Source organism: Paenibacillus sp. KN14-4R, from assembly GCF_052180255.1.
Classification (GTDB): Bacteria; Bacillota; Bacilli; order Paenibacillales; family NBRC-103111; genus Paenibacillus_AM.
Map to the genome: position 1 here is coordinate 22501 of NZ_CP197466.1, position 57671 is coordinate 80171.

The 57671-nt window shown below is 44.7% G+C and carries 51 protein-coding genes, 2 tRNA genes, 2 rRNA genes and 1 riboswitch (1 of these 56 running past the window's edge); of the genes, 46 read left to right on the forward strand and 9 right to left on the reverse strand.

All coding sequences use genetic code 11. The annotated features are described in order from the left end of the window. From ACSBOP_RS00140 to ACSBOP_RS00200, 13 genes are all read left to right on the forward strand, one after another. Positions 1-2691 (forward strand): 23S ribosomal RNA (locus ACSBOP_RS00140); it begins 242 nt to the left of the window's first position. A gap of 100 nt (positions 2692-2791) precedes the next feature. Next, positions 2792-2908 (forward strand): 5S ribosomal RNA (gene rrf / locus ACSBOP_RS00145). A 245-nt stretch (positions 2909-3153) separates the two neighbouring features. Beyond that, positions 3154-4338, forward strand: coding sequence for a putative glycoside hydrolase (locus ACSBOP_RS00150; protein WP_442602515.1), 1185 nt, complete (start codon positions 3154-3156; stop codon positions 4336-4338). Between the two features lie 136 nt (positions 4339-4474). Beyond that, entirely contained in the window at positions 4475-5932 is a 1458-nt protein-coding gene (guaB, locus tag ACSBOP_RS00155; protein WP_442602516.1) for an IMP dehydrogenase, read from the forward strand. A gap of 125 nt (positions 5933-6057) precedes the next feature. Further along, positions 6058-7368, forward strand: a complete 1311-nt coding sequence (locus ACSBOP_RS00160; protein ID WP_442602517.1) for a D-alanyl-D-alanine carboxypeptidase family protein — start codon at positions 6058-6060, stop codon at positions 7366-7368. Positions 7369-7519: 151 nt separating this feature from the next. Beyond that, entirely contained in the window at positions 7520-8401 is an 882-nt protein-coding gene (pdxS, locus tag ACSBOP_RS00165) for a pyridoxal 5'-phosphate synthase lyase subunit PdxS (RefSeq protein ID WP_442602518.1), read from the forward strand. Positions 8402-8445: 44 nt separating this feature from the next. Beyond that, positions 8446-9009, forward strand: a complete 564-nt coding sequence (gene pdxT / locus ACSBOP_RS00170; RefSeq protein ID WP_442602519.1) for a pyridoxal 5'-phosphate synthase glutaminase subunit PdxT — start codon at positions 8446-8448, stop codon at positions 9007-9009. A gap of 150 nt (positions 9010-9159) precedes the next feature. Continuing rightward, entirely contained in the window at positions 9160-10458 is a 1299-nt protein-coding gene (gene serS / locus ACSBOP_RS00175; protein WP_442602520.1) for a serine--tRNA ligase, read from the forward strand. An 85-nt stretch (positions 10459-10543) separates the two neighbouring features. After that, a tRNA-Ser gene (locus tag ACSBOP_RS00180) sits at positions 10544-10628 on the forward strand. A gap of 452 nt (positions 10629-11080) precedes the next feature. Further along, on the forward strand, positions 11081-12004 hold the full coding sequence (locus tag ACSBOP_RS00185) for a S66 peptidase family protein (protein ID WP_442602521.1): 924 nt from the start codon (positions 11081-11083) through the stop codon (positions 12002-12004). A 92-nt stretch (positions 12005-12096) separates the two neighbouring features. Next, positions 12097-12438, forward strand: a complete 342-nt coding sequence (locus ACSBOP_RS00190; RefSeq protein ID WP_442602522.1) for a hypothetical protein — start codon at positions 12097-12099, stop codon at positions 12436-12438. Between the two features lie 6 nt (positions 12439-12444). Continuing rightward, positions 12445-12591: a hypothetical protein gene (locus tag ACSBOP_RS00195; protein WP_442602523.1), complete on the forward strand. Its 147-nt coding sequence runs from the start codon at positions 12445-12447 to the stop codon at positions 12589-12591. Between the two features lie 34 nt (positions 12592-12625). Next, on the forward strand, positions 12626-12775 hold the full coding sequence (locus ACSBOP_RS00200) for a small acid-soluble spore protein P (protein ID WP_442602524.1): 150 nt from the start codon (positions 12626-12628) through the stop codon (positions 12773-12775). 314 nt (positions 12776-13089) lie between these two features. Here ACSBOP_RS00200 and ACSBOP_RS00205 read toward each other — a convergent pair whose 3' ends face one another. The 3 genes from ACSBOP_RS00205 to ACSBOP_RS00215 are packed head-to-tail and all read right to left on the reverse strand — an operon-like array spanning position 13090 to position 15416. Next, complete coding sequence (locus ACSBOP_RS00205; protein WP_442602525.1) at positions 13090-14274, reverse strand: hypothetical protein; 1185 nt, start codon at positions 14272-14274, stop codon at positions 13090-13092. A 21-nt stretch (positions 14275-14295) separates the two neighbouring features. Beyond that, a complete protein-coding gene (locus tag ACSBOP_RS00210; RefSeq protein ID WP_442602526.1) occupies positions 14296-14775 on the reverse strand; it encodes an anti-sigma factor family protein in 480 nt (159 codons plus the stop codon). After that, positions 14772-15416 carry an RNA polymerase sigma factor gene (locus ACSBOP_RS00215; RefSeq protein ID WP_442604324.1) on the reverse strand — a complete coding sequence of 215 codons (645 nt, stop codon included), beginning with the start codon at positions 15414-15416 and terminating at the stop codon, positions 14772-14774. The genes ACSBOP_RS00210 and ACSBOP_RS00215 overlap by 4 nt, the downstream gene beginning before the upstream one ends. 319 nt (positions 15417-15735) lie before the next feature. Here ACSBOP_RS00215 and serS (ACSBOP_RS00220) point away from each other — a divergent pair, with 319 nt between their 5' ends. The 3 genes from serS (ACSBOP_RS00220) (at position 15736) to ACSBOP_RS00230 (ending at position 21258) form a co-directional block, all read left to right on the forward strand. Then, positions 15736-17031 (forward strand): serine--tRNA ligase, encoded by a 1296-nt coding sequence (serS, locus tag ACSBOP_RS00220; RefSeq protein ID WP_442602527.1) that lies wholly within the window; start codon positions 15736-15738, stop codon positions 17029-17031. Positions 17032-17152: 121 nt separating this feature from the next. Beyond that, the gene (locus ACSBOP_RS00225; protein WP_442602528.1) at positions 17153-18061 is read left to right on the forward strand and encodes a polysaccharide deacetylase family protein; all 909 of its coding nucleotides are present in this window, start codon (positions 17153-17155) and stop codon (positions 18059-18061) included. Positions 18062-18264: 203 nt separating this feature from the next. Beyond that, positions 18265-21258 carry an S-layer homology domain-containing protein gene (locus ACSBOP_RS00230; protein WP_442602529.1) on the forward strand — a complete coding sequence of 998 codons (2994 nt, stop codon included), beginning with the start codon at positions 18265-18267 and terminating at the stop codon, positions 21256-21258. Between the two features lie 78 nt (positions 21259-21336). Here ACSBOP_RS00230 and ACSBOP_RS00235 read toward each other — a convergent pair. Continuing rightward, positions 21337-21413 (reverse strand) — tRNA-Arg (locus ACSBOP_RS00235). Between the two features lie 173 nt (positions 21414-21586). Here ACSBOP_RS00235 and ACSBOP_RS00240 point away from each other — a divergent pair. The 4 genes from ACSBOP_RS00240 to dcuC all read left to right on the forward strand — a co-directional run bounded on the left by ACSBOP_RS00240 (position 21587) and on the right by dcuC (position 25916). Further along, complete coding sequence (locus ACSBOP_RS00240; protein WP_442602530.1) at positions 21587-22561, forward strand: LacI family DNA-binding transcriptional regulator; 975 nt, start codon at positions 21587-21589, stop codon at positions 22559-22561. 13 nt (positions 22562-22574) lie between these two features. Beyond that, positions 22575-23459, forward strand: a complete 885-nt coding sequence (gene rbsK, locus ACSBOP_RS00245; RefSeq protein ID WP_442602531.1) for a ribokinase — start codon at positions 22575-22577, stop codon at positions 23457-23459. 74 nt (positions 23460-23533) lie between these two features. After that, entirely contained in the window at positions 23534-24454 is a 921-nt protein-coding gene (rihC, locus tag ACSBOP_RS00250) for a ribonucleoside hydrolase RihC (RefSeq protein WP_442602532.1), read from the forward strand. A gap of 31 nt (positions 24455-24485) precedes the next feature. After that, entirely contained in the window at positions 24486-25916 is a 1431-nt protein-coding gene (dcuC, locus tag ACSBOP_RS00255) for a C4-dicarboxylate transporter DcuC (RefSeq protein ID WP_442602533.1), read from the forward strand. 91 nt (positions 25917-26007) lie between these two features. Here the strand turns inward: dcuC and ACSBOP_RS00260 are convergent, their stop codons facing one another. Genes ACSBOP_RS00260 through ACSBOP_RS00270 form a run of 3 tightly spaced genes read right to left on the reverse strand, consistent with a single transcriptional unit; the run spans position 26008 to position 31422 of the window. Continuing rightward, the gene (locus ACSBOP_RS00260; protein ID WP_442602534.1) at positions 26008-27978 is read right to left on the reverse strand and encodes a stalk domain-containing protein; all 1971 of its coding nucleotides are present in this window, start codon (positions 27976-27978) and stop codon (positions 26008-26010) included. Positions 27979-28003: 25 nt separating this feature from the next. Further along, the gene (locus tag ACSBOP_RS00265) at positions 28004-29614 is read right to left on the reverse strand and encodes a response regulator transcription factor (protein WP_442602535.1); all 1611 of its coding nucleotides are present in this window, start codon (positions 29612-29614) and stop codon (positions 28004-28006) included. Next, on the reverse strand, positions 29611-31422 hold the full coding sequence (locus ACSBOP_RS00270; protein ID WP_442602536.1) for a cache domain-containing sensor histidine kinase: 1812 nt from the start codon (positions 31420-31422) through the stop codon (positions 29611-29613). Before ACSBOP_RS00270 ends, ACSBOP_RS00265 begins: the two co-directional genes overlap by 4 nt. Before the next feature lie 145 nt (positions 31423-31567). On the opposite strand from ACSBOP_RS00270, the gene ACSBOP_RS00275 reads away from it, so the two are divergent. From ACSBOP_RS00275 to ACSBOP_RS00295, 5 genes are all read left to right on the forward strand, one after another. After that, positions 31568-32452 carry a carbohydrate ABC transporter permease gene (locus ACSBOP_RS00275; protein ID WP_442602537.1) on the forward strand — a complete coding sequence of 295 codons (885 nt, stop codon included), beginning with the start codon at positions 31568-31570 and terminating at the stop codon, positions 32450-32452. Then, a complete protein-coding gene (locus ACSBOP_RS00280; RefSeq protein WP_442602538.1) occupies positions 32452-33291 on the forward strand; it encodes a carbohydrate ABC transporter permease in 840 nt (279 codons plus the stop codon). Before ACSBOP_RS00275 ends, ACSBOP_RS00280 begins: the two co-directional genes overlap by 1 nt. Before the next feature lie 773 nt (positions 33292-34064). Continuing rightward, positions 34065-35384, forward strand: coding sequence for an ABC transporter substrate-binding protein (locus ACSBOP_RS00285; RefSeq protein WP_442602539.1), 1320 nt, complete (start codon positions 34065-34067; stop codon positions 35382-35384). An 80-nt stretch (positions 35385-35464) separates the two neighbouring features. Continuing rightward, entirely contained in the window at positions 35465-37108 is a 1644-nt protein-coding gene (locus ACSBOP_RS00290) for a family 14 glycosylhydrolase (RefSeq protein ID WP_442604325.1), read from the forward strand. 123 nt (positions 37109-37231) lie between these two features. Further along, entirely contained in the window at positions 37232-37918 is a 687-nt protein-coding gene (locus ACSBOP_RS00295; protein WP_442602540.1) for a DNA alkylation repair protein, read from the forward strand. 3 nt (positions 37919-37921) lie between these two features. Here ACSBOP_RS00295 and ACSBOP_RS00300 read toward each other — a convergent pair whose 3' ends face one another. Beyond that, positions 37922-38233, reverse strand: coding sequence for a hypothetical protein (locus ACSBOP_RS00300; protein ID WP_442602541.1), 312 nt, complete (start codon positions 38231-38233; stop codon positions 37922-37924). 34 nt (positions 38234-38267) lie between these two features. Further along, positions 38268-38705, reverse strand: a complete 438-nt coding sequence (gene tadA / locus ACSBOP_RS00305) for a tRNA adenosine(34) deaminase TadA (RefSeq protein ID WP_442604326.1) — start codon at positions 38703-38705, stop codon at positions 38268-38270. A gap of 241 nt (positions 38706-38946) precedes the next feature. On the opposite strand from tadA, the gene ACSBOP_RS00310 reads away from it, so the two are divergent. The 21 genes from ACSBOP_RS00310 to atpG all read left to right on the forward strand — a co-directional run bounded on the left by ACSBOP_RS00310 (position 38947) and on the right by atpG (position 57595). Continuing rightward, a complete protein-coding gene (locus ACSBOP_RS00310; protein WP_442602542.1) occupies positions 38947-39651 on the forward strand; it encodes a PilZ domain-containing protein in 705 nt (234 codons plus the stop codon). Between the two features lie 213 nt (positions 39652-39864). Then, on the forward strand, positions 39865-40965 hold the full coding sequence (gene ychF, locus ACSBOP_RS00315) for a redox-regulated ATPase YchF (protein ID WP_442602543.1): 1101 nt from the start codon (positions 39865-39867) through the stop codon (positions 40963-40965). A gap of 276 nt (positions 40966-41241) precedes the next feature. After that, a complete protein-coding gene (gene prfA, locus ACSBOP_RS00320) occupies positions 41242-42315 on the forward strand; it encodes a peptide chain release factor 1 (protein WP_442602544.1) in 1074 nt (357 codons plus the stop codon). A 1-nt stretch (position 42316) separates the two neighbouring features. Beyond that, positions 42317-43216, forward strand: coding sequence for a peptide chain release factor N(5)-glutamine methyltransferase (prmC, locus tag ACSBOP_RS00325; RefSeq protein ID WP_442602545.1), 900 nt, complete (start codon positions 42317-42319; stop codon positions 43214-43216). A gap of 170 nt (positions 43217-43386) precedes the next feature. Beyond that, a complete protein-coding gene (spoIIR, locus tag ACSBOP_RS00330; RefSeq protein WP_442602546.1) occupies positions 43387-44073 on the forward strand; it encodes a stage II sporulation protein R in 687 nt (228 codons plus the stop codon). 99 nt (positions 44074-44172) lie between these two features. Then, entirely contained in the window at positions 44173-45306 is a 1134-nt protein-coding gene (locus ACSBOP_RS00335; RefSeq protein ID WP_442602547.1) for an L-threonylcarbamoyladenylate synthase, read from the forward strand. 113 nt (positions 45307-45419) lie between these two features. After that, entirely contained in the window at positions 45420-45980 is a 561-nt protein-coding gene (locus ACSBOP_RS00340) for a manganese efflux pump MntP (RefSeq protein ID WP_442602548.1), read from the forward strand. A gap of 112 nt (positions 45981-46092) precedes the next feature. After that, a complete protein-coding gene (locus tag ACSBOP_RS00345) occupies positions 46093-46674 on the forward strand; it encodes a low molecular weight protein arginine phosphatase (RefSeq protein ID WP_442602549.1) in 582 nt (193 codons plus the stop codon). A 78-nt stretch (positions 46675-46752) separates the two neighbouring features. After that, positions 46753-46833: riboswitch (ZMP/ZTP riboswitch) on the forward strand. 177 nt (positions 46834-47010) lie between these two features. Beyond that, positions 47011-47463 carry a ribose 5-phosphate isomerase B gene (rpiB, locus tag ACSBOP_RS00350; protein ID WP_442602550.1) on the forward strand — a complete coding sequence of 151 codons (453 nt, stop codon included), beginning with the start codon at positions 47011-47013 and terminating at the stop codon, positions 47461-47463. Between the two features lie 48 nt (positions 47464-47511). Then, positions 47512-48117, forward strand: coding sequence for a TIGR01440 family protein (locus ACSBOP_RS00355; RefSeq protein ID WP_442602551.1), 606 nt, complete (start codon positions 47512-47514; stop codon positions 48115-48117). A 186-nt stretch (positions 48118-48303) separates the two neighbouring features. Further along, the gene (glyA, locus tag ACSBOP_RS00360; protein WP_442602552.1) at positions 48304-49551 is read left to right on the forward strand and encodes a serine hydroxymethyltransferase; all 1248 of its coding nucleotides are present in this window, start codon (positions 48304-48306) and stop codon (positions 49549-49551) included. Between the two features lie 615 nt (positions 49552-50166). Then, a complete protein-coding gene (gene upp, locus ACSBOP_RS00365) occupies positions 50167-50796 on the forward strand; it encodes a uracil phosphoribosyltransferase (protein WP_442602553.1) in 630 nt (209 codons plus the stop codon). A gap of 45 nt (positions 50797-50841) precedes the next feature. Next, positions 50842-52002 carry a non-hydrolyzing UDP-N-acetylglucosamine 2-epimerase gene (gene wecB, locus ACSBOP_RS00370; RefSeq protein ID WP_442602554.1) on the forward strand — a complete coding sequence of 387 codons (1161 nt, stop codon included), beginning with the start codon at positions 50842-50844 and terminating at the stop codon, positions 52000-52002. Positions 52003-52195: 193 nt separating this feature from the next. After that, entirely contained in the window at positions 52196-52429 is a 234-nt protein-coding gene (locus tag ACSBOP_RS00375; protein WP_442602555.1) for an AtpZ/AtpI family protein, read from the forward strand. Continuing rightward, on the forward strand, positions 52422-52793 hold the full coding sequence (locus ACSBOP_RS00380; RefSeq protein WP_442602556.1) for an ATP synthase subunit I: 372 nt from the start codon (positions 52422-52424) through the stop codon (positions 52791-52793). Before ACSBOP_RS00375 ends, ACSBOP_RS00380 begins: the two co-directional genes overlap by 8 nt. 40 nt (positions 52794-52833) lie before the next feature. Then, positions 52834-53628, forward strand: coding sequence for a F0F1 ATP synthase subunit A (gene atpB / locus ACSBOP_RS00385; RefSeq protein ID WP_442602557.1), 795 nt, complete (start codon positions 52834-52836; stop codon positions 53626-53628). A gap of 93 nt (positions 53629-53721) precedes the next feature. After that, positions 53722-53937: a F0F1 ATP synthase subunit C gene (atpE, locus tag ACSBOP_RS00390; protein ID WP_442604327.1), complete on the forward strand. Its 216-nt coding sequence runs from the start codon at positions 53722-53724 to the stop codon at positions 53935-53937. A 93-nt stretch (positions 53938-54030) separates the two neighbouring features. Then, complete coding sequence (gene atpF / locus ACSBOP_RS00395; protein ID WP_442602558.1) at positions 54031-54516, forward strand: F0F1 ATP synthase subunit B; 486 nt, start codon at positions 54031-54033, stop codon at positions 54514-54516. Next, positions 54513-55058: a F0F1 ATP synthase subunit delta gene (locus ACSBOP_RS00400; RefSeq protein ID WP_442602559.1), complete on the forward strand. Its 546-nt coding sequence runs from the start codon at positions 54513-54515 to the stop codon at positions 55056-55058. Before atpF ends, ACSBOP_RS00400 begins: the two co-directional genes overlap by 4 nt. 16 nt (positions 55059-55074) lie before the next feature. After that, positions 55075-56586 carry a F0F1 ATP synthase subunit alpha gene (gene atpA / locus ACSBOP_RS00405; RefSeq protein ID WP_442602560.1) on the forward strand — a complete coding sequence of 504 codons (1512 nt, stop codon included), beginning with the start codon at positions 55075-55077 and terminating at the stop codon, positions 56584-56586. A 154-nt stretch (positions 56587-56740) separates the two neighbouring features. After that, positions 56741-57595: an ATP synthase F1 subunit gamma gene (gene atpG / locus ACSBOP_RS00410; protein ID WP_442602561.1), complete on the forward strand. Its 855-nt coding sequence runs from the start codon at positions 56741-56743 to the stop codon at positions 57593-57595. Positions 57596-57671 lie beyond the last annotated feature (76 nt).

Sequence of the window (57671 nt, forward strand, 5' to 3'; positions counted from 1 at the left end):
CAGTAGCGGCGAGCGAACGCGGATTAGCCCAAACCAAGGAGCTTGCTCTTTGGGGTTGTAGGACGTCAACATGGAAATAGCTTGCTAGGTGAAGAGATCTGGAAAGGTCTGCGATAAAAGGTAACAGCCCTGTAGCCAAAAGCGAGCGAAATTCCTAGACGGATCCTGAGTACGGCGGGACACGTGAAACCCCGTCGGAATCTGGCAGGACCATCTGCCAAGGCTAAATACTCCCTAGCGACCGATAGTGAAGCAGTACCGTGAGGGAAAGGTGAAAAGCACCCCGGAAGGGGAGTGAAAAAGAACCTGAAACCGTGCGCTTACAAAAAGTCAGAGTCCGTTAAGGGATGATGGCGTGCCTTTTGTAGAATGAACCGGCGAGTTACGTTTGCATGCGAGGTTAAGGTGATAAGCCGGAGCCGCAGCGAAAGCGAGTCTGAATAGGGCGAATTTTAGTATGTAGACGTAGACCCGAAACCGTGTGATCTACCCCTGTCCAGGGTGAAGGTGCGGTAACACGCACTGGAGGCCCGAACCCACGCATGTTGAAAAATGCGGGGATGAGGTGGGGGTAGCGGAGAAATTCCAATCGAACTCGGAGATAGCTGGTTCTCCCCGAAATAGCTTTAGGGCTAGCCTTGGAAAGAGAGTAGTGGAGGTAAAGCACTGATTGGATGCGGGGCCCCCCAAGGGTTACCAAGTTCAGTCAAACTCTGAATGCCACATACTTATATCCAGGAGTCAGACAGTGAGTGCTAAGATCCATTGTCAAGAGGGAAACAGCCCAGATCATCAGCTAAGGTCCCCAAGTGTGTGTTAAGTGGGAAAGGATGTGGAGTTGCAAAGACAACCAGGATGTTGGCTTAGAAGCAGCCATCATTTAAAGAGTGCGTAATAGCTCACTGGTCGAGTGACTCTGCGCCGAAAATGTAACGGGGCTAAACACACCACCGAAGCTATGACATGTAGAAACAAGATTTCTACTTGGGTAGGGGAGCGTTGTGTACAGCAGTGAAGGTTGATCGTGAGGACAGCTGGAGCGTACACAAGTGAGAATGCCGGTATGAGTAACGAAAAGACAAGTGAGAATCTTGTCCGCCGAAAACCTAAGGGTTCCTGAGGAAGGTTCGTCCGCTCAGGGTAAGTCGGGACCTAAGGCGAGGCCGAAAGGCGTAGTCGAATGGACAACAGGTTCAAATTCCTGTACCACCAAAAACCGTTATGAACGATGGAGTGACGCAGTAGGATAGTGACGCGAGCCGATGGATATGCTCGTCCAAGCAGTGAGGCTGATGTGTAGGCAAATCCGCACATCGATAAGGCTGGGCTGTGATGGGGAGGGAAACTTAAAGTACCGAAGGTCATGATTTCACACTGCCAAGAAAAGCTTCTAGTCAGGTCAAGGTGCCCGTACCGTAAACCGACACAGGTGGGTGAGAAGAGAATTCTAAGGCGCGCGGAAGAACTCTCGTTAAGGAACTCGGCAAAATTACCCCGTAACTTCGGGAGAAGGGGTACCCCGGTAGAGTGAATAGCTCGAGGGGGTCGCAGTGAAAAGGCCCAAGCGACTGTTTAGCAAAAACACAGGTCTATGCGAAGCCGTAAGGCGAAGTATATGGGCTGACGCCTGCCCGGTGCTGGAAGGTTAAGGGGAGTGGTTAGGGAGCAATCCCGAAGCTGTGAACCGAAGCCCCAGTAAACGGCGGCCGTAACTATAACGGTCCTAAGGTAGCGAAATTCCTTGTCAGGTAAATTCTGACCCGCACGAATGGCGTAACGACTTGGGCGCTGTCTCAACGAGAGATCCGGTGAAATTTTAATACCTGTGAAGATGCAGGTTACCCGCGACAAGACGGAAAGACCCCATGGAGCTTTACTGCAGCTTGATATTGAACTTTGGTACGATCTGTACAGGATAGGTGGGAGCCTTAGAAGCCTGAGCGCCAGCTTAGGTGGAGGCAACGTTGGGATACCACCCTGATCGTATCGGAGTTCTAACCTACTACCGTATAACCGGTAGAGGGACCGTGTCAGGTGGGCAGTTTGACTGGGGCGGTCGCCTCCTAAAGAGTAACGGAGGCGTCCCAAGGTTCCCTCAGAATGGTTGGAAATCATTCGAAGAGTGCAAAGGCATAAGGGAGCTTGACTGCGAGACCAACAAGTCGAGCAGGGACGAAAGTCGGGCTTAGTGATCCGGTGGTACCGCATGGAAGGGCCATCGCTCAACGGATAAAAGCTACCCTGGGGATAACAGGCTTATCTCCCCCAAGAGTCCACATCGACGGGGAGGTTTGGCACCTCGATGTCGGCTCATCGCATCCTGGGGCTGAAGTAGGTCCCAAGGGTTGGGCTGTTCGCCCATTAAAGCGGTACGCGAGCTGGGTTCAGAACGTCGTGAGACAGTTCGGTCCCTATCTGTCGTGGGCGTAGGAAATTTGAGAGGAGCTGTCCTTAGTACGAGAGGACCGGGATGGACGTACCGCTGGTGTACCAGTTGTTCCGCCAGGAGCACCGCTGGGTAGCTATGTACGGAGGGGATAAGCGCTGAAAGCATCTAAGCGCGAAGCCCCCCTCAAGATGAGATTTCCCAATTAGTAAGACCCCTTGTAGACGACGAGGTTGATAGGTTGGAGGTGGAAGCGCAGCAATGTGTGGAGCTGACCAATACTAATCGGTCGAGGGCTTATCTAAAACATTACGAAGTCTGATCTTCGTAAACCCTATCTTTACTCTTCAATTCGCATCTAGTTTTCAAGGTACAAGCCTTGGTCGCTTTTTTAATAAAAGCTAGTTTGGTGACGATGGCGGAAGGGAACCACGCGTACCCATCCCGAACACGACCGTTAAGCCTTCCAGCGCCGATGGTACTTGGACCGAAGGGTCCTGGGAGAGTAGGACGTCGCCGAGCAAATGAAAAGAAGCTGTTACTCATTTTGGGTAGCAGCTTCTTTTGTTACATTGAGTTGATTTTGTTCAGGTGCCGTTTGTAAAGGTAGTTCGATATGTCTAGAACTTTTTTATGATTTTGCTTAAACTCATTTTATTCACGATTAATTTGGAAATTGTTATATTTATATCCATTAAAAAGTTCATTTTCCCATTACAACTCTCTTTCCCATAATGTACATACTACCTCCTAAGGAGGCGAGTAGGATGGAAGAGAGTCCAATACATAAGATCAACTGGATCATACTAGCGCTTGTCGGGATAATGCTAGTATCAGGTTGCTCTTGGAATCGTCCAAAGGCTGAATCTGATAAGAATTCCCCGATTAAAATAAATCAAATGCAAGAAAAACAAATAACCAACGAACAACGCTTGCAGCAGCAATATGATGCGACGACGAAGAGAAGTCGTCCATTGGTAAAAGGGATTTATGTATCTGCTTATGTCACGCAAGGCAAGAAGTTGGAAAAACTGCTTGCGATGATGGAAGCGAATCATTTGAATACAATGGTAATCGATGTAAAGTCGGATACAGGTCAAATCATGTACGATTCCTCTGTAAAACTTGTTAATGAGATTGGTGCGGATGCAAATCCGGTTATTAAAGATTCAATTCAATTAATGAAGCATTTAAAGGATAAGGGTATTTATTTGATTGCACGTATTGTCGTGTTCAAAGACTCATTTTTAACAAGACACAGACAAGAATATGCATTGGTTAAAAAGGAGGGGGGATTGTGGAAGGATCGTAAGGGCGCGCGCTGGTTAAATCCTTATAAAAATGAAACATGGCGGTATAACTTGGATATTGCTAAAGAAGCTGTGATGCAAGGATTTGATGAAATTCAATTTGATTATGTGCGCTTTCCGGAAAACGGGAAGAGGGTAGACAGTGAGGTCGATTTTGGTGTAACAAATGGAAGGTCCAAGGCAGATACAATTGCAGGTTTCATTGCTTATGCGAAAAAAGAGCTTGGTCCTCATACCAATGTGTCAGCTGATGTATTCGGACTTACTACTTTTACGACGCAAGATGGAGGCATTGGACAGGATTGGTCTAAGCTGAGTCCTTCTCTTGATGTGATCTCCCCGATGATTTATCCTTCGCACTACAACAAAGGGTTTTATGGGATACGCAATCCGAATGAGCAGCCATATGCGCTGATCAAACAGGCATTAGGTGATGCGATAAAGTCGAACGCCCGCTTATCAAATGAAGGTAAAAAAGGAGCGGTTATTCGTCCGTGGTTGCAAGATTTTACAGCTTATTGGATTAAACCTCATCGGGAGTATACGGCAGCAGATGTGAGAGAACAGATTAAAGCCGCTCACGAAATGGGCATTGATGAGTTCTTATTATGGAATTCACAATGTAGGTACTCTTTTAAATAAAGAAGGAAATGCTTACTAGGACTGCTTTTATTGTAATAAAATCTCAGTTGTTATTTACTTGACATGAAAATTGACCTTTTGTTAAGATGGCAATAATAAATTTTGGGAATACCAAATATAGAGGGGGAACTGTACTGTGTGGGAAGCGAAGTTTGCTAAAGAAGGTTTAACGTTTGACGATGTTTTGCTTGTTCCAAGAAAGTCGGAAGTGTTCGGAAAAGAAATTGATATTACGACTAAATTAGGACCTCATGTGAAGTTAAACATCCCATTTTTGTCTTCAGCGATGGATACGGTAACGGAATCCAAACTGGCAATCGCGATTGCTCGTGAAGGCGGAATTGGGATTATTCATAAGAACATGTCAATTGCACAGCAAGCTGAAGAAGTAGATCGCGTTAAAAGATCCGAAAGCGGCGTAATTACGAACCCATTCTCCCTAACTCCAGAGCACTTGGTATATGATGCGGAAGCATTAATGTCCAAGTACCGGATCTCAGGTGTACCTATCGTGAATGAGAATAAAGTATTAGTAGGTATTCTCACGAACCGTGACTTGCGTTTCATCCATGATTTCAATACGAAGATTAGTGATGTGATGACAAAAGAGAACTTAGTGACGGCTCCAGTAGGCACTACGCTTCAAGAAGCGGAAGGGATTTTACAGAAGCATAAGATTGAAAAGCTGCCATTAGTTGATGAAACAAATGAGCTTAAAGGTCTTATTACAATTAAAGATATTGAAAAAGCAATTCAGTATCCTTCTGCAGCTAAAGATAAGTATGGTCGTCTCCTAGTGGGTGCAGCGATCGGCGTATCCAAAGATGGTTTGGAGCGTGCAGCAGCTCTAGTAGAAGCAGGTATTGACCTAATCGTTGTAGACTCCGCTCATGGTCACCACGTTAATATCAATAACATGGTGAGAGAACTACGCAAACAATATCCAGACTTGCCAATTGTTGCAGGTAACGTGGCTACCGGTGACGGAACGCGTGATCTGATTGAAGCAGGAGCTTCTGTTGTAAAAGTGGGTATTGGCCCGGGCTCAATTTGTACAACCCGTGTTATTGCAGGTATTGGCGTACCGCAAATTACGGCAATTTTTGATTGTGCGAATGTAGCACGTGAGTATGGTGTACCTGTTATTGCTGATGGTGGTATTAAGTACTCTGGTGACGTGGTGAAGGCTATTGCAGCAGGCGCAAGCGCGGTTATGCTTGGTAGTATGTTTGCAGGTACGGAAGAGAGCCCTGGAGAGCAAGAAATCTTCCAAGGCCGTCGTTATAAAGTGTACCGTGGTATGGGATCGATCGGCGCGATGAAAGAAGGCTCCAAAGATCGTTACTTCCAAGAAGGCGAATCCAAATTGGTTCCGGAGGGTATTGAGGGACGAGTTGCTTACAAAGGACCTCTTGCAGACAGCATTTACCAACTAATCGGTGGTCTTCGTTCCGGTATGGGATACTGTGGAGCTCGGAACATCAAGGAATTAATCGAAGATACAGCATTCGTACGTATCTCAGGTGCAGGCTTACGTGAAAGCCATCCGCATGATGTTCAAATTACGAAAGAAGCACCTAACTATTACCTGTAATATAACAATAAGTGGATAAAGAAAGCTGGGGTTCCATCTGGAATCTTAGCTTTCTTTTTTTGCATAAGGGGGTATGTTAAAATATAATCTAAATCTGATAAAAAAAGTAGGAGTGTGGGAATGAAGTGAATGCGGTGAAGAACAATTGGAAGAAAAGGATTGCGTGGGTACTAACAATTTGCATGATACAAATGGTCATTTTTCAGATAAATGGCTCGAAAGTTGCATATGCGGAGACTGCACCACCCTCTGCACTTAGTTTGGAGGTAAAATCAGCGATTCTAATTGATGCTGCGACTGGTCAAGTGTTGTATGAAATGGATGCGGATACTCCGCGCCAGCCAGCCTCCATGACAAAAATGATGACAGAGTACCTCGTGCTTGATGCGATCAGAGATAGTAAATTAACGTGGGACGAGCTTGTAAATACAAGCAAATATGCGTCTTCTGTTATCGGTTCAGGTCAAATGATTGCAGAGAACGAGAAACTTCCTGTGAAAGACATGTTCGCGTTGATGTCGATCTACTCCGGTAATGACGGTTCTGTTGCGCTTGCTGAGCGAGTGGGCGGTGGTTCGGAAGACAATTTCGTCAAAATGATGAATGATAAGGCAAAAGCAATTGGGATGTCGGATAAGACCTCCTTTAATAATGCGACGGGTTTAACTCGTGCGGATTTGAAAGATTATGCGTCCAAAACATATACAGGCGAAAACTTGATGACAGCACGTGATGTTGGGATCTTGGCTAAAAATTTAATTAAGGATCACCCGGAAATTTTAAATTATACAAAGATTACATCGCAAAAATTAAGACCAGCAGACAAAGCGCCAATGACCAACTGGAACTGGATGCTAGAGGGTTATAAAGACAGCGCATTCCGTAAAGGCTATGCTTATCAAGGTCTTGATGGACTTAAAACGGGTCACACAGACGAGGCTGGGTGGTGCTTTACAGGTACAGCGGAGCGTAACGGCCTTCGCTTAATTTCCGTAGTAATGGGCGCGAATACAGAAGCGAAGCGTTTTGACGAAACACGTAAGCTGATGGATTATGGCTTTAACAATTTTGAAAATAAACAATTAGTGAATGAAAAGACAGCACTTGATGGAGCAAAAGTTGCTTCTGTTAAAAAAGGTGTGGAGCTTGAAGTTCCGTTGGTAACGAAAAACGCAGTTTCTTATATCGTTCAAAAAGGTGAAACAGCAACTGATTTGAAAGTGGAAACAACGCTTGTAGATGAAAGTAAGCGTGTGGCACCGATCAAAAAGGGAGATGTTCTAGGAACAGCTAAAATCACATATAAAAACAATACGCAATCGGTTGATTTGATTGCTGATGCGGATGTGGAGAAGGCTAGCTGGTGGCGTCTGATGTTCCGTGCAATCAAAGACTTCTTCGTCAATTTGTTCTCGGACATTAAGAGCTTATTCTAGTGGAGAAATCTGTGCCAATGAATCGTTGAAATTGCTTGAATAATGGTTGTGTAAAAATAGGCGTTCATGTAAAATGTGTCTTTAGAAGTGAACTATCGGTAGAGTATTCTGACGATGGATGTTACACATATGGAGCAGGGGGTATAGGGACATGGAAACAGGTACATCTCGCGTTAAAAGAGGAATGGCTGAAATGCAAAAAGGCGGCGTCATTATGGACGTTATGAATGCGGAACAAGCGAAAATCGCTGAAGCAGCAGGTGCGGTAGCAGTAATGGCACTTGAGCGGGTTCCATCAGACATTCGTGCTGCTGGCGGTGTTGCACGTATGTGTGATCCGACAATTATGGAAGAAGTAATGAAGGTCGTTTCCATCCCGGTTATGGCAAAGGCTAGAATTGGCCATTATGTGGAAGCAAAAATGCTGGAAGCAATGGGTGTAGACTACATTGATGAGAGCGAAGTGCTAACACCAGCTGATGAAGTTTTCCATATTAACAAGAGTGAATTCACTGTACCATTCGTTTGCGGAGCAAAAGACATTGGTGAAGCGCTTAGACGTATTGGCGAAGGCGCATCTATGATCCGTACAAAAGGCGAGCCAGGAACAGGTAATATCGTGGAAGCAGTACGTCATATGCGTACGGTACAAGCTCAAATTCGCAGAATTCAAGTGATGAGTAAAGATGAGCTAATGACTGAAGCGAAGAACTTAGGCGCTCCATATGAGCTAGTCCTGCAAGTACATGAGACTGGTAAATTGCCAGTTGTAAACTTTGCAGCAGGCGGTGTAGCAAATCCAGCGGATGCTGCCCTTATGATGCACCTTGGATCTGATGGTGTGTTCGTAGGATCGGGTATCTTCAAATCCGACAATCCTGAGAAGTTCGCAAAAGCAATCGTTCAAGCGACGACTCATTATACGGACTATGGTTTGATCGTGGAAGTATCCAAAAATTTGGGTACACCAATGAAAGGGATCGAAATTTCCAAGCTTCAAGCTGCTGAGCGCATGCAAGATCGCGGCTGGTAATACTAGCTATCGCCTTGGATTAGCAGAAGGAAGGGTAGATCAGCATGAAAATTGGTGTATTGGCTTTGCAAGGTGCGGTCGCGGAGCACATTCGTTTGATCGAGCTTGCAGGTGCAGAAGGTGTGATCGTCAAGAAAGTCGAGCAGTTGGCAGACATAGATGGGATTATCCTGCCTGGTGGGGAAAGCACAACGATGGGTAAGCTCATGCATTTGTATGGATTTATCGATGCGCTACGATCCTTCTCAGATCAGGGTAAACCGATTTTCGGAACGTGTGCAGGTATGATTCTATTGGCCGAAGAAATTGCAGGACAAGAGCAACCACACCTTGGACTCATGTCCATGCGAGTGGCTCGTAATGCTTTCGGTAGACAGCGTGAAAGCTTTGAGACGGATTTACCGGTTGTGGGAATTGTTGAGCCTGTACGGGCCGTTTTCATCCGCGCACCGCTAATTGAAGAATTCGGCGCAGGTGTGGAAGTGCTTGCTACGTATAACGGACAAATTGTAGCAGCACGTCAAGGGCATTTGCTAGCGGCATCCTTCCATCCGGAGTTGACTGATGACTACGCGATGCACAGTTACTTTTTGAGTATGGTAAAATAGATTTGCTGAAGTTCTAAGTGCGCTGAATAAGCACTTCCTTCGCCTCTGGCGGCGGGGGGTGCTTGTTCGTGAGTCAGGGGGTATGAGCGATATCATACCTCCTAACTTACCCTTAGTAAGAAAATAAATTGAGTTACAGGAGGAACCTCCTTGTTTGATGTGAAATTATTGAGAACTGACTTAGAAGCAGTTCAAGTAGCTATGAGTCATCGTGGGAAAACAATTGAGGAAATTAATTCTTTTACAGAAGTTGATTTAAAGCGTAGAGAATTGCTGCAAGAAACGGAGCAACTGAAGAACCGTCGTAATACGGTTTCCCAGGATGTTGCGAAGATGAAGCGCGCTGGTGAAAATGCGGACGAGCTTATTGCGGAAATGAAAGTCGTTGGCGATCGTATCAAAGAATTAGACGATGAAATTCGTATTTTGGATGAGCGTTTGCAAAGCATCTTGCTCGTCATTCCGAATATGCCGCATGAGAGTGTGCCTGTAGGCGCATCTGAAGAACAGAATGTGGAGATTCGCCGTCATGGTGAAGCGCCGAAGTTTGATTATGAACCGAAAGCGCATTGGGACATTGCCCAATCTCTAGGCATTTTAGATTTTGAAGCAGCGGCGAAGGTAACGGGATCACGCTTTGTGTTCTATAAAGGACTAGGTGCACGCTTAGAACGCGCAGTTATGAACTTTATGATGGACTTGCAAAGTGATGAGCATGGTTATGAAGAAATGCTGCCTCCGTACATCGTGAATCGTGACTCTTTAACAGGAACAGGGCAATTGCCAAAGTTCGAAGAAGATGTGTTCAAGATCGAAGGATCTTCAGAGTACTATCTGATTCCAACCGCTGAAGTACCCGTTACGAACTATCACCGTGACGATATTGTACCTGTAGAGACATTGCCGGTTAATTTCGTAGCGTTCAGTGCTTGTTTCCGTTCTGAAGCGGGTTCAGCAGGCCGTGATACACGTGGATTGATCCGTCAGCATCAATTCAATAAGGTAGAGCTTGTGAAGATTGTAAAGCCTGAGGAGTCCTATGACGAGCTGGAGAAGCTCACAGGACATGCTGAAGAGGTGCTTCGCAGATTAGGACTGCCTTACCGCGTATTAACGCTTTGTACAGGTGATTTGGGCTTTACGTCCGCTAAGACTTATGACCTAGAAGTATGGATTCCGAGCTCGAATGTTTATCGCGAAATTTCTTCATGCTCGAACTTTGAAGATTTCCAAGCACGTCGTGCCAATATCCGCTTCCGTCGTGATGCGAAAGCAAAACCAGAGTTCGTTCACACGCTTAATGGGTCAGGACTTGCAGTAGGCCGTACAGTGGCTGCAATCCTTGAGAACTACCAACAAGCAGATGGAACAGTTGTTGTTCCTGAGGCTTTGATCCCATACATGGGTGGCGTAAAAGTAATTTCCGCAAAATCCGACAAAAACATCTAAATAACGGTTGATAAATGTTTAACTGTTATGATATAATACTTTTTGTCACTGCATGAGGACGCAGCAAGCATCCTTGTGCTTTTATGGAGAGGTGGTCGAGTGGTTTAAGGCAGCGGTCTTGAAAACCGCCGAGGTGCAAGCCTCCGTGGGTTCGAATCCCACCCTCTCCGTACATACATCAAACGAAGGAGCGAAGTAATTCGCTCCTTTGTTGCGTTTATAGGGATGAGAACCCACGAAAGTGGGGACGTCGCAGCATAAGCTACGTTAGCAGTACATCGCAGTCCCGAGCGAAGTGAGGGCATCCCACCCTCTCCGTACATACATCAAACGAAGGAGCGAAGAAATTCGCTCCTTTGTTGCGTTTATAGGGATGAGAACCCACGAAAGTGGGGGCGTCGCAGCATGAGCTGCGTTAGCAGAACATCGCAGTCCCGAGCGAAGTGAGGGTATCCCACCCTCTCCGTACATAAAGAAAAGGTCATCGACGTTCGCGTCGGCGGCCTTTTTTGTGTTGTATGACTTTTTGATTAGGAATGAGTGCTTCTTATGATCCAAATAGGCGCATACCCCATACATTATAACAATAGGAGTTTTTTTGGGTAGGAAGGGGGTTATGACCATGTCAATAAAGCCACCGTTGTTAAAACCAGGTGACACAATCGGCATTGTCACTTTAGGAAGTCCTTTGAATGCGGATACGATCAATAACCGGATAAATGTGCTTCAGCAACTGGGGTTTAATATCCGACTCGGAAAATATGTATACGCCGAAAATGGTTTTTTAGCGGGCATGGAAATAGAGCGAGCAACCGATTTGATGCAAATGTTTGCAGATGATGAAGTGTCTCTGATCTTGCCAACAAGAGGAGGGGTTGGGGTATCTGACATTCTTCCTTTCTTGGATTACAATTTCATTATCAATCATCCTAAAATAATATCTGGTTATAGTGATATGACAGCTTTACTAAATGCCTTGTACCAACTTGCAAACTTGATTACATTCCATAGTCTTATGCTCATTGATTTTAAAATGAGCACGCCTGCTTATAACTTCGATCAATTTTTTGCAGCCACGTCAACTTTAAGGGCACCTCGAGAAATTCAAAATCCGCCCGATATTCCATTGCAAAGTCGGGTGCTAGGAAACGTAACAGGCCCTATTGTCGGAGGGAATTTAACATCATTCGTCGGTTTGTTAGGAACTCCTTTTGAGGTCGACACGCGGGGTAAAATATTGTTTCTGGAAGAAACACATGAGCCGATCAACACCGTGTATCGCTATTTAAGTCAGTTGAGATTAGCGGGGAAATTCGATGATTGTATCGGAATCGTAATGGGGGAGTGCACGAACTGTGTGGAAGCATACGGGGTTACGTATGAAAATTTGATCAATCGATTCCTCGTTCCTTTAGGTAAACCACTAATGACAAATCTGGCAACGGGTCATGGTTACTATAAAGCTGCGATTCCAATTGGGGCTATGGTTAATTTGAATACATTTAACAATACGATGACTGTGCTGGAACCTAATGTGAGCAGGTAGAGTATGAGTCAAAGACGGTAAACTTGCTAAAAGAAGGATCGGTTAAAGTCAGGGACACCTACGCATGTTAAAGATGCGGAGGTGTAAAGACAATGGATAAACCTGCAATCACAGGAACAGAGCTAGCGCATGCTTGGGCAATTGAGCTTCCGAAACACATGCCAAACTCGGATCATGCTAAGGTATGGCCGGATGAGAGCGATGATCAGACGCTGCGGGTGCATATGACCAATGCGGGTCGCAGCTCGTATACGTTCGATTTTAAATGTACGTATGTGGATTCCCGCGAAGTGAAGGTCGATTTAGTGGATGTGGAGAGGGATCAAGTTCATATTGAAGAGCATTCTGATATCGTTCAGGAACTTATTCAAAATGATGTGCGCCATATTCACGAATGTGCACAAGCGCTACGCGATATTACCCATGGAGGCTAACGAAGAATGACGAAGTCCAAATCGAGAGATAAAAATTTGCAAAATGTTGTTAAGGATCTAGACCAACCTAACCTCGGTTCTCATAACGCTCAGCAACGTCAGCAGCAGACGAATGACCGACGCCATCAGGATCTAGTCAACCATGAAGAGTAGTGGATATAAGAATTGCTGGATAGGGGGTTAGCAGATGTCTAAGCCAAAATCAATCGCTACGGGTGCGCCGGAAGGCAGTCAGAGGAATATTCAACGTGAAACAAATGGACCCATGGAACCCCTATCGGGCTCTCACAAGGTGAAGAATCGTAATCATACGCACCATAAAAATGGTGAAGGTTAAAATCATTTAAAATGGATGTATATTGTTGAATACTTCGGACATACTATTCTTGTCGGTGAAAAGAGAGGTGTGGTTCCGTTGAACGACGTGAGCAAATACCGAAGTGATCTTTCGTAAACTTGTGAATCTTAGCTGGAGGGCGATGTGCTAAAGACACTTTAGTGTAAGTAGACACAGATGAGGCCAGATAGGAATACTGCAAGCAAATGAGAAGCTGAACTTAACAATCACCGATCAAGAAGGGCCCTTCGGGGCTCTTTTTGCATGAAAAAAGGTTTGCAATCCTAAAAATGATCGCAAACCATAATTTATCATTATTCAAATGAGTTCTTATTCTTACGAAGTAGTAGAACAAGTCCTCCGACAATAAGGATGCCAGCAACAAATACAATTTGCAGATTATCTTTGATGAAATAATAATAATATCTCCATTGCTGCCACTCTTCCCCACTCAAATGAACGCCAAATGCATCGAATACTTGTGTGCCGTACCTGCCTGGATCCAACCGATTGAATACGAAGGTGATTGCAAGCACAATAAGTCCCAGTCCCAGTAAACGGCGGTAATTCCCAAACTGACTTCCAATCATCGGTCGATCTTCAACACCGTATGTTTCGTATTTGGAAATGAGCTGAAGGGAGTCGAAAAACGAGAAGAACCAAATAATCGGAACAAGAAATAAAAAAAGCGACAAACGAATCATATCGAGCATATAAAGCGATAGCAAGAAAGCAATCATAAGTTGAATGCCACGCTTTTGTGCGCCGAGATACAAGTGACCTGCCCCTGGGAAAATAGAGAGCAATGTGGCGACTGTACGATTTTTGGTGTCATACGCACGGTTCTGGTAAAGATCCTCAAAAAATGATTGATCGCTTAACATCTCTCCGTTCATTTTCTTATTGAATAAGTGTAAGGCATCGAATAAAGAGTAGAACCAGATTACTGGCAAAATGAGCAGGAAGGCCATAAAACTGCCTCTACCGGTCATTCCACTAACAAAGGAGAGGAAGATCGGTACGCTAACGAACAAAGTCATCGTGGTTAGACCGCGTTTCATAAGTCCCAAATAGAAGTGGGCAAGTCCAGGTACGATAGATAAAAGTATGATTTTGGACGAATCCGTATGTCTTGGATAAAGATTTGCTGAATGCTGCATATTCCAATAGGGATCATGATCATGTAAGGGATCACCCATATTCATATTCGGATCAATCGAGCTCATGTAGGAATGCTGCTGGTTATAGAGACTAAGCGTTCGCTGGATACACATGACCGCATCGATAAGGCAGATGATCCAAAGAATAACATCACCTATAAATAAAGTGACCAATATTTTAGTTGGGCCATGGGTAATAATTGCAAAGAAAAAAAGGAGAACGATTCCCCAAAAGGGAATGCCGTATGCTAAAGAACGAGGATATTTACGCTGATAAAAATGCCCTATTCCTGGAAACAAAGCTAGAAAATAAGGTAAAAAACCTGGGTTGGGATTCAATGAAACAGCCTCCTTACAGTATTATTTCGAGTTTGTTGTGTTCATTTGATTTTGTGAGGGAACAGATGGTGGAATCTCTAGAAAACGCAGCGTGTGTTCCACAAGCTTATCACTGACCCTACCACTGCCCTCTGCAGATGAAGGTTGCTGGATGGCATCCACTTGGTAGAGCAGACCTTGGAAAATACCAGTTACCATAAGAACCAATGTTGCCGCGGCAGCAATGAAATAGTTACGTATCGTACGTCTGCGCTCTGAAATTGTTGTATGGGATGGATTCAAGTGACGGTGTGTAGAAATCTGCTCCATAATCGCATCTGTTAATGCGGTTGGATCGACTGGAGCGGGTAAACGATTGGAGAGTTGTTCTACACTTGTCATGTACAAATCTAGACAAATCGGGCATTTGTACAAGTGCTGCTCCATGCTACTTGCTATATCGGAAGTAAGCTGCCCTTCTATGTAGAGGTGCCACGCATCATGATCGTAATGTTTGTTCAACGAAAATCCTCCTCCTTCCAACGATTGCGTATCCACTTCTTGGCCCGGTATAGCTTGGATTCTACGGTTTTAGTCGATATGCCTTGTTCCTCTGCAATGTCTTGATATGATTTCTCTTTAAAATAATAGTCGACGACGACTTCCCTATAATTGTCTGGTACGGTTTGTAGTTGATTTTGAACGAAATCTCGTGTCTCTTGGGCTAGAATAGCCTGCTCGACTACGGGATAGTCAGAAGCGTAATCTATATCTTGTGTTGGAGCAAGCTGATCTTGGTGCAATTGAGCTTGCTCACGCTGCCTTGTCATTTTTCGGCGATGATCGATCGCTTTATTGATGGCAATGCGGCTCATCCATGTTCGAAGACCTTTGTACTCGTACTGAGGGAGAGCGTTGTGGATCTGGACGAAAATTTCCTGCGTTGCATCTTCCGCATCACCGGCGTGCTTCAATACCGAGTACGCAAGCTGGTAAATCGTTGTTCGGTAAGTTTCGACAAGATGGCGAAAGGCATCCTGATCACCTGCTAATATCCGCTTGACGAGATGATGTTCATCGATGGTCTCTCCCTCCTTTCCAATAAATAGACGAATAGAGATGGAGACAACCCTGCACGTACAGCAATGATTTGTAAAATAAATTTAGTATACCATTCAGTTAGCAACTATTGACCTACACCAACGAAATGGCTATACTAAGTAACAACTAAAATGATATCGTGATTATGCCTATGATGAGCATCCAACTCGGAGGCGTTTTTGACCAGAGTAATCAGGTTGTTTACAACTTGTCTGTACTCCCTAAATAAACCGGCACCGCCCGTTACCGCGGAACCAAAGAGGATCAGAATCTCGTATACGCGAGGCTGATCAAGTTGGGTGGCACCGCGAGCGAACGCTCCTCGTCCCAAACGGATGAGGGCGTTTTTTGTATTTTTATAGACAAAGGGGCGCGGTGTACATGTTAGAAATGAAGTTTATCAGACAAAATGCAGATGTCATTCAAGAGGTAGCCAATCAAAAACGGATTCAAATTTCCATACCAGATTTGCTTGCATGTGATGAGAAAAAGCGGAAATTGCTGCAAGAGACAGAAAGACTCAGAAGTCAGCGTAACAGCTTGTCGCAGCAGATCAGTCAGCTTGTGCAGCAAGGGAAAAAGGATGAAATTGCGGGAATCAGGGATCAGGTGAAAGGCATTAACGAACAGCTGGTAGCCGTGGAGGCGGCTCTTACTGTCGTCGAATCGGAATATAATCAGTGGATGAACCTTGTTCCGAACGTGGTGTCGCCAGATACGCCAATCGGTCAATCGGATGAGGACAATGTGGAAGTGAAGCGGGTTGGAGAAATTCCGACATTCGATTATGAATTCTTGGATCATGTGACATTAGGTGAAATGCATGAGATGATCGACATTCCACGCGGTGTGAAGGTGGCGGGGACTCGGAATTATTTTCTCAAAGGGGCAGGGCTTTATCTTCACCGCGCTGTGCAGCAGATGACACTCGATTACCTTGTCGAGCGCGGATTCACACCGATGGATGTGCCGCTTATTGTGCGTAGTGAGGCACTGGATGGAACAGGCTTCTTCCCGCTGGGTGAGGATACGACCTTCAAGATGGCTGACGAGGGGAAATGGTTGGTTGGTACATCGGAGGTTCCGCTCGTTTCGTATTTCCGTGATGAAATTGTGGATGTGACGGAACCGATTCATCTTGCAGCTGTATCGACTTGTTTCCGAAGTGAGGTTGGATCGGCGGGCAAGGACGTCCGCGGCTTGTATCGAGTGCATCAGTTTGCGAAAGTGGAACAAGTTCTATTTTGCGAAAATGATCCTGAAGTCTCGGAAGCCTTACTCCAAGAAATCACGCAGCACGCAGAGGATATCTTGCAGCTGTTAGAACTTCCTTATCGTGTGGTTGCGGTGTGTACCGGGGATATGTCGCAGAAGACGTACAAACAGTACGATATTGAGACATGGATGCCAAGCAGGAACGCTTATGGGGAAACACATTCGTCGTCGAATTTGCACGATTTCCAAGCTAGACGCTCGAACATCAGATACCGGGATAAGGACGGTCAGTTGAAATATTGCCACACGCTTAATAACACGGCAGTTGCATCACCACGTATCTTGATCCCACTTTTGGAAAATCATCAACGTGAGGATGGTTCGGTCTATATTCCGAAGGCACTGCGTCCATATATGGGAAATAAAGAAGCATTATTTTTGAATAATCTGACTTTAAAATAGCGCTTACATTACCAGCTGAATTCCATTATAATGATTCTAAAAGAGCACAGTGTTCAAGTCAAACTGTGCTTCTTTTAGGGCAGAAATGCAGGATACACGGATTATATGGGGGGTTCAGTCAATGAGCATGCAACAAGAAAAAATGGGGTTTGCACCTGATGAACGGTTACTTATTGTGAATGCCGACGATTATGGGATGTGTCATACGAATAACTTAGCTATACAAGAACTTTTATTGTCTGGCGCCGTGTCCTCAGCAACATTGATGGTACCTTGCCCATGGGCGAAGGAAGCAGCCGTATTCAGTAGGAATCATAGTCACCTGGATGTCGGTATTCATCTAACGTTTACGAGTGAGTGGCCGCTTTATAAGTGGGGACCTGTAACGAGAGATGACAGCGTTTACACTTTGGTGACACATGAGGGCTTCTTCCCTGAGACTTCCTTTGAGTTAGAAACGCATGCAGATGCTGCGCATGTTCGTAAGGAGATTTTTAATCAAATCGAGCAAGCGATTGCTTGGGGTGTTGATCCCACCCACCTCGATATACACATGGGAAGCCTGTACGGCTTAACGACTGGAAAAGATTTTCTAGAGACCGTCTTCGAGGCTTGTCAATATTATGAATTGCCGCTGCGCTTACCGCGCAGATTTGTAGGTGTACATCTGCTCAGCCAAGTGGCTTTGCTTGCGAAGAAACGTATCCGTTCTGCAGAAGAGAAGGGGATTATGATCATTGATGATCTGTATCAACTGCCTTTTGCTCCACAAGCGAATGAAACGTATGAAGATGTGAAGCAGCAGATGATGGCGATCATTCGAGGTTTGAACCCGGGTATTTCAGAAATTCTGATTCATCCGAGTACGATTACATCTGAATTGGATGCGATTATGCCGTATGCCGCTAAGCGGGAGATGGAAAAGCAATTGTTCCTTGATACCGATATTCAGGATTTGATCGCTGCGGAAGGGATTAAGCGAATTAGTTATAGACAATTACGAGATGCCCAGCGTGGGAATAATATATAGGGAATGGAAGAGCCGTCTGTGGTGAAGCAGGCGGTTTTTTTGTTGTTTTGTAGAGAATGTTTAGTAGGATATTAGGATTGAGTGCGCATGAAGCTTCATAAGTAAATAAATGGTATCTTGTCACTCTGAAAAAAGGTAAAATATAACTGTTACATATTTTGGTATAAAATAATAATATTTTGAATGGAGAGGTTCATAAAAACATGGGTATGCGATTTAGATTAAAGAAATTGCAAGTGTTTAAGAAATCAAGATTTATAGTACTAGCAGTTATGGTCATGCTGAGTACGTTAGTTGTGCCTGTTGGGGTAATGGGAGAGGTAGCTGATAATAATACCCCAGTGTCTGTAAGTAATGAGGAAGGAAAAGAAAATCAGGGTCAAATGAAAGAGTTAGCAAATGGAGGAGCACAAGATGTAACTCCTATTAAAGTGTCAGATATAATATTACATCCATTCGATGGATTTGGTAAATTTATGATTCAAACAACAAGCAGGCTTTCTCCTTATGATATCAAAAATGAACTAATTATTACTTCAGCAGAAAAAAATCAAGTAGTTGATTATAATATTTATCGTAATGACTATCGTAATGGACAAATATATATAGAAATTATTAATCCAAATTTAGGGATTTTATACAAGCTTAATTTCTCAGATAAAATTACTATAAAGGCTAATTTAGATACTACAATAAAGTGGGAACTGAATGAAAGTAATATGTATATCGAACAAAAAATATTTCCTGAAAAGCCTATTAAAGGTAGTGATTTTAATGTAGCTATACGAACTCCTTTTAATTTTGAAGGAATTAATATATCTAACTTTAAGCTAAACGCATATAAGACCGGTACCAATCAGAAAGCAAATGGAAATATCATACTTCGTAAAATTAAAACAAGTGGATCAAAAGAGTCCTTTTCTATTTTTACATTAACTAGTGATACAGTTGAAAATATTGATATTGAATTTATATTAAATAATACCCCACTTGGAAAGTTGAAGAACATTAACATATATAATGAAGATGATGATAAAAATAATGATCCAAGTTGGTGGGTCATGGACGGAATGTATTCTTTAACTTATCACCAAGATGACAAAACGAGTATAGTTATTAATTGGAATGAAGCATTTGATTTAAAAGAAATTACCCATTATAAAATCATTGTGAATGAAATAGATATTGCAACTTTGCCAAGTAGTGTTCTAAGTTATAAATTAACAGGATTATCACTTGATACGGAATATCGAATAGAGATTGCAGCAGAGAATGTATTAGGTAGATGGACAAAATATGCTAAAGCAATCTTATATAAGACACCTGATGAAGATAAAGTTGTAACAGGGGTAGATGCTTTTGGAGGGATTGTAGGAGGATTTAGGTTACACCTTGTAGGTGCAAGTGCGCAAGAGATAAGAAAAGGTTTAAAGGTGTTCTTTATAAATAATGGAACAAAACAATATGTTGATTTTTCTATAGATGAAATATCGCGCATGATTACACTTAATTTTGCAGTGCTAAAGAGAGAATATTTTTATGAGATTTCGCAACCATTAGTCTTAAAAGAAGGGACAAATACAAAATTAGTCTGGAATTCAACATTGAACAGAAGTAAAACTACGCAAACCATTTCTCCTTCAAAACCGAAAATTAATGAGGAGTTTACGTTTAAAGTGAGATTAAATGATGCAGCAGGATTTGGGTATAGGAATTTTCATAAAGACAATTTTAGTATTGTACCATTGGTTTCAGGGACTGATAAAATTGCTAGTGGAAATTTAATTATTAATAATGTGAAGTTGGGGGATAACCTAGAGGATGATGGGAAAAATGGTACGGATGATCTATCAACCTATTATATAACAGCCTCCTATTCCAAAGCAGAAAACATCGATATTCAAGTGAATGTGGACAACGTTGTTTTACCTGAGAAATTAAAAAATGTTAGTATCGTTTCAGACGGTCAAACACCCGAGATTCCGCCTACAACACCACCAACATCACAACCTAATGGTGGTTCTTCATCCGGTGGTTCCTCTAGTCCAGTAGTGGCACCTTCATTACCTGAAATTAGGATCACATCAGATGGTGTACAATTAAAAGGTGATCTTAAAAATGTAAATTGGAACAATTTATTTACTTCACTCAAAGAAACGAATAAAAATCAAATTACAGTTGATTTCAAAAGTAGCTTAAATGTTCCATTAGCAGCTATCTTATTAGGAAAGCAAAAACTATCTGAAGGTTACATCCTTCTTAGCAATGAAAAGGGAACGGCAAAACTAAAATTTAGTGATATTAATGAGGATTTACTGAAGAACAATTTCGACAATTATACAAATCTAATACTCAATATAGTGCTGCAGCCTGAAATCAGTACAAGTCCGGAAGTTGTTGCTCATTCTTTACCCGTGAGAATGTACGTGAAGAATGGGGAGAAGCAAATTGAGGTGAACTGGTTAACATCGCAGGTTATTTTGCCTAAGGGATCTACATCCGATGTAATTGTGGTTAAGAAAAATGCTGATACTGGTGAGTGGGCTTATGAACCAGCTACGACTATGATGAAAGACGGCCAACTTATTGTAGAATTCAAACATCACTCTAATGATATGCTATATGTTCTGAATTATAGTAAGACTTTTGATGATGTAAAAGGACACTGGGCAGAGAAGGATGTATCATGGTTAGCATCTAGATTTATAGTAAAAGGGAATTATGAAGGGTTATATAAACCACAAGATCCTATTTCACGAGCAGAAGTCACTTCATTGTTAATGCGCATTCTGGGATCAGAGTCTGGTCTTCCGCAAGCGGAGAGTATATTTAAGGATGTTGATTCTCAAAAATGGTATTCAAAAGATATTAATCAAGCATTCAAGTTAGGTTTAATTAATGGTTTGAATGCTGATCAGTTTGCACCGAATGATTCTATTACAAGAGAGCAGCTTGCAGTCATGCTGAGCAAAGTCATTGAAAAACATAGTTCTGGTAAAAATAAATTCGATATTGATTTGTTAATAAGTTTTAGTGACAAGGATCAGCTTTCTGATTGGGCAATCAGCGCTATGAAATTGCTTGTTAATGAAAAGATCATGCAAGGTAACGAAGATAAAAAACTTGCACCTAAAGATCATGTGACACGAGCAGAGGTTGCCGTGTTACTAAAAAAAATGATAGAGTATTTGAAATAAATAATAATAAAAATAAAGCCGATGGATGAGCGATCCGTCGGCTTTTTTATAGTTGAAAAAGGGATGTTGTATCCTTTATGGCGCGCCCGATACGATTCGAACGTACGACCTGCAGTTTAGGAAACTGTCGCTCTATCCTGCTGAGCTACGGGCGCGCGGTACAAGGGATATTATAGCATGTCGATGCATGAATAGGGAAGTTGATCCAAAGACCGTGTAAGAAAAAATGATAGCGCTAACAAATAATCAAGGATAGGTTATTGACTATCAGATAAATAAAGCGTATATTGATTGTGTAACCGGTTACCTAAATGAGTGGAGTGAGTGTATGGCTTCGATTAAAGACGTGGCACAGCGTGCAGGCGTATCTGTTGCTACGGTATCAAGGGTTTTGAATGATAAGGGCTATGTTGGGCATAACACAAGGGAAAAAGTTGAACAAGCGATCAGTTCGCTCAACTATAAGCCCAATGAAGTAGCAAGAAGCCTGTTTAAGAAACAGTCGAGTACGGTCGGTCTGATCGTGCCGTCCATTATGAACCCCTTTTTCACCGAGTTAGCAAGAGCAGTCGAAGACACCGCTTCCAAGTTGGGTTACAATGTCATCTTGTGTAATTCCGATGGCAATAGTGAAAAGGAACAAGGCTATTTGGATGTACTGCAACAAAATTATGTGAATGGCATTATTATCTCTTCCAACACGCTAACGGCTGAACAAGTTGAATCGCTTAACATTCCAATTGTCAGCATTGACCGTGAAATTAGCAGCGGCTTACCTACAATTGTAGTGGAGAACAAGCGGGGAGCGGCAGTGGCTACACGTTTTTTGCAGAAAAAAGGGTGTAAGCGGATTGCCCACATTAGAGGTACAGTTGGGGTAGTGAATGCAGAAGAGCGATTCGAAGGTTATAAGGAAGTTGTTTCTTCTGAGCCATGGTATCAAGAGAGCTACATTGTAAATGGCAATTATGATATGCAAACCTCAATCCAAGCGACATTAGCGCTATTGGAGCGTCATCCAGAAATTGATGGTATCTTTGCTGCCAATGACATTATGGCAATTGGTGCGATTAAAGTCGCGCATCAGCTTGGATTAAAGATTCCTGAACAGCTTTCGATTGTTGGATTTGATGGAATTGCTTTAACGAATGTGATGACCCCTGAATTAACGACCATTGTACAGCCTATCTATGAACTTGGTGAAAAAGCAACAACCATGCTTGTTGGGCTAATGAGACAGCAGCCAGTGGAAGAAACCTATTATAGATTAGATGTGGAACTAGTAGAGAAAAATTCAACCTAAGGAGTATACGGGTATGGAGCAGAAACCTAAGGTTACAATTGTAGGAAGCATTAACATGGATTTGGTTACGATTACTTCTCAGCTGCCTAAAGTAGGCGAGACACTCTTCGGTGATCAGTTCCAGATGAATCCGGGTGGGAAAGGCGCGAATCAAGCAGTAGCTGCGGCTAGACTTGGTGCTCACGTGCAGCTCATCGGTTGTGTAGGATCAGACAATTTCGGTAAGGAACTATTGGCGCATCTTCAAAATGAAGGTGTTGATGTGAGCAATGTGGAACCGGTTACAGGTTCGACTGCTACCGCATCGATTACGGTATCAGGTGGAGACAACAGCATCATTGTAGTGCCTGCTGCGAATCATAGCGTTACAGCTGCATTTGTTGAATCGAAACGCGAAGTGATTGCAAATAGCGATATCGTCATCCTTCAATTGGAGATTCCGTTGGAAGCGGTAGAGAAGGCAGTAGAAATTGCGAAAGAGAATAATATCACGGTAATACTTAATCCGGCGCCAATTCAAGAGCTTTCGGCAGAGCTTATTAGCAAAATCGATTACGTAACTCCAAATGAGCATGAACAGGTGCTGCTGAAACAAAATCATAATGAAAAAGAGCTAATAGGAAAGCTGATTGTGACGAAGGGGAGTCAAGGGGTATCGATCATCGAGGCGGGACAAGAAATTCATGTTCCTGCTTATAAAATTGATGCAATTGACACGACCGGAGCTGGCGATGCCTTTAATGGTGGGTTAGCTTATGCGCTAGTAAAAGGATTTCCTTTAAGAGAGGCTTGCAAATATGGCAATGCTGTTGCTGCACTGTCTACGACTAAGCTTGGGGCACAATCCGGCATGCCTACTGCTGAAGAAGTAGCAACATTTATGAATAGTCGGGAGTAGTCAGCTTTGCTGATCTGCTCAATGTATCAAAATTGTAATCGCTTACTTTTTTAATTTTAAGGAGGATTCTTATTATGACTACAAGACCAATCATTATTGACACAGATCCAGGAATTGATGATGCAGTTGCACTTGCAATCGCTTTATACAGTGAACAACTAGATGTGCGCTTAATTACGACAGTTGCTGGCAATGTTAGTCTTGAAAAGGTAACGAAGAATGCCCTACGTTTACTTGAATTTTTCGGAAAAGATGTACCTGTTGCATTGGGTGCGGCAAGACCACTTATTAAAGCGCCTATTGATGCAAGCGATATTCACGGATCGACAGGCATGGACGGTTTTGATTTTAAGGAACCCACACAAGATCGTGTGCTCAAGGAACATGCAGTAAATGCGATGTATCGTGTCATTATGGCAAGTGAGCAGCCCACAACGCTTGTACCTATTGGCCCGCTAACGAACATTGCCTTGTTATTAACGATGTATCCAGATGTAAAAGAAAAAATTGACGAGATCGTGTTAATGGGCGGTTCTACAACCCGTGGGAACATGGGCGTCATGTCCGAGTTTAATATTGCTGCCGATCCAGAAGCAGCGAAGATTGTTTTCCAAAGCAACTTGCCTGTTGTCATGGTTGGACTCGATGTGGGTTGGAAAGCACTTGTGTACCCAGAAGATAGTGAGCAGCTTAAAGGCATGAATCAGACAGGCGGAATGATCTATCAGCTGTTCCAAAAATATAGAGGCGGCAGCATGAAAACGGGACTAAAAATGTACGATAGCTGTGCAATTGCCTACTTGCTGAAGCCGGAGATGTTCCAGGTTGTAGAAACATTTGTCGATGTGGAGTTGAACGGCTCTATGACAGCTGGATGTACAGTGGTGGACCTCAGAGGATACTTGAAGCAGCCAAGTAACGCTAAAGTATGCGTGGATATCGATCCCGATATGTTCAAGCAATGGTTTATGGAAAGTTTAGGTAAATGCAATTAAATGACACCCAAATTAGGGAGGAAGTCAAATCATGGATTCTAACTTCGTAATGTATGCCTCTGCTATTATTGCAGTACTCATTGTAATTTACATGCTAATTAAAAAAATGGACATTAAGATTACGCTGTTTCTAATGGGTATTATTCTCATATTCATCAGTATGGGAATGGGGAAAGAAATTGCGATCAAAAAGTTTGTATCAACGGGTTCTTTATGGCTAGATCCGCTGCAAGTAATCGTCGCGCAGTTTAAAGATACATTCTCTGCTGCAGGCTTTATCGTTCTCATCTTGGGTGGATATACCGCCTATATGTCCTCCATTGGTGCAAATGATGTAACTGTAAATGCATTAACAAAACCCATTTCTAAGATTAAATCGGTATACATCCTTGTGCCGCTCGTTTTCTTGCTAGGAAATGCGTTGTCGCTCGTTGTTCCAAGTGCTTCAAACTTAGCCATTATTTTGCTGGCGACTTTGTATCCGATCTTAAGAAAAGCAGGCATGACAGCTTTAACGGCAGGGGCAGTTATTGCAACTTCAGCTACAATCGTACCTACGCCACTAGGCAGTGACAATGTTGCTATTGCGGAAGAGCTGGCGAAACACTCGTCATTTGCGGGTCTGAGTGTAACAGACTATGTATTTAATTATCATGCTCTTGTCTCTATTCCGACGTTGCTCTTTATCGCCGTCGTCCATTACTTCTGGCAGAAGAGAATGGACAAGAAAGTCATTGCAAATGCAGAGACAGGCACAAGCGAGAAGCACGAAAGTACGGAAACACCTGTGATAAGCGGAGGATTTTTATACAAGACGGTCTATGCGATTCTTCCTGTATTCCCGATTGTTCTTCTTCTCGTTGCTTATGGGGCTCAGTTTATTACGGGTAAAACGATCAATATTAGTGTAGAAGTTGCTACATTAGTATCCTTCACGCTTGCGATTGTGTGTGAGCTCATTCGACATAAAGGCAATAAGAGTGTTCTTGAAAAGACGGAAGCATTCTTCAAGGGTATGGGCGGCGCGGTTCCGATTGTTGCTCTACTCGTTGCAGCATCTGTGTTTGTTACGGGTCTAAAATCAATTGGTCTAGTTGATGAGTTACAATCATCTATGCAGCACATTCAAGGTAACGGGCTGGACTTTATCCTACCGCTTATTCTAGTAGCACTAACAGCTCTAATCGTTATCTTGAGCGGAAGTGGAATTGCCCTTATCTTCGCTATGGTTCCATTGATTGTTCCTTTGGCAGAGGCAGCTGGGATCAGCCCAATCTCTATCTCGGTTCCACTTGGGTTAGCCGGTAACTTGTTCCGTGCGGTTTCTCCGGTTGCCGCGGTTGTTCTGATCGTTGCAGGTACGGTGAAAGCCGACCCAATCGCAATTGTGAAACGTACATCCGTTCCAATGATTGCTGGTGTTATCTTCATGTTTATTCTATCCATGATCATGTTCCAATAATGAATTCGTTGTCATTACGAATAGAAAGGACCGTTCTCTAAGTTGAGAGCGGTCCTTTTTGCGTCCCATCCTAGGAAGGAAGGGTTTGTTTCTAATTCTTTGGGTCCTTTACAGTCGAAATCATAACCGTTCTACTTTTACCTTCCCAAGTGACTTTACCGCCAAACACCTCTCCGACGAATCTGGCAGGCGCGACTGTAAATCCATTTACCAATTGAGCGGGTTGATCTAACTGAACGGCTTGCTCATTGACATAGGCTGTTTTCTCATCCAGGGTGAGGCGTAATGTCGTGCTTCCCTTATTAGCCGTTACAGTCTGCGTCGATTCATCAAATTTAACAACAGCGCCCATGGCTTCAAAAATAGCTCGAAGAGGGGCCATGGTAGAGCCACTCAGAATAACGGGAGGCTGCTTAAATATCTGCTCTTTGCCATCAATAACAACGTTTACGCGCGGTGAAATGCGGAATGAACGACTTGTGACTTGATTCCCAGATTTGTTATACACTCGTAATTCGAGAACGGATCCATCGGGAACATCTGCAGCGTCCAAGTCAATGCCATAAGGCAATTCGGACTGGGATGCAAGGACATGACCATTGAGTACATATTCCACTTTCCCGATGTAGACATCAGGTGTTTTGACGAATGGAATAAATCTGGATTTTTTAGAAAAGGATTCATGCTGCGCATCGACTTTCACATAGCCTATCCCACCTTCGGGTACAGCACCTTGAGATACTTTGGATAATAGAAATGGATTGGCAATAAGCTTGCTGTAATAGCTTTGTATACTAGCTGAGCTGCTTAACGAGTAATCGTTCTTTGCTCCACCCATTTCTTGATCGACATTAAAATACGTGATGGCTTTCAATCTTGGGTACTTGTACGGCATGATCTCATATAATCGCTGTAAATTCAGCTTCGCCCATTCCGTAAAATCTTCCTTAGCTGAATGGGAATAATGCGGAACACCCGTCTCGCTTAACATGAGTGGCTTGCGGTCTGAATACGTATTGTACAGTCTGGTTAACCGCTCAACATTACTCGTGGCAAGCATGGAAGGCAAGGATAGGTCGCCATTCGCATAGGGTTCAATATATAAGCTAACGCCAACCCAATCCACGTAATCATCACCCGGATAATAAGGATCAATGGCATCTGCTGGCACATCTCCAGGACTCCAAACCATCGCAACATTCGGCGCTTCTTGAGCGAAGACATCGTGGATCATGCGGAATTTCTCTATATATTGATTCGGGTTGCCATGCCATTTGACCCAGTTGCCATTCATTTCACCTGCAAAACGTAAAAAGATTGGAATGCCTGCCGCTTTTGCTTTCTGCGCCCATTTACGCAGATAATCGCCGTCTACGACTGGGTCTAATCCATCATCAGGCTCCCAAGCGATTTGCAGCGCACCTCCGGCTTCTTTTGCTCTTTGCGCATATGCCTCAGGGAAAGGTTGTCCCCAGTGAGCGTAGGCCAAATAAATCGCATGATTCTTCCCATACACGTTTTCCGTCTTCTTAAAATAATTACCTACCTTCGGGTCCTGCTCGGAATACATGCCAATATATGCACCATAAGCGGGTTCAAACTTAGCCAATTTCCCATCTTTAGGGGCGGCTAAAGCCTTCAAATCGGCAGTATTGTCATCTTGGCGATAGAGCTCAACTGTCGTTCGAATTTGCTCTGCGCGCTGGAGTTTATTTGCTCCCCAATCTGTCCCGGTTTTCACCCAATACTCATTTTCTAATTCATAATAGTGAATCGCTTGTTCATAATCTCCGATTGAATCGAAATAGGAATCCAAGTTGCCGCAGAATAGGGCCGCATTATCCCAATTGCCTACACTGGCATAATAGTCAGCAAGGAACTTCCAATGTGGAACCGCTTCGGCTTTCTTGCCGCTTGCTGTAAGTTTATCTGCTGTTTTCCAATGATCCCAGACCACATCGGCGTGAGCGGGTTTAGGAATGCTTGTGAGGCTTCCTGCGATCAGAGCTGCGGCAAGCGCCGTTATCCCGAATCGTTTCATCTTGAGTGTTAAGGTTTTCATGTCATGCTCCTTATCTATGGTGATCTTACGTCTGCTGCTTCCGATACTCATTGGGTGAGATCCCATATATCTTTTTGAACACTTTGCTAAAATATTTCTCGTCTTGATAGCCGACCATTTCGGCGATTTGGGTCATTTTGAGAGCAGGGTTGAGCAGCAGCATCTTAGCGCGATCCATGCGAATGCGGCTGATGTAATCAGTCATATTTTCGTTAAAATATTGCTTGAACTTGCGTGATATGTACTCTCTGCTCATGAAAAACTGATGCGAAATTTCCTGCAGCGACACATCTCGGTGCGCATTGGCTTCGATATATTTAGCAATGTCGTAAACAACATGGGAACCCTTATGTCGATATTCACCAAGCTGATTGGAAAACCGGACGAGTGCATTCACAAGGTGCTCCTCCCAAATATCTACCGAGAATCGTCCATTGTCATCAACAGGAAGAGCAATAAAGTCTTCTGGCAGCTCAATCTCAGTGCTGTCGATTAATTCTTTAGCCCAGCGACTCGTCAGCACACGCAGCGCCTGCCGCCAACGCTCGAATTGTTCGAGGTTAATCGTAGGCTGCTGCCTAACCGAGTCCATCCAATGTTCGACCGCAGCTTGGATTTGCTTGGGCTGGCTGCTAAGCACGGATAATCGAATAGGTTCTTCATGTGCTGTCCAGCTCATCTCGGATACCGTCGTCATCCGTTCTTTACGAAACGGATGCACCCCAGCTTCAACGTCGAGAAGATTGCGGTAACGAAGGGCAAGTTTTGCTTCATGATACGAATCTGTCACACCTACCGGCAACTTCTTAACGCCTCCCAAACCGACCTCACATTGATCTCGTAAAGTCGTAGATAACACATGATGAATATGTGTGGTGTGTGCAGGTACGGACTGTAAAGATTGCCAGAATAACAGCACAATCTCATTCTCACGATTAAAAGAACGGAAGGCTACACCGATACGTGGGTGATCTTGTCCTACAATTTCGTTGCAAATGTTCGTCACGGTGAAGAATAGCAGCTCCCGATTCGCTGTGAATTTACACCAAGTCGCTTGGCTTAATGTTTCCATAGCAAGAACGGCGACCTGACATTCTGCCATCTCATCAAGATGAATGCCGAATTCTTGTTTGAGCGCCTGTCCGTGCTTGCTCAAGGTAGGAGGGTGAAGAATGAATTCCGAGAATATTTTATCCCAATAGACGGGCCGAATCACATTCATCTCCATGTTCTGCATATTTTTTCGAACACGTTCTGCCTCATCATCTCTCCAGCTATTAACGGCTTTCTCCACCGTATTTGTTAATTGTTCGGGATCAATAGGCTTAAGGATGTAATCGAATCCACCATGCCGCATCGTATGACGGACGAGCGGATAATCATCATAGCCACTGATGACAATGGTCTTGCTCGTTGGACTATGCGCCTGAATCCACTCTAGTAGCTCTTTACCATTACGAACAGGCATCATCATATCAGTAAAAATAAGCTCCGGACGACTCGCCTCCATCATCTCAATCGCTTCTTGTCCATCGGCAGCTTCCATCAGTGTCGAAATGCCGAATTGCTCCCACGGGACGAGCAGCTTAATCGCTTCACGAACGTGTTTCTCATCATCAACAATCATTGCCTTCATCGTATTTCCTCCTTAGGTAGTGGGATATGCAGGTTAACGATGAGTCCTCCTGCTGCAGGGGATTCAAGTAAAAGATAGGCTTCGGGTCCAAAATGGAACTTGAGGCGAGACACCACATTTAGGAGACCAATGCTTTCTTGTGATTCCACCACTTCCATTTCACCTGTACACTTGTCCAAAGTTTGCTGAATGCTATTTAGACGAGCCGGATCCATCCCTTTGCCATTGTCAGCAATACGAATAAGAAGGAATCCTTCCACTCCTGGGGTACTTGAAATTTCAATCCGTGAATCATTCTGAAGAAATCCGTGTTTAAAATAATTTTCTACGATCGGCTGCAGCGTCATTTTGGGTACAAGAATGGAATCGTATCGTTCATCCAATGTATAGACAACGTCGAGCTGCTCATCAAATCGTTGTTTTTGCAAGCCTAAATAAGCTTTTACATGATCAATCTCCCGAGCTAGTGGAACAATGGTCTCATGCGTATTCATGCTATAGCGCATCATGCGTCCAAGCGATGTAATGAGCGTATAAATCTTGGGTGCATCGTGTTGTAAGGCAAGTGTTCCGATTAATTGCAGCGTATTGTACATAAAATGTGGGTTAATTTGCGCTTGCAGCGCCTTGATCTGATACGTTTTATTTGCAAGCTCGAGCCGATATTCCCTTACAATCAGGTCGTTAATCATCTGCATCATTTGGTTAAAACGCTTCGCGAGCTGCCCCGTCTCATCCTGAGATGAGACATCGATTACGACATCAAGGTTGCCGGGCTCTACTTTTCGAATGGAAGCAATGAGTTTCTTTATCGGTGAAGTAATCTTGATCGAGATCGTCAATGTTGCAGCGATAATCACAATCAGGAATACGATGCCAAGCAGTACATTAATCTGAGTTAGGTGCCTAGCATCTTGATATAGGAAATCGTAAGGAATACGCTTTACGAGCGTCCAGTTCATGTAAGGAGTCGTGATTTTTTCATAAACATGCAGCCCTGAAAAATGATCCTGGTTCCATGCAAATGAGCCTTTACCATCGGTCACACCTTGGACATGCTGTACCCATGCTTCACTTAAGACCGTCCCGATTTGCTCGGGGAGGGGCGAGTAAATGACGGTTCCTTTTTCATCTAAAACATAGAGTTGTTCATGCTGCTTGTCATATAATTGCTCACAAATTTGGTTGATGACGTTCATACGTACATCCAGTGATAGGGAGCCAACCAGCTTGTCAGAAGGCAGTTCAAATAACGGTCTGTGAAACGTCATGACAATACCCGGGTCAAAATAGGGATAGGACCCTGTACCATTCTGGTGACTTATATGCGGTGGATCAACTGTTGGACGTGAAGTAGATACGGTGGTGCTGAGCTTATCACCATCTGCAACTTTACCGAGTCCCTCCATCATGAGATAGGTCTGATCCCCTTTTGCAATATAAAGACGAGTTTGATAAATTTCTTTCACTGAACGATTCAAGAACAGCATCGAGCGATAAATTTCGTTCGCATTTTCACTTTCGATTGGGCCGTTAATAATAATTTTGTACAGCGTCTGCGTACCTGCCGAATAGTAGATCGGGTCGTTGTAGACGGAAAGTGAAATTTGATTAAGAATGTTCATGTAGTTCTCGATATTCGTGCGTCCTTGAAAAATAAGGTTGGAGTTCTGCTGGACGGATGTATTTTGCACGTTATTTTTCACATTGTGATACGTGATCATAATAAAAGTCACCATCGGGACAATGGTCGCTAGACACAGAAATACGATGAGCTTGTTGCGAATGCTTCTTTTTAAAAAATCCATCGGCTTCTCCATTAGGGTTCAATTTGGGATGTGTTCAATATATTCCACCCTAACAATCAAAATCCTCTGTGTATTCTGATATCAAATCGCTCTACAATAGGTATCATGTCATTTGCAACTATGCCTAGGAAGGGGAGATTGTACCATGTCCCGCAGCAAAAAAATGTCATCAGCGCTGCAGCAAACCGTGTTTGTTGGGCCTGCCATGCTGGTGTTCGCTCTAATTGTACTCGTGCCTTTTATAATGGGAATGTATTATTCATTCACGTCGTGGAACGGGGTATCGGATCAAGTGACTTGGGTGGGGTTTCGCAATTTCAAGGACTTATTCACGAATGATCCCGATTTCTTCAAATCGTTCTGGTTTACGACACGCTTTACACTCTGTGCAGTTGTGCTGACGAATGTACTCGGGTTTATTCTCGCTTATATGCTAACCAAACCGCTGAAAATGCGCAGCATTCTGCGGACGATTTTTCTACTGCCTAATGTGATCGGTGGGCTATTGCTCGGATTTATATGGCAGTTCATTTTTGTAAAAGGATTCGCTGCCATTGGCGAGGCAACGAATATTGGGTTCTTCCAGTTACCATGGCTTGGCGATGAGACGACGGGCTTCTGGGCGCTCATTATTGTAAGCGTATGGCAGGGTGCTGGTTACCTGATGATTATCTATATTGCTGCTATGGTGAATGTGCCGAAAGAATTAATAGAAGCTGCTCATCTCGATGGAGCTACACGGGGTCAAGTGCTGCGCACTATCCTTATTCCGCTTATTATGCCTGCGATTACGGTGTGTCTGTTCTTAAGTATTGCTTGGTCTTTCAAAATGTTCGATCTGAACTTATCGCTAACGAAAGGCGGGCCTTTCCGCTCAACAGAATCGGTCGCGATGAACATCTATGCGGAAGCGTTCCAGAACAATAATTACGGACTTGGTGCGGCTAAAGCATTCCTCTTTTTCATTGTTGTCGCAGTCGTATCCTCTTTGCAGGTATACGTGACGAAGAAGAAAGAGGTGGAGATGTAATGGAAACAGGTCGGTTCTATTCGAAGCGTATTTTTGGAATCGAAGTTATTGCTATTGTGATAGCCTTGATCTTTCTCGTTCCATTTTATTTTGTAATTGTGAATTCGGTGAAATCTTTCGCGGATTTGCTGCTGAATTCAGCAGCACTGCCAACAAAGTTCGAGTGGAGTAACTATTCGAAAGTATGGACGATTACGAAGTTCCCGAGGGCGCTGCTCAATTCTTTTCTCATTACAGCAGTGAGTAACATTGGGATTGTACTGATTAGCTCGATGGCGGCATATCGGATGCAGCGGTTCCCAAGTCGATTCAACAACGTATTCTTTATGCTGCTGGTGGCGGCGATGGTCATTCCGTTCCAGTCGGTTATGATTCCGCTCATTAAAGTGATGAGTACGCTGGGCCTGAGCAACTCCATACCAGGAATTGTGATCTGTTATTTCGGATTCGGTCTTTCGATGTCACTGTTCTTGTTTCATGGTTTTGTAAAAGGAATCCCGCGCGAGATTGAAGAGTCGGCAGTCGTGGATGGATGCGGGCCGTTCGGTGTGTTTTTCAAAATTATCTTTCCGCTGCTGCGCCCGATTATCGTGACAGTTATCCTGCTGAATAGCTTGTGGATTTGGAATGACTTTCTCTTGCCACTTCTTGTACTCGGCCAAAAACCAGAGGTGCGTACGATTCCACTGTCGATCTACTCATTCTTCGGTCAATATACCAAGCAGTGGGACTTGGCACTTGCTGCGCTCGTTATGAGCGTGGCGCCGATTGTTGTGTTCTTCATGGTGCTGCAGAAGCACATCGTGGAGGGGATTACGGCTGGATCGATAAAAGGATGATTTGCTGCGGGGAGGATTGGGGCTGCGAGGGAAGTGAAGGTTCCGATCGCTGTTGACCTCGGGTTCCTTGATTAGGTTGGGTAGGAGGGAACCCTCGGTCAAAGGCGACCACTTCGTTTCTCCACTCTTCACTTCCCTCTCCGCCCCAATCCCAGTGACTGCTACACCTTTAAAATCTCTGCAGCCATTATGGGGGGCAGGGAAGGACTTCAACCTTTGGAATCGGTTGAAGTCAGCGAGCTAGAATTAATTTGTGGGCAGCATTTGGGTTGTGGGAGTCACTGATAAGTATTTCATACTGCTGGGGAGCTGGCAAAAGTGAACGCATGTCTTAATCGCTGTGAGCGAGTGTCAAGAAAAGCGATTAGTCCACATTGCAGGTCTGAGGTAAGTTATACCTCAGACCTGCAATCCGCCCTCCCCCTGCTTGCAGTGGGGAGGGGGAAAGTGTCTCGCCAAGCGCAGGGATGGTGCGAGGAGGCGGAGGGACGGGGAATGGGTAGAGAAACGAAGTGTTCGCCTTTGACCGAGTGTTCCCCCTTACCCAACCTAATCCAAGGAACACGAGGTCAACAGCGATCGGCACCCATATCCCGTCACGGAGCCTCCTCTCTCTCCACCATCCCGCAGCACCGGCCCACACTCTCCACCTTGCCCCACGTCAAAATGTTCCACCTTTTTGTTCAATATCGTACGTGTATCTAGGTTGAATTAACAATTATGATTAAATCATGAAATTATTATTATTTTTATAATAAATTGGGGGATGTCAGATGAAAAAGTTAGCGATGTTGGGTTTAACGTTAGCAGTAGGTGCTTCGCTCTTAGCAGGCTGCGGTAGCAAGGAAGCAGCTAAATCAGATGCAACGACAGGTACACCGAAACCAAGTACGGCCGCTACAGAGGCACCTAAAGATAATAAAAAAGTAACATTGAAGATGTTCCAATTTAAAGTGGAGATTGCGGATCAATTGAACAAACTGAAAGCGGAATATGAGAAAGCACATCCGAATGTAACGCTACAAATTGAGACGGTTGGCGGAGGCGCGGACTACGGTGCGGCACTAAAAGCGAAGTTTGCTTCAGACGACGCTCCAGACATTTTCAACAATGGTGGATTTAGTGACTTGGAGCTGTGGAAAGATAAATTAGAAGATTTGTCCGATCAGCCATGGGTTGCGAACGTGAATGACATTGCGAAAGAGCCAATGACGAAGGACGGCAAAATTTACGGCCAACCGATGAACCTTGAAGGATATGGTTTTATTTATAACAAAGATTTATATGCAAAAGCAGGCATTACCGAACTTCCAAAGACGCTTACGCAATTGGAAGAAGCAGCGAAAAAACTGCAAGCAGCAGGCATCACACCTTTTGCTAATGGCTATCAAGAATCATGGATTCTCGGTATTCATAACTTGAACGTGGCATTCGCAAACCAAAAAGACCCAGACAAATTTATTGCAGGCTTGAAAGCTGGATCAGATAAAATCCCGGGTAACTCCGTGTTCGATCAATGGTCGAAAATGTTCGACTTGACGATCAAATATGGTAACAAGAATGCACTAACAACGGACTATAACACGGAAGTAACGATGTTTGCGAGTGGTAAAGCGGCGATGACACAACAAGGAAACTGGACGCAAGTTCAAATTTCCAAAATCGACCCGAATATTAAAATTGGTTTCATCCCAATGCCAATCAATGATGATGCAGGGCAAGATAAATTATTCGTAGGCGTACCGAATAACTGGGTTGTGAACAAAAACTCCAAAATTAAGCCAGAAGCAAAAGATTTCTTGAATTGGCTTGTATCATCAGACATCGGTAAAAAATATATTGTAGAAGAATTCAAGTTCATTCCTGCATTCAAAAACATTACAGCAGATTCCAAAGTGCTAGGTGATCTTGCAGCAGATATTCAAAAGTACAGCCAAGCAGGTAACGTTCGTTCTTGGAACTGGTTCAAGCTTCCTGATGGTGCTGTTCAAGAGTTCGGCTCTACGATGCAAGCTTATATTGGCGGTAAGAAGAATAAAGATCAAATGCTAGAAGACTTCCAAAAAACATTGGATAAAATGTATAAAAAATAATCGCAGCCTCATGTGATAGTCAGCCCCGATAGGCAAGTAATCGGGGCTTTTATTTTCCAAGATGAAAGGGAGAATGAATGATGCGTAAATGGCTAAAAGCGGGACTGACGTTCCTGCTATCACTTGTTCTAATCTTCTCAGTCACACAACCTGCGTCAGCTACGATCAACAATACCTACAAGGCATTCGTAATGGCACCGCTGACTCACATTACAGATTGGACAGCATTCGGCAAACAGCTCAAGACACTTAAGGATAACGGCGTTGCTGGGATTACAACCGATGTATGGTGGGGCGATGTAGAAGCGGTAGGCGACCAAATTTTCGACTGGTCATACTATTTGACGTATGCCAGCCAAGTTAGAGCAGCAGGGCTCAAGTGGATTCCGATATTGTCCACGCACCAATGCGGCGGTAATGTAGGGGATGATTGCAACGTACCGCTGCCGTCATGGATATGGGGTAAAGGCACAGCCGATCAACTTAAATTTAAGAGCGAAACGGGCTATATGAACGGGGAGACTTTGTCTCCATGGTGGTCAGGAACAGCTGCACAATACGATGAGCTGTATGCTTCTTTTGCAGCTAATTTTAGCAGTTATAAAGATATCATCTGGGAGATTAGTTTAAGTGGAGGGCCTGCTGGGGAACTGCGTTATCCAAGCTATCAGAGCGCCGATGGGTGGTCCTATCCAGGTAGAGGCAAGCTGCAAGCTTACACGGATACAGCTAAAACCGATTTCCGTAACGCCATGCAGGCGAAGTATGGAACGATCGCTGCAGTAAATACAGCTTGGGGAACGACGCTAAGTGCATTCACTGCGATTAATCCGCCGAGCGATGGAGATCAATTCTTTATAACAGGTCGTAACACGAACTACGGAAAAGATTTTTTGAACTGGTACCAGTCGGTGCTAACGAAGCATTTGTCAGCCATTGCAACGAAGGCTCATAATCGCTTTGACTCCGCTTTTACCTACGATCGGGGAGATGGTGTGAAACCTGTCCCAATTGGGGCAAAAGTCGCGGGCATTCACTGGCTCATGAACCATCCGACAATGCCGCATGCCGCAGAATACGGAGCGGGTTACTATAACTATTCCACTATTCTAGATCAGTTTAAGACATCCAATGTAAACTTAACGTTTACTTGTCTAGAGATGGATGATTCCAAAGCGAACACATCACCGGAGTATTCTGCGCCACAGTCGCTTGTCATTAACATTTCATCCCTTGCGAATAACAAAGGAATTGTGCTAACCGGGGAAAATGCACTGCCGATTGTTAATGATGGGCAAAAGTATCAAAATCTCGCGCAAGCGCTGTTTAATTACAATTTCAGCAGCTTTACGCTGCTTCGTATGGCAAATGTCGTGAATGCTAATGGTACGGCAACAGGCGAATTACCTTATTTTAGTGATGCGATTGCGATGACACCGGTGCCCGTTACATTCCGAGTGAAAGGCGCAAATACCGCACCAGGTGAAGTTGTGTACATCAGCGGTTCACGGTGGGAGCTGGGCAAATGGACAACAGGCGTCTACACACCGAAGCTAACATACAGCAATGGGGATTGGGTAGGCACTGTTTACTTGGGAAGCAATCGTTACTATGAATTCAAAGCGATTAAGAAAAATGGAGCAGGCAGCGTTACGTGGCAATCTGGAGCTAATAAAACGTGGACCGTTCCGAGCACAGGCGGCGAATTCGTGATCAATTGGTAGATTATAAGGAATTGGATAATCAGGTGAATTAAGCTGTTAATATATTGAGGAAACGCGTCGATACTTATAGATAAGAGTATCGGCGTTTTTTTATTTGAAAGATGAAAGGTGGGGGTAATCGTCATGCAGGCGTATACAAAAGCAATGAAAGATGTATTGGAGCCGTATCGCGATAGTGATCAAGCAGAACCGATGGCACGCTACATGAAGAATTTGTTTCCTTTTCTAGGTATACGTACGCCTGAGCGAGATGCATTAACGAGACAATTTGTTGCGGAACAGGGCCTGCCGACGATGGATGAACTGCCGCAAATTGTACGAGAACTGTGGCAGCTGCCGGAGCGGGAGTATGCGTATACGGCGCTATTTTTACTCGGAAAATATATGAAAAAGCTTCAGCCAGATCACCTTGATTTACTAGAAGAGCTAATCACGACAAATTCTTGGTGGGATACGGTCGATTTGCTCGCTTCGAATGCTGTTGGCACCATTCTTGGCAAGCATCCCGAGTTGCTACCTATGTATCCAGATCGTTGGATTGCATCGTCTAATATGTGGTTGCAGCGAACAGCGATTCTCTATCAGCTTAAATACAAAACACACACGGATGAAGAGCGGCTGTACCGCTACATTCAGGCGTGTGCGTCTTCAAAGGAATTTTTTATTCAAAAAAGCATTGGTTGGGCGCTGCGGGAATATTCCAAAACAGCACCTGAGCAGGTAATCGCCTTCGTTGAAAAAGAAACACTTGCTCCATTAAGTCGCCGAGAAGCGCTCAAGTGGTTGCAGCGCTCCAAGCCGACAAGCTAATTGCTAAGAGCGCGAAGATGAACGATTGCTAATGATCATCATGTTAATAAATGAGATGATGATCCCAACAATTCTAGGTATATAACCGAGTAGAGGAACGAGACCCAGTAAAGCCATTCCAATATTGATGAGTGTGGTGAAAAAGGTGCCATTGCTTAATACAAATGAAAAAACCGCACTGATAATCACAAATGGTATAACCCATGAGGATGACCACGCGTAACCAAATGGAATGATGCTGATGATGAAACCAATTAAGATACATAGCTCAACGACCATATGAATTCTGTTCCAAATCCGTCTTGAATCTGACAAGGCAATCTCTCCTTTCTCAATCAAATAAGCTGCTTTACATCTTACGCCGAAGCTCTCGGAAAAAGTTCGTCAAAAGCCCAGCACATTCCTGCTGCATGACGCCCGAAATTACATCCACACGGTGATTAAATCGTTCTTCCTGAAGAAGATTCATCAGTGTGCCTGCGCAACCGGCTTTTGGATCAGTTGTTGCATACACCACCGTTGGAATGCGGGACTGTACAATGGCTCCTGCGCACATTGGGCAAGGCTCAAGCGTCACATATAACGTGCAGTCGAGCAGACGCCATGCATCTAGATGCTCGCTAGCCTGGCGAATGGCAATCATTTCAGCGTGAGCAGTTGGATCAAGTGTCGTTTCACGTAAATTGTGTCCGCGCCCGATGATTTCATCGCCGTGAACAATAACAGCGCCAATCGGAACTTCACGAAGTTCCTCAGCGAGTTTAGCTTCCCGGATTGCTTCTTGCATCCATCGAATATGGTTTTCCACAGTGGACAACCTCCTTATATATGTTATAAACAGGTGGATAACCAGTTCGAACATCTATTCTTGTTAACAGTTTGTGCATAAGTCTGTGGATAAGTCTATGCAAATGTGGATAAGTTCATTTTTTTAGTGGATATTGTCGATGTAATTATAGATTGTAAGTAATTTTATGGGAACTAGCAAGGCAGCAGTAATCATTTTTAATCAGCAGAGGTGGGAGATTATGAATAGTCACATGAATGAGGATCGACCAAGCCACACACCGCCTACTTTTGGCAAAGGACTTGGTGCTGCGCAAGCTTTTGTAAATTCCATAACAGTTATTGAAAAAAACAACTTTGTTTCCACGGGAATCTTGAAGTATGCAGAAGGAGATATTATTGAAGTTGAGATTGCGGAATGGGAAGTATTTAAGCTTGGAGAATCGCTGAAGCTTACGATCTATTCGACAAGTGGAATTCACCATTTTGAAAGTAGAGTCATTGCCAGAGATTCAGGTTCCGTCATTGTGATTAACCCCCCGGATGTGAAGCGTAAATCTTTTGATCAGCGGGAGCATCCGAGGGTGGATGTGAATCAATCGGGGATGATCCGAATGATCGAGAACCCACGTATTCCAATTAAATCACTGCTCCCAACGCCTGTGCCGCTTACAGTGACGAACCTTTCTTTAGGGGGAATCGGTTTTACGGTGTTAGCGGGCGAGATGGATTTTGATTCTTCCTTTCTCGTTGGGATGGAGGTCGACTTGGGCTTTAAGCTTTCTGTTCAAGCAGAGATTGTTCATCGATCGAGTGTGTCAGTAGGTGTTTATTATGGGGCTAAATTCGTGAAACAGCCCTCTATAGAGGAATTGACTTCACTTCGTTCGTTTATTATGCGAGCACAGGTAGGGATTTATTTGGACTGGAAAAAGGCACAAGCATGATCTTATATACGAAGCAGCAATCAAGAATCTACTGTTCATTTCAATGATGGACAGTAGATTTTTTTGAAAATATAAGAAAGTGTAAGTGGAATTATCAGCCTTTTCTTGACATTAATATGGAATTGAACGGTAATTCATTGTAACGCGGGGAATGCTGCTATATAATATAGGTTGGTCTATTAATAAACTGAACGTTTAAGGAGTGTCTTATCCATGGCTTTAAAAGCAGGAATCGTCGGCTTACCGAACGTCGGAAAATCGACTTTATTTAACGCGATCACGCAAGCGGGTGCCGAATCGGCGAACTATCCTTTTTGTACAATTGATCCAAACGTAGGGGTAGTGGAAGTGCCGGATGAGAGAATGCAGAAGCTGGTTGAGATTGTAGTACCGAAAAGTATCGTACCTACTGCATTCGAATTCGTTGATATTGCAGGACTTGTGAAAGGTGCGAGTAAAGGCGAAGGCTTAGGCAATAAATTTCTAGCAAACATTCGTGAAGTGGATGCGATTGTCCACGTTGTACGTTGTTTTGTTGATGAGAATATTACACATGTATCGGGTAAAATCGATCCGATTGGCGATATTGAAACAATTAATTTGGAACTTATTTTGGCGGATTTGGATTCTGTTGAAAAACGGATCGATCGTTCCCGCAAAAATATGAAAGGCGGCAACAAACAGTACGCGGCTGAAGTTGAAGTGTTAGAGCGTGTAAAAGAGGCACTTTATAATGATCAACCTGCACGTAGTGTAGAGCTAAGTGAAGATGAGAAAATAGTGATTCGTGACATGCACTTGCTGACAATGAAGCCTGTTCTTTATGCGGCAAACGTTGCTGAGAGTGAAGTAGCGCAAGCAGAAGACAATGAATATGTACAAAAAGTTCGCGCATTCGCAGCTCAAGAGGGTGCGGAAGTGGTTCCAATCTCGGCAAAAGTAGAAGCGGAAATCGCAGAACTTGATGATGAAGAAAAAGTGATGTTCCTTGAGGAGCTAGGTTTGGAAGAGTCCGGCCTAAATCGCTTGATTAAAGCAGCTTACAAGCTGCTTGGTCTATACACGTACTTTACTGCAGGTGTGCAAGAAGTACGCGCTTGGACGATCCGTAAAGGTACAAAAGCACCGCAAGCTGCGGGTGTTATTCATACAGACTTTGAGCGTGGATTCATCCGTGCCGAGGTTGTAGCTTATGACGATCTAATCGCAGCAGGCTCCATGAACGGTGCTAAAGAGCGCGGTCAAGTTCGTCTTGAAGGTAAAGAATATGTCGTTCGTGATGGCGATGTTATGCACTTCCGTTTTAACGTATAGCGAATCTGAACACGCGTGTTCAAAAAGTTAAACGGAGAAGAAAAGAAGCACTAAGTTAACTCTTTCGATGTACATTTTCCTTCGGAAAAATTTGAGAGCGTAGCGTTCGCCTTTGAAATCGTGAAATTACCACCACATCTAATCAAAACTTTCACGATTTCAACAGCGACCGGAAGTGCTTCTTTTCTTCGCAGTGATCAAGCTTTTTGAATACACTCCACAAGGATTAGCATCTACGGCTAGAATGGCATAAATTAAACAAGGGGGGAAATCCGAATGTTGGACCGTTTACAATCCGTAGCAGACCGTTATGACAAACTTAGCGAGCTGCTGTGTGATCCAGATGTAACTAGTGATTCCAGAAAGCTGCGCGACTACTCTAAAGAGCAGTCGGATTTGCAAGAGACGTATGATACGTACATGGAATATAAAGATGTGTACCAAGGCTATGAGTCAGCTAAGGCAATGCAAAATGAAAAGCTCGATGATGAGATGCGTGAGCTTGTGAAGATGGAGCTTGACGAGCTTGGTGCGCGTAAGCAAGAGCTTGAAGATCGTCTGAACTTCTTAATGCTGCCAAAAGATCCAAATGACGATAAAAACGTAATCGTGGAGATCCGTGGTGCAGCAGGTGGTGACGAGGCTGCCTTGTTCGCAGGTGATTTATACAAAATGTACACACGTTTTGCAGATTCGCAAAACTGGCGTACAGAAATTTTGGATGCGTCCTTGAACGATTTGGGTGGATTTAAAGAGATTATTTTCATGATTACAGGAAAAGGTGCATACTCCAAGCTGAAGTATGAGAGTGGCGCACACCGTGTACAGCGTATTCCAGTAACCGAATCGGGCGGACGTATACACACGTCTACGTCAACAGTCGTTGTGATGCCAGAGGCGGAAGATTTTGATATTGAAATTAAAGACAGCGATATTCGCGTCGATACGTTCTGTTCCTCGGGTGCAGGCGGACAGTCGGTTAATACGACGAAGTCTGCGGTACGTGTAACGCACGTTCCAACGGGCGTTATTGCGACTTGCCAAGACGGAAAATCGCAAAATGATAACAAAGCAAAAGCGTTGCAAGTTCTTCGTTCGCGTATCTTTGATAAGTTCCAACAAGAAGAGATGGCGAAAATTGCTGGCGAGCGTAAGAGCAAAGTGGGTACGGGTGACCGAAGTGAACGTATTCGTACGTATAACTTCCCACAAAGCCGTGTAACAGACCACCGCATTGGGCTTACTCTGCATAAGCTTGATACCGTACTTAACGGGGATATGGGAGAAATCGTGAATGCACTAACGATTGCAGCACAATCTGATCTTCTCGATAAGGGAGAACAGATTTAAGATGAAGTCACAGTTCCGCGCAAGCGCGGTGAATGCTAGTGTGAGAGAAGCCTATGTTGAGGCTTCTTCTTTTTTAGAGGCGTGCGAGGTGCAGGACGCACGAGTCGTATGTGAATTGCTGCTGCAGCATGTGCTTGGTGTCAGCCGCAGTGAGCTGCTGCTTACTTGGTCGGAACCATTTCCCGCGGCTCGCGCCACTGCGTGGCGCGAGGGAATTCAACGTAAAGCCGAAGGAGAGCCGGTACAGTATATTATCGGTGAGACTGAATTCTACGGCATTACACTAGGGGTTGGCCCGGGCGTGCTCATTCCACGCCCGGAAACCGAGCTCCTCGTGGAGCATATGATGCACGAGGGAGTGAGGGCGTTCGGGCAAGGGGTGCAGCTTACCCTTGCCGATGTTGGGACCGGGAGCGGTGCGATCCCGGTCACGATTGCGCGCCACTGCCCGGCATGGCGCGTGTATGCGAGCGATCTCTCGCCGCAGGCGCTAGCGATCGCACAGAAGAACGCCGCAGCGTGCGGCGTTCGGGAGCAGATCACCTTCTTCGAGGGTGATCTGCTGCGCCCCTTCATTGAGGGGCGCATAGAGGTGGATATGCTGATTAGCAATCCACCGTATATTCCAGCGAGGGAGATCCCCTCGCTGCAGCCAGAGGTGCGGCTGTATGAGCCGCACCTGGCACTGATCGGCGGCGAAGACGGCTTGGAGCCGTACCGCCGCTTATGTGAACAGCTGCCCGAGCTGCCGAAGCTGCCGACACTTGTCGGCTTTGAAGTCGGCATGGGGCAGGCGGAAGACGTCGCCGCCCTGCTGCGCGCCTGCGGCGACTATGAGATCCACTTCGTGAAAGACCTCGCGGGAATCGACCGTCATGTGATTGGTGTGCGAGAGAAATAGACGATATGCAAATCACATATTTAGACCCATAAAATAAGCTGCTTGAGGGTTGAACCTCGGCAGCTTTTTTAATGATTTTCGATTTATTAAAATTTTGCTAGATTCATAGTTTAGCTTCCATCCATCTTGCCCATACTAGGCTTATAGGAACTTGAGAGGGGCAAATCACGATGGAAAGCAAACATTTATCTAATCATTCTTTTAACAATTCTTCTTCATTTCGCACTTATATGATTCTGGCATTTGCACTTATATTTATGATCGTTTGTTGGGAAGGAAATAGAGGAAACACGGCGATAGCGGCGACAAGTATTCCCCAAGAATCCATTCGTCTTCGTATCTTAGCGAATTCGGATGATCCAATGGATCAATTCGTGAAGCGTGAAATACGTGATGCTGTTATTGCGCAAATAGGCGAGTGGGCAGCGGGTCCGCAGACATTGGAGCAAGCGCGCACGACAATTACATCCCATTTACCAGAATTGCAGGAGCTAGTTGGAAAAGAACTTCAAAAGCGCGGTTACGACTACAGCTATAAAGTGGAGCTTGGGCAGGTTCCTTTTCCAGCTAAAATGTATGGCGGTCAAGTGTATCCAGCAGGTGATTATGAGGCACTGCGAATCACACTCGGTAAAGGTGAAGGTCAGAACTGGTGGTGTGTATTGTTCCCACCTTTATGCTTTGTGGATGTAGTGTCAGGGGATGCGGTAGCGAGTAACAAAGAGGACAAGACCACTAAAGGCATCCAAACGAACAATTCCAAAGATGTTAAAACAGCTTCAAATGCCTCAGAGAAATCAAATGAGCGTCAATATCGGTTCTTTTTATGGGATTGGATCAACAGTTGGTTTGCGTAATGGCACTATTTTCGGTAAAATTTTGACACATCATACACAATCTATTGGATAGAGAGTACATCATGAGTCGGAAACAATTATGTAAAGGATGAGGACGCTTTGACAAAACAATGGCATATCGACCGAAGTGTGGATGACGCTGCCTCACAAGAAGCATTAAGCGCCGCAGCAGAGCTGCTGCGGGAAGGGCAGACCGTTGCTTTCCCTACGGAAACGGTATATGGATTAGGTGCAGATGCAACGAACACCGAAGCGGTGAAACAAATTTTTATAGCAAAAGGACGACCATCCGACAATCCGCTCATCGTACATATTGCAGATCGTCAGGATTTAAATAAATGGACATCCCCTGTTACGGGTCCTGTCGATCGCTTAATGAAAGCGTTCTGGCCAGGGCCTCTTACGATTATTTTCCCAGTACGGGAAGACGCAATCTCCCCGCTTGTTACAGCGGGGTTATCTACTGTCGGGGTTCGCATCCCCGACAATGACGTTGCCCGCGAGCTCATTCGCCTCTCGGGCCGCCCAATTGCAGCCCCGAGCGCGAACTCCTCGGGCAAGCCAAGCCCCACACGCGCCGAGCACGTGTTAGCCGATCTCGACGGCCGCATTGGCGGCATCGTCGAGGCAGGGTCAGCCACCGTCGGACTGGAGTCGACGGTGGTCGAGTGGGCGCAGGATGCTTTGCATATCCTGCGTCCTGGCGGCGTGACCGCCGAGCAGCTGCGCGAAGCGCTGCCCGGCGTCACGGTCATCGCCCCGGCGGGGGGCGAGTCTCGCGGCGATGCAGCAGAAGGGCGAGCTGCGGCGGACGATTCCGCCGCAGCTGCCACTGCTGCAAGCGCCGACGAGGCGCCTCGCGCGCCGGGCATGAAATACGCCCACTACGCACCGCGTGGGCGGATGATCCTCGTTGACGGCGCCGATCCGGACGCCGTCGCAGATCTGATCCGGCGCGAGCTGCGCGCCGCAGCCTCTCGGGGTGAGCGCACAGGCGTGCTCACCCGTACGGAACGGTCGGCCCTCTACGAGGAGGCCGACGTCGTCGTCGCCTGCGGCTCGCTTCGCTCGCCGCAGACGATTGCGCAGGGCCTGTTCGCAGCCCTGCGACAGTTTGACCAAGATGAGGCAACCTTCATCTTGGCGGAGAGTTGCCCCGAGCATGGCATCGGGGCCGCGATCATGAACCGCCTGCGTAAAGCGGCAGGCGGTCGTACCCTAAGCGCAGACTAAGCGCGTAAGCAACTTTTTCGAGCTTGTTCTTTTCACACCTGAGCAATCCTAGCATGATTTGTCCACTGCCCGCATATGTTGGGAGAAGACAAGGTGGACAGGGGGGCTTAGGGATGTCTAGTTTTGCGGTGGGGCAGTTTATGACGATACTCATCATGTCAATCGCCCTCGGGTTCGATGCATTTTCGCTTGGACTGGGGATGGGCATGAGAGGTGTTCGGCTGCTTCATATTGCATGGCTCTCTTTTGTGATTGGACTTTTTCATATTCTCATGCCGTTGTTCGGTATATTTATGGGGCACTATGTTTCCTCGTTACTTGGACAAGTTGCTGTCTCGATCGGTGGCATTCTCCTAGTCGTACTCGGCGGACATATGCTCTATTCTTCACTTACAAGTTCGAATGATCAGCAGCCTGTCCGTCAGCCGATGACACTATGGGGACTTGCGCTATTTGCACTGAGCGTCTCGGTGGATTCTTTTTCAGTAGGCGTATCATTAGGTATGTTCGCTTCTGACGTCATTTTAACAGTAATCATGTTCGGCCTTGTCGGTGGACTGATGTCCATAATGGGATTGATGTTGGGTAAACGAGTATCTCATATCGTTGGTGGCTATGGAGAAGCCTTAGGCGGCATTATCTTACTGGCATTCGGACTGAATTTCTTACTCTAAACGAACATTCTTATCGTCAGTCCCTCTTCAGATGATGAAGCATTTCTTCTCAAATGAGGTATAATAGAAGTATCAGATAGAAGAGTGATCTACAAAGAAAGGATGCGGTGAGATGCTTCGCATTTTATTTGTATGTACGGGTAACACATGTCGCTCACCGCTGGCAGAAGGGCTCATGCGCAAGCTTGCTCGTGACGCAGGAATGGACGTAGAGGTGCGATCTGCAGGTGTATATGCAGCAAATGGTGGGCCAATCTCAAGTAACTCCGCTCAAATCTTGCGGGAAAAAGGAGCTTCGGATGCAATTCGCTCCAGCTCGGTCACTTCGGATGTGGTGCAGTGGGCCGATCTCATTCTTACCATGACGTTTAGTCATAAGAACGCTTTGGTTCAGCATTACCCCGACTCCGTAAGTAAGACGTATACCCTCAAAGAGTATGCAATCGGGGAAGGCAGTGCATCGCATATTCAACAAGAGCGAGAGGCACTTATTGCGGAGCTAAGTCTCAAGCAAGCGCTGGGTCACGAAATAACAGAGGCAGAGAAAGAACGTTATTATGAGCTAGAACAACTTGCTCCGGGCGTTGATATCTCAGATCCTTTTGGTGGCTCGTTAGAGTTGTACCGGAAGACAGCAGCTGAGATTGAGCAAGAAATTCAGAAGCTGATTAAGCGGCTGCATCAGTCACAGTAACTGTTAAAGGATAAGGGATATCCAGAGGGCTTTCTCTTTACAGACTTCACACAATGAGCTAAAATAAGATCAATTATAAAGCCTTGATGTAACTGGCGACGAGTGGGTCCAACCACAATGGAGCATCGAGGGATACGGCCGGTCGCCTGGGCAAAGAGCATCGCTGCGTGTATATACGCATGTCGTTTGCTCTTTTTTTCATTTTGCAAGAGCATATATTGTTCAATTGTGATCCACTTCTCACCAACTGGAATGTCCTGAAAAATGGGGTATAATGAAGGCATGTTTACAGCCCCATCAGCTAATATATTGGGGCAAATAGAGGAGGCGTAACCATTGAAAATTGCGATTGGTGCAGATCACGCAGGGTATCGTTTGAAAGATGTTATCGTTCCATTGTTAGAACAGCTTGGACATGAAGTACAGGATTATGGGGTAAACGGTCCGGATTCCGTCGACTATCCTGATTTTGCTGCTGCAGTGTGCCAGAAGGTTGTCGCAGGTGAAGTGAATCGTGGTATTCTGATTTGCGGAACAGGAATAGGCATGTCGATTGCGGCTAATAAATTCCCGGGTGTTCGCTGTGCATTGGTGCAGGACTTATTCTCGGCCAAAGCAACTCGTGAGCATAATGATTCAAACGTGCTAGCAATGGGCGAGCGCGTTGTTGGACCAGGAGTGGCTGAGGAAATCGTGAAAGTATGGCTGGAGACTGAGTTTTCAGAAGGTCCTCGTCATTGTGCACGTATCGGAAAATTGACTGCACTTGAATCACGTTTACAATCCTAGTGATTGCATAACGTGGAGCAGATGGAGATGCAAAAGGGGGCAGGAAGTATGCAAAAAGAAGTTGTAGGAACGATCGGCGAAGCCGTTCAGCAAAATTTAAGGGAGCTTGTAACCGCAGGTAATCTGAAGGCTGGGCAGCTCGTCGTGATTGGTTGCTCGACGTCGGAAGTACTTGGTGCACATATTGGTACTTCAGGTACGCTTGAAGTGGCACAGGAATTGTTCCAAGGTGTAGATCAAGTATGCCGTGAATTCGGATTGCTTCCTGCATTCCAATGCTGTGAGCACCTGAATCGGGCTTTAGTCGTAAGTGGTGAAGCAGCGGAGCGCTATGGACTTGAACCTGTGAGCGTGATTCCAATGCCACGGGCAGGCGGCTCCATGGCAGCTTATGCTTACCGTCATTTGCCTGATGCTGTTGTGGTTGAGCAAATCCGCGCACATGCAGGAATTGATATCGGTTCTACATTGATCGGTATGCACTTAAGACCTGTTGCGGTGCCTGTTCGTCCATCGATTCCATTTATCGGCAGCGCATACGTCACAATGGCCTATTTTCGTCCTAAGCTGATTGGTGGCGTACGTGCGGTTTATACCGTGGATGAACCTCAAGCTCAGCCGACAAGTAATAACGAAGTAACCGATTGTAAATAAAAATAAATGTTCAAAAAGTCAGGCGAAGGAGAAATGATGTGTTGGAGAAGCGAAGCGCTCGCCTTTGAAATCGTGAATATACCCCATCATCCATTCAAATTTCACGATTTCAACAGCGATCGGAAACACAATATTTCTCCGCAGTACCTAGACTTTTTGAACCCAACCGTATAGGAGGAATCATCCATGGAATTTTTAAAAAAGCAAGATCCTAAACTTGTAGAAGCGATTAACCTCGAACTCGGTCGTCAACGCGACAAAATTGAATTGATTGCTTCCGAGAACTTTGTATCCCGTGCCGTAATGGAAGCAGCAGGAACTGTACTTACAAACAAATATGCAGAGGGCTACCCGGGTCGTAGATACTATGGCGGTTGTGAATATGTCGACATCGTAGAAGATATCGCACGTGATCGCGCGAAAGAATTGTTCGGTGCTGAGCATGCAAACGTACAACCGCACTCTGGCGCGCAAGCGAACATGGCGGTGTATCTTGCTGCACTAAATCCTGGTGATACCGTTCTAGGGATGAACCTTGCTCACGGCGGGCATTTAACACACGGCAGTCCAGTTAATGCATCCGGTATTCTATATAACTTCGTCGCTTACGGAGTTAAAGAAACAGATTCCCAAATCGATTATGAAGATGTACGCAAAGCCGCGTTCAAACATAAGCCTCGCATGATCGTAGCGGGTGCAAGTGCATACCCACGTGTGATCGATTTTGAAAAATTAGCAGCGATCGCAAACGATGTAGGTGCATTGTTCATGGTAGACATGGCGCATATTGCAGGTCTAGTTGCAGCTGGTTTGCATCCGAGCCCAGTGCCACACGCACACTTCGTAACGACAACCACACACAAAACGCTTCGCGGACCTCGTGGTGGACTTATTCTTTGCCGTAAGTCTTGGGCTGCAGCGATTGATAAAGCCGTATTCCCAGGTTCCCAAGGTGGGCCTTTGATGCATGTCATTGCAGCAAAAGCTGTTGCGCTCGGCGAAGCTTTGCAACCGGAATTCAAGACATACGCGAAGAATGTAATCGACAATGCTGCAGTATTAGCGGAAAGCTTGACTGCAGAAGGTATCAATCTTGTATCGGGCGGTACTGACAACCACTTGCTATTAATTGACCTGCAAAGCTTGAACCTAACAGGTAAAGTGGCAGAGCATTTATTAGATGAAGTCGGTGTAACTTGCAACAAGAACGCGATCCCGTTTGATCCGACTTCTCCGTTCGTAACAAGTGGTATTCGAATTGGTACACCTGCGGTGACTTCACGAGGTATGGGAACAGAGGCGATGAAGAAGATCGCGCAAATTATTGCTCTTACTTTGAAAAACCCTGAAGATCAAGCGATTCATGAGCAAGTACGCGGTATGGTAAAAGATTTGACCGCACAATACCCAATGTATGAAGGATTATCCTACTAATAGAAATACACAAGGCTTCCTCTCGATCAGAGAGGGAGTTTTTTTGTAATAATAGTTTGAATAGAATCAATTTTATGTGATATTTTTCACAGAACTAAAAAGGAGATGATGTTATTTTATAGTAGTAAAGCAACTCGAGGTTACATTTTAGACTAACAACTAGAGAAGACGAAGCATCTCCCGATCATCCAAGAAACGCTAACTTAGTAGGAGAATGAGCCTAGTCAGTAACATCGAGAGCGCGGACAGCATATGAGCGAACAAGCACAATGCTTAACGAACAACGTTGCATCCAAAGTAGGAAGCTGCTACCCTAAGCCATCACACGATAACCCCTCAAGAATTAGGGCGCTTATGCTACCTCGGGTTGTTTTTACGATTTATTTCCCTATCATTTGAATATCACATACACTAAGCCCAGCGACATGAGCCGTGGGCTTTTTGACGATTGCCAAACTTAGAATTTTTAATGATTGCTAAATAGGACGGATAGGTGCTGAGCTTACCGTTTTTTCTTGTATCTGCCATTGTAGTTTTGGGTAGGATAAGGATGAAACCGTATGGTATAATAGAACGGATTTTCGATGGATTTAGAATTATTTAGGAGGATTAAGAATGGGAAAAGTGTATGTGTGTGATCATCCGCTCATTCAGCATAAGCTGACGTTCATCCGAGATGAGCGAACGAATACAAAGGATTTTCGCGATCTTGTAGATGAAGTAGCAACACTAATGGCTTACGAGATTACGCGTAATCTGCCACTAACGCAAATTAAAGTGAAAACGCCTGTTACAGAAGCCGTATGCTCCACGATTTCGGGGAGAATGTTAGGGCTAATTCCTATTTTACGTGCAGGATTAGGGATGGTAGAGGGTGTTCTTAATCTCATCCCAGGAGCAAAAGTCGGTCATATTGGCTTATACCGCGACCCGGAGACACTTCAACCCGTAGAATACTATGTGAAACTTCCTACTGATGTTCAAGAACGTCAATTGATCGTCATCGATCCGATGCTGGCAACAGGCGGTTCAGCGATCGCTGCAATTACAGCACTGAAGAATCGGAACTGCACACAAATCAAGCTGATGTGTCTTATTGCTGCACCTGAAGGTGTTCGAGCGATACAAGAGGCGCACCCTGATATCGATATTTATGTGGCAGCTGTTGATGATTACCTCAATGATCACGGTTATATTGTACCGGGACTTGGGGATGCTGGAGATCGATTGTTCGGAACGAAGTAGAAGTCACAGGTTATTAATAGGGAGATAGAGAAGGGGGCTTATGGCTTGAAACGTTTAAAAGTCATTACGATTTTTGGTACCAGACCGGAAGCAATTAAAATGGCACCTCTAGTGCTTGAATTGCAAAAGCATGAGGACAAGATCGAATCGCTTGTCTGCGTAACCGCTCAGCACCGTGAGATGCTGGATCAAGTTCTGGAAATTTTCAACATTACGCCAGACTTTGACCTGAATGTGATGAAGGACCGTCAGACATTGAATGAGCTAACGATTCGTGTACTTCAAGGTCTTGAGCCTGTGTTCTGCGAAACAAAGCCAGACTTGATTCTCGTACATGGAGATACGTTGACGACGTTCCTAGCAAGCTATGCGGCATTTATGCAGCAGATTGCAGTAGGACACGTAGAAGCAGGTCTTCGGACATGGAACAAGATGTCTCCATTCCCAGAAGAGATGAACCGTCAATTGACTGGTGTGCTAGCTGATCTTCATTTTGCACCAACGGATTGGTCAGCAGACAATTTGCGAAAAGAGAATAAATCGGAGAATACGATCTATATAACGGGTAATACCGTCACAGATGTGTTCCAATATACGTTAAAAGAAGACTTTACGCATCCTGTACTGGATTGGGCAGAGGGTAAGAAGCTGATTTTGATGACAGCGCACCGTCGTGAGTCGCAAGGTGAGCCGCATCGTCGTATTTTTGAAGCAGTAAGACGCTTAGCCGACGAATTTGAAGATATTGCGATCGTTTATCCCGTTCATTTAAGCCCGGCAGTAAGGGAGCCTGCTCATGCGATGCTAGGTAATCACCCTCGCATTAAGCTCATTGAGCCGCTAGATGCGCAAGAAGTCCATAATATATATCCGCATGCGTACATGATCCTCACGGATTCTGGTGGCATACAAGAAGAAGCACCATCGTTCGGCGTGCCGGTACTTGTGCTTCGTGATACAACGGAACGTCCAGAAGGAATTGCTGCGGGCACACTGAAGCTTGTGGGTTCTGATTCGGAGCTGATCTATAAGGAAGCTTGTGAATTATTAACGAATCCAGCAGCCTATGAGAAGATGAGCAAGTCTGCAAATCCTTATGGAGATGGCCATGCAAGTGAGCGTATTGTCCAGGGTATTTTGAACCACTTTGGCTTACAATCCGATCGTCCTGCACCTTTTCAGCCCAATAATTTGAACATATTATGACAAAGTTTTCGGACAAGTATTCTAGGCAGTATTAGTAAAGTGCCAAAAACGCTGATCTAGAGCGGGTTTCCGGCGTTTTTCTCAAAAAGTAAGCGATTTAATATCAATTGACAATGCGAAGTTGCGTTAGATAAAATGAATGTGGGCTAATGTGATGTATGTCACACAATATGTGTTTAGGAGCGTGAATGAGATGAAATCACCTCATTCCGATAGTAATCCGTGGAAGGCCGTTGGGATGGTCAGTGCCCTTGGGATCGATTTGGTCGCATGTATGGGTGCAGGCTATTGGCTTGGCAGTTTGATGAGTCAATCTGCTGGCGGTCAGCCGATATGGATTGTGCTTGGAGTCGTTCTGGGTCTCATAGTCGGAATTGTGAGCATCATCATCATACTTCGCAAGGTTACAGGAGGCTCTAATGGATGAATTCCACGCTCATCTTTGGCGCGTCCAGAGATACACGCTCTTTTTCTTGTCAGCATGCTTTTTAGGCTGGGCGCTGTTTCCTGATTATCGCCCGTATGTAGCTGGAGTCATACTTGGTACAGTCGTATCACTGATTAACGCGCGATACATGGCTTGGAAAATTGGTCAGGTATCCTCCGTCGTACTAGATGGCGTAAGGAAACGAATTAATCTTGGGTTTATGACAAGGGCTGCTTTAGCACTCTTGGCTATCATGATTGCGATTAAATCACCTCATGTTGATATTGTAAGTACTATGGTTAGTTTAATTTTCGTGCAATTCTTATCGCTTTTATTGGGTTTTATTCAATCTAGGCGCAAGTGAGTGATTTACAAACCTCCACGGAAAGGGGTGAAAACAACTAATGCATGAATCACCGATATTGAATATCAATGGGTTTCACTTGGACATTTCCGTCATCGTACCTATGATCGTTACCATGATTATTATACTTGTGATAGCTAGGATTGCTGTTCGCAACTTATCTGTCGATAAACCAAGTAGAATGCAAAATTTCATGGAATGGGTCATTGAATTCGTTCAAGGAATTATTGGAAGCGCAATGGATATGAAGAAAGGAAAGGCCTTCTTATCTTTAGGAGTTGCTTTGATTTTATTCATCTTCGTAAGTAATATGCTAGGATTGCCACTAACGCTCGTAACTGAAGCACATGGTCCTGTATCGTTATTCGGTTATGACATCATTTCCCCTGAAAAGTATGAAACGATGCACGCAGCTGGCAAGCATATTGCAATCGCATGGTGGAAATCACCAACTGCAGATGCGTTCTTCTCGATGGGTCTTGCTTTGATGGTAATCGTAATGGTTCACTATCTAGGTCTTACACGTAATACCAAAGCGTATGTGAAGCACTATTTCCAACCTTACTGGTTCTTCTTACCGATTAATATTATCGAGCAGTTCTCCAAGCTTTTAACGCTTGGTATGCGTCTATTCGGTAACATTTTCGCCGGGGAAGTCCTAATCGCTACGATTATTATGGCAGGCTATGCAGGTATCGTACCGATGGTCGTATGGCAGGCTTTCAGTATTTTCGTAGGCGCAATTCAAGCTTTCGTATTCGTGATGTTGACGATGGTTTATATCGGCCAGATCTTAGAATCGCACGATGATCACGACGAAGCACACGCACATTAATGTATTGAAGCTTTTCCCGAATGTCAGCGGCGCTAGGGTGAGTATAAAAAAATTAATTTCATGTATTTAAGGGAGGAAGTTATAACGATGGATATGAATATGATCGCAGCAGCAATCGCAATTGGTTTGTCCGCACTAGGAGCAGGTATTGGTAACGGTTTGATCGTAAGTAAAACAGTTGAGGGTATTTCTCGTCAACCTGAGCTTAAAGGTGCTCTTCAAACTACAATGTTTATCGGGGTAGGTCTAGTAGAGGCGATTCCAATTATTTCCGTAGTATTCGCATTGTTGTTCTATTTCGTGAAGTAATTTATTGAAGGTTTGGCGGGGAAGGCCTAAGCCATCCGCGCCTTCATTTTGTGAATTTTGAAAGTAGATACCCCTCAGAAGGGAGTGACTCGAATGAGTTTTACATGGGAAAATTCAATAATTGCCATCTTGGCATTCGGAATATTATATTTTCTGTTACATCGTTACGCACTCGCTCCACTTATGGGTGTGATGGAACAACGTCGTACGTTAGTTGCCGATCAATTGGCTAATGCAGACCAAAATCGTAAAGATGCTGAGACTTTGATCAATGATCAAAGACAAGCTCTTCAAGCAGCGAAGAAAGAAGCTTATGACATTATCGAGCAATCGAAATTGACAGCTTCTCGTCAAGCAGAAGACATTATTGCTCAAGCGAAAGCGGAGACTGCACGTTTGAAAGAAGAAGCGGTTCGTGATATCGAACGTGAGAAAAGTAAGGCAATCGCTGCACTGCGTTCAGAAGTTGGTTCAATGTCCGTGGCAATCGCTGCGAAAATCATTGAAAAACAAGTGGATGCTGAAGCTCAGCAAAATCTTGTTAACCAATACCTGAGTGAGGTAGGGGGAGTTCAATGAGTGACATCGTGGTAGCAAAACGATACGCGCGCGCACTGTTTGAAGTCGCCAAAGATAAAGGCATTATTGCTCAAGTTCAAGATGAACTCGAAGCAGTTGTTGAATCTTTTCAGCAAAACAAAGAATTTATGCAAATTCTATCGCAGCCAAATATTGATGTTACGAAGAAAACAGCTCTATTAGCAGCTGTTTTTGAAGGAAAAGTATCTGAAGTGGTACTAAACACATTACAACTTTTGGTGACAAGAGGAAGAGAAGAAATTCTTAACTCCATGCTTGTGGACTATGTAAAAATCGCAAATGATGCGCTTGGACGTGCGAATGCAACTGTCTACACACCATTTGTAATTACAGCAGCGCAAGAGCAAGAAATTGCAGATCAATTTAGCAGAATCACGGGTAAAACCGTTCATGTACAATCTGTGATTAAACCGGAACTGCTCGGCGGTATTCAGGTGCGAATTGGCGATCGTCTATATGATGGCAGCCTTTCTGGCAAGCTGAATCGATTACAGAAATCATTGAAGTCTCAAGCATTGTAGATAGGGGTGAGGTTCGTTGAGTATCAGACCTGATGAAATCAGCACGCTGATTAAACAGCAAATTGAAAACTACAAGTCTGACCTGCAAGTCGTAGACGTAGGTACCGTAATTCAAGTGGGTGACGGTATTGCTCGCGCACACGGTCTAGAGAACGTGATGTCTGGAGAGCTTCTTGAGTTCTCCAACGGCGTAGTAGGGATGGCGCTTAACTTAGAAGAAAATAACGTCGGTATCGTAATTATGGGACCTTACACGGATATCCGTGAAGGCGACCAAGTTAGACGTACTGGCAAGATCATGCAAGTTCCTGTAGGTGAAGAGCTTTTAGGTCGTGTTGTAAATCCACTTGGACAACCGCTTGACGGTAAAGGTCCAATCGAGACGACACAAACACGTCCAATTGAATCACCAGCACCAGGCGTTATGGCGCGTAAATCCGTACATGAGCCGATGCAAACAGGTATCAAAGCGATTGACTCCATGGTACCAATCGGTCGTGGACAACGTGAGCTTATCATTGGTGACCGCCAAACAGGTAAAACGGCGATCGCAATCGATACGATCATCAACCAAAAAGGTAACGGCGTAAAATGTATTTATGTCGCTATCGGACAAAAACAATCCACTGTTGTTAACGTAGTTGAAACATTGCGCCGTCACGGTGCATTGGATTACACAATCGTTGTTACAGCAAGTGCTTCGGAGCCTGCTCCGTTGTTGTTCTTGTCTCCATATGCAGGTGTTGCGATGGCTGAGTACTTCATGTACAAAGGCGAGCACGTTCTAATCATCTATGATGATTTGACGAAGCAAGCTTCTGCTTATCGTGAGCTTTCCTTGTTGCTTCGTCGTCCACCAGGTCGTGAAGCTTACCCAGGGGATGTGTTCTACTTGCACTCCCGTTTGCTAGAGCGTGCAGCGAAGCTAAATGATGATCTAGGTGGCGGTTCCATTACGGCGCTTCCATTTATTGAAACACAAGCTTCCGACGTATCTGCTTACATTCCAACGAACGTAATTTCGATTACGGACGGACAAATCTTCCTAGAATCCGACCTCTTTTACTCCGGTCAGCGTCCAGCGGTTAACGTTGGTATCTCTGTATCGCGTGTAGGGGGATCTGCTCAAATCAAAGCGATGAAGAAAGTTGCGGGTTCCCTACGTTTGGACCTTGCGAACTATCGTTCACTTGCTGCGTTTGCTCAGTTCGGTTCTGACTTGGATAAATCCACGCAAGCTCAATTGAACCGTGGTGTGCGTATGCTTGAGATCTTGAAGCAAGGCGTTAACGAGCCAATGCCAGTTGAGAAGCAAGTCGTGAGCTTATATACAGTTGTAAAAGGTCACCTTGATGTTCTTCCAGTACACGATATTCGTCGTTTCGAAGCTGATTTCTTATCCTTCGTGGAAAGCAATCACCCAGAAATCTTGACGTCCATCCGTGAAACAAAAGACATTACGGCTGAGAACGAAGAAGCATTGAAAGCTACAATTGCTAACTTCTTGAAAACTTTTGCAACAACCTAGACCATAACGGGCTTGCTTTCTAGCAAGCCGAATTCTTATAGTAAATTAGTTTTCTTAAGGGAAAACACTACGAGTTAGTTTTCCCCTTAAGAAGACTAACCTTATGCTTACGAAGTCAGTTTTCCCTACGGGAAAACTTTGAGGTGGTGAAACGATGGCCAAGGGAATGCGCGATATTAAACGTCAAATCAAGAGCATTCAAAATACGAAGCAGATTACCAAAGCGATGGAAATGGTTGCCGCATCCAAACTGAGAAAAGCGACGGAAAGCGCACAAGCTGCACGTCCTTATGCAGATAAGATGAAAGAGGTAGTTGCCAGCATTGCTGCAGGATCTGTTGGGATTAAGCACCCGATGTTAGAACAACGCGAGATCAAGAAGACGGGTTACCTCGTTATTACTTCGGATCGTGGTCTAGCAGGTGGATATAATGCCAACATCCTTCGTATGGTGATGACAACAATTCGCACGAGACATCAGTCCACGGATGAGTATGCAGTGTTCGTAATCGGTCGTAAAGGTCGCGACTTCTTCCGTAAGCGGGGAATCCCGGTTGTAGAAGAGGTTACTGGCTTACCAGATGTAGTAAGTTTCGCCGAAGTCAAGAAATTGGCTGCGAAAGCAGTTCAATATTTTGAAGACGGATCGTATGACGAACTGTACTTGGTATATAACCAGTTCAACAACGCGATTTCACAGACGCCGGTTGAGAAGCGTTTGCTTCCACTGGATGAAGTGAAACACGATGGACCAGTTACGGCTTACGAATATGAGCCATCCGCAGAAGGCGTTTTGGAAGTTCTGCTTCCAAAGTATGCTGAAACATTGATTTATAGCGCAGTATTGGAGAGTAAAGCGAGCGAATTCGGCGCGAAGATGACTGCAATGGGCAGTGCGACGAAGAATGCGACAGGCATGATTTCCTCATTGACGCTTATTTATAACCGTGCACGTCAGGCAGCAATTACGCAAGAGATTTCGGAAATTGTTGCAGGTGCAAACGCATAGGACGATGCTCGCATAACTAGAATCTTTCATCGGAATCTAGCCTGCGATGCTCGTCATTTATTGAACGGGAAACCGT

Excerpts from the sequence above, each read along its gene's own strand:
- ACSBOP_RS00380 (WP_442602556.1), top strand. The coding sequence starts at position 52,422 with ATGGATGAATTCCACGCTCATCTTTGGCGCGTCCAGAGATACACGCTC.
- ACSBOP_RS00310 (WP_442602542.1), top strand. The coding sequence starts at position 38,947 with ATGAATAGTCACATGAATGAGGATCGACCAAGCCACACACCGCCTACT.
- glyA (WP_442602552.1), top strand. The coding sequence starts at position 48,304 with ATGGAATTTTTAAAAAAGCAAGATCCTAAACTTGTAGAAGCGATTAAC.
- ACSBOP_RS00200 (WP_442602524.1), top strand. The coding sequence starts at position 12,626 with ATGTCTAAGCCAAAATCAATCGCTACGGGTGCGCCGGAAGGCAGTCAG.
- tadA (WP_442604326.1), bottom strand. The coding sequence starts at position 38,705 with ATGCAAGAAGCAATCCGGGAAGCTAAACTCGCTGAGGAACTTCGTGAA.
- ACSBOP_RS00355 (WP_442602551.1), top strand. The coding sequence starts at position 47,512 with ATGCAAAAAGAAGTTGTAGGAACGATCGGCGAAGCCGTTCAGCAAAAT.
- ACSBOP_RS00265 (WP_442602535.1), bottom strand. The coding sequence starts at position 29,614 with ATGAAGGCAATGATTGTTGATGATGAGAAACACGTTCGTGAAGCGATT.
- pdxT (WP_442602519.1), top strand. The coding sequence starts at position 8,446 with ATGAAAATTGGTGTATTGGCTTTGCAAGGTGCGGTCGCGGAGCACATT.
- atpF (WP_442602558.1), top strand. The coding sequence starts at position 54,031 with ATGAGTTTTACATGGGAAAATTCAATAATTGCCATCTTGGCATTCGGA.
- pdxS (WP_442602518.1), top strand. The coding sequence starts at position 7,520 with ATGGAAACAGGTACATCTCGCGTTAAAAGAGGAATGGCTGAAATGCAA.
- ACSBOP_RS00190 (WP_442602522.1), top strand. The coding sequence starts at position 12,097 with ATGGATAAACCTGCAATCACAGGAACAGAGCTAGCGCATGCTTGGGCA.
- atpE (WP_442604327.1), top strand. The coding sequence starts at position 53,722 with ATGAATATGATCGCAGCAGCAATCGCAATTGGTTTGTCCGCACTAGGA.
- ACSBOP_RS00345 (WP_442602549.1), top strand. The coding sequence starts at position 46,093 with ATGCTTCGCATTTTATTTGTATGTACGGGTAACACATGTCGCTCACCG.
- ACSBOP_RS00240 (WP_442602530.1), top strand. The coding sequence starts at position 21,587 with ATGGCTTCGATTAAAGACGTGGCACAGCGTGCAGGCGTATCTGTTGCT.
- rbsK (WP_442602531.1), top strand. The coding sequence starts at position 22,575 with ATGGAGCAGAAACCTAAGGTTACAATTGTAGGAAGCATTAACATGGAT.
- atpG (WP_442602561.1), top strand. The coding sequence starts at position 56,741 with ATGGCCAAGGGAATGCGCGATATTAAACGTCAAATCAAGAGCATTCAA.
- ACSBOP_RS00295 (WP_442602540.1), top strand. The coding sequence starts at position 37,232 with ATGCAGGCGTATACAAAAGCAATGAAAGATGTATTGGAGCCGTATCGC.
- ACSBOP_RS00185 (WP_442602521.1), top strand. The coding sequence starts at position 11,081 with ATGTCAATAAAGCCACCGTTGTTAAAACCAGGTGACACAATCGGCATT.
- ACSBOP_RS00260 (WP_442602534.1), bottom strand. The coding sequence starts at position 27,978 with ATGAAAACCTTAACACTCAAGATGAAACGATTCGGGATAACGGCGCTT.
- ACSBOP_RS00340 (WP_442602548.1), top strand. The coding sequence starts at position 45,420 with ATGTCTAGTTTTGCGGTGGGGCAGTTTATGACGATACTCATCATGTCA.
- ACSBOP_RS00225 (WP_442602528.1), top strand. The coding sequence starts at position 17,153 with ATGAGCATGCAACAAGAAAAAATGGGGTTTGCACCTGATGAACGGTTA.
- ACSBOP_RS00400 (WP_442602559.1), top strand. The coding sequence starts at position 54,513 with ATGAGTGACATCGTGGTAGCAAAACGATACGCGCGCGCACTGTTTGAA.
- ACSBOP_RS00285 (WP_442602539.1), top strand. The coding sequence starts at position 34,065 with ATGAAAAAGTTAGCGATGTTGGGTTTAACGTTAGCAGTAGGTGCTTCG.
- ACSBOP_RS00275 (WP_442602537.1), top strand. The coding sequence starts at position 31,568 with ATGTCCCGCAGCAAAAAAATGTCATCAGCGCTGCAGCAAACCGTGTTT.
- dcuC (WP_442602533.1), top strand. The coding sequence starts at position 24,486 with ATGGATTCTAACTTCGTAATGTATGCCTCTGCTATTATTGCAGTACTC.
- ACSBOP_RS00290 (WP_442604325.1), top strand. The coding sequence starts at position 35,465 with ATGCGTAAATGGCTAAAAGCGGGACTGACGTTCCTGCTATCACTTGTT.
- ACSBOP_RS00270 (WP_442602536.1), bottom strand. The coding sequence starts at position 31,422 with ATGGATTTTTTAAAAAGAAGCATTCGCAACAAGCTCATCGTATTTCTG.
- prfA (WP_442602544.1), top strand. The coding sequence starts at position 41,242 with ATGTTGGACCGTTTACAATCCGTAGCAGACCGTTATGACAAACTTAGC.
- ACSBOP_RS00195 (WP_442602523.1), top strand. The coding sequence starts at position 12,445 with ATGACGAAGTCCAAATCGAGAGATAAAAATTTGCAAAATGTTGTTAAG.
- ACSBOP_RS00280 (WP_442602538.1), top strand. The coding sequence starts at position 32,452 with ATGGAAACAGGTCGGTTCTATTCGAAGCGTATTTTTGGAATCGAAGTT.
- atpB (WP_442602557.1), top strand. The coding sequence starts at position 52,834 with ATGCATGAATCACCGATATTGAATATCAATGGGTTTCACTTGGACATT.
- ACSBOP_RS00230 (WP_442602529.1), top strand. The coding sequence starts at position 18,265 with ATGGGTATGCGATTTAGATTAAAGAAATTGCAAGTGTTTAAGAAATCA.
- ychF (WP_442602543.1), top strand. The coding sequence starts at position 39,865 with ATGGCTTTAAAAGCAGGAATCGTCGGCTTACCGAACGTCGGAAAATCG.
- prmC (WP_442602545.1), top strand. The coding sequence starts at position 42,317 with ATGAAGTCACAGTTCCGCGCAAGCGCGGTGAATGCTAGTGTGAGAGAA.
- rihC (WP_442602532.1), top strand. The coding sequence starts at position 23,534 with ATGACTACAAGACCAATCATTATTGACACAGATCCAGGAATTGATGAT.
- ACSBOP_RS00375 (WP_442602555.1), top strand. The coding sequence starts at position 52,196 with ATGAAATCACCTCATTCCGATAGTAATCCGTGGAAGGCCGTTGGGATG.
- spoIIR (WP_442602546.1), top strand. The coding sequence starts at position 43,387 with ATGGAAAGCAAACATTTATCTAATCATTCTTTTAACAATTCTTCTTCA.
- upp (WP_442602553.1), top strand. The coding sequence starts at position 50,167 with ATGGGAAAAGTGTATGTGTGTGATCATCCGCTCATTCAGCATAAGCTG.
- serS (WP_442602527.1), top strand. The coding sequence starts at position 15,736 with ATGTTAGAAATGAAGTTTATCAGACAAAATGCAGATGTCATTCAAGAG.
- ACSBOP_RS00150 (WP_442602515.1), top strand. The coding sequence starts at position 3,154 with ATGGAAGAGAGTCCAATACATAAGATCAACTGGATCATACTAGCGCTT.